The following is a 56,120-nucleotide window of genomic DNA, read 5'->3' on the forward strand; positions in this document are numbered from 1 at the left end:
GGCTGGGACTGGGGGGCGAATGGGGGGGCGCGGTATTGCTGGCGACCGAGAACGCGCCGCCGGGCAAGCGGGCGTGGTACGGAATGTTTCCGCAGCTGGGTGCGCCGCTGGGGTTTCTGCTCTCGGCCGGCACGTTCCTGTTGCTGGGCGAGGTGATGGACGATGCCGCGTTCCTGGCCTGGGGCTGGCGGGTGCCGTTCGTGGCCAGTGCATTGCTGGTGATCGTCGGCCTGTGGGTGCGCCTGAACATCCACGAGACCCCGGATTTCCGCAAAGCACTGGAAAACGGCCAGCGGGTGCGCCTTCCGTTGCGTGACGTGCTGGCCGGGCATGGCTTTGCGGTTGTCGCCGGCACCCTGGCGGCCTTTGCCACCTTCGTGCTGTTCTATCTGATGACGGTGTTCACCCTGGGCCATGGCACCTCGGCGCTGGGGTACGCGCGCGAGGAATTCCTGCTGCTGCAGATGGTGGGCATCCTGTTCTTCGCCGCCGGCATCCCGCTGGCCGCACTGTATGGCGACCGGCGCGGCACCTTGAAGGCGATGTTATGGGCGACGGGGGCGATCTTCGTCTTCGGTCTGCTGTTCCAACCGCTGTTCCAGGCCGGGCATCCGTGGCAGGTACTGCTGTTCCTGTCGCTGGGTCTGTTCCTGATGGGGCTGACCTACGGCCCCTGCGGCACCATGTTGGCCAGCCTGTATCCGGTGCAGCTGCGCTATACCGGCGCGTCGCTGTCATTCAACCTGGCCGGCATTCTCGGTGCGGCGCCGGCGCCGTATGCGGCGACCTGGCTGGCCGGCCGCTTTGGGATTGCCGCTGTCGGCTGCTATCTGTGTGTGACCGCGCTGGTCACCGGGCTCGCGCTGTGGGTGCTGATCCGGCGCCAGCGCGCAGCGGTACCCGCGTAGGCACGGTGCGGGCCGCGGCCGGGTTGTGGCGGTTCAGCCCAGCTGGCGAATCACCCTCACCAGCCAGCGCAGGCCGGTGAACGGTTCGCGGTACAGGGTGTCGGCGCGGCCCATGCTCAGTGGAACAGGCGCTTGAGCGTGCGTCCCAGCCAGCCACCCTGCTGGTGCTCGCGGGTGAACTGGTTGAGGTGGCGCTTGACCTGTTCGGCATAGGCCTTGTCGTCACCGCGGATATGGTTGAACAGCCAGCGCGAGAGCATGTTGCGCAGCTCGTCGGTGACATCTTCGCCGGCCTGGAAGCGCAGGCGGTATTCGGACACGCGCTTGCCGAACACCTCATGGACCCGCTTGTGGGCGGCACAGAACGGATAGCCGGCTTCTTCCATCAGCTCTTCCTCGAAGGCGAAGTGCGACATGGTGTAGTCCACCAGTTCGTCGATCACTTCGGCCACCGCCACGCGCTCCAGGCTCTTCTGCGCGACGTGCAGGTGGTTGAGCATTTCCACGATACGCATGTGCTGGTGGTCGATGACTTCCACGCCCGTATTGAGATCGTCCTGCCATACCAGTAGTGCCACTGCGCGTTCTTCCTGTGAGAGCTGTGGGCGGCACTCTAGGCAGTGGCGGTCCGGCGCGCGTTGATCTGGATCAAGGCCCGCCGGCGACGCCAGTGGCGCTGGCCATCACGGCAGCTGCTGGCTGCAGACCCGGTTGCGCCCGCCGGCTTTGGCCAGATACAGCTGGCGGTCGGCCTCGGTGATCAGCTGGTGCAGGCTGCCGTGGTGGGTGGGCATGTGGCAAAGGCCGATGCTGACGGTCATGCGCAACGTGCTTTCGCCAAATTGCAGCTGCAACGCCGCCACGGCCTGGCGCAGCTGCTCGAAGTACTCGATGCTGCGTGGCTCGTCCAGGTCGTTGACCAGCATGCAGAATTCCTCGCCGCCAAAACGCGCGCTGAGGTCGTGCGGCCGGGTGTGGGCCTGCAGCACCGCGGCGACCGCACGCAGCGCCTGGTCACCGGCTTCGTGGCCGAGGCTGTCATTGATGTGCTTGAAGTGGTCGATGTCCAGCATCGCCACGGTGATGGCGCCGGTTCGGTTCTGGCCCAGTTGCCGCTGACTCTGCTCCAGGAAGCTGCGCCGGTTGGGCAGGCCGGTAAGGAAATCGCGCGTGGCCAGATCCTGCAGGGTGCCGATCAGCTCCAGCTGGTCCACGTTCTGCGAGATGCGGCAGAAAAACTCCTCGCGCGAGAACGGCTTGCGCAGGAAATCGTTGGCGCCGTTCTTCAGAAAACGCGGGATCAGGGACGGATCGGCGTTGCCGGAAATGCCGATCACCGCCACCTTGTCGCGCGCGCGCAGCGCACGCAGCCGGCGAGTCAGTTCCACGCCATCCATGCCCGGCATTTCCTGGTCGACAATGACCAGGCGGATCGCCGGATCGGTTTCTATCAGCTGCAGCGCGCTGGCGCCGTCGGCCGCCTCGCTGACGTGATAGCCGTACATGCCCAGCAGCGAGGCCGCATACGCGCGCGCCGAGGGCGAGTCGTCCACCACCAGGGCCGAGATGCGCCGATTGCGTTCCAGGCGCTGCACCAGCCACACCAGGTAGTCGATGCTGCCGGGGGTGTTCTTCAGCACGTAGTCGATGATCTGCTGCTGCAGCACGCGTTTGCGCAGGCCCTCGTCGTAGACGCCGCTGACCACGATGGTGGGCAGGCCGCGATCGACGAAATAGTCGACCACGCGGTCGCGGTGCCCGTCGGCCAGTACCAGCCCGGTCAGCACCAGGAACCAGCCGCCTTCGCTGTCCAGCAGTTCGCCGGCCTCCTCCAGGGTGGAGGCGACGCTGACCGGCAGCTCCAGGCGCTGCTCGATGGCTGCGCGAAGCATGGAGGTGAACGTGCGCGAGTTCTCCACCAGCAGGATCCGCTGGGGCAGCGGCGTGATCGGGCGGCTGTCGAAAGTGGCCTGCGGCAGGGCAGGCATGGGGGCAAGGTGCTGGGGCATCACAACCGGTAGCGGCGGCTGCCGTAAGAACTTGAGCCGGTTGGCCTAGCCGAGCAGATCGCGCAGCTTGTACCAGGACATGGCCGCCACCAGCAGTGGCATGCGCAGTGCTTTGCCACCGGGGAACACGCCGTGTGGGATGCGCTCGAACACGTCCAGACGTTCGGCCTGGCCGGCAATGGCGGCGGCGATCACCTCGCCGGCCAGACCGGTGCTGGCCACGCCATGCCCGGAAAAACCCTGGGCGAAATAGATGTTTGGCGTCAGCCGCCCCCAGTGCGGGGCGCGGTTGCGGGTGATATCGATATAGCCGCCCCACAGGTACTCCAGCTCCACATCGGCCAGCTGCGGAAACACCCGGCGCATGCGCCGGGTCATGCTGGCGCGCAGGCCCGGCGGCGGCAGCGCCGAATAGTTGGCCTGGCCGCCGAACAGCAGGCGGTGGTCGCGGCTCAGGCGGAAGTAGTCCAGCGCCCAGTTCACGTCGGCCACGGCCATGTCGTTGCGGATCAGTGCCCTGGCGCGCTCGGCGCCCAGCGGTTGGGTGGCGCCGATATAGGTGCCGACCGGCATCATCCTCGTTTCCAGTTCCGGCGCGATGCCCTGCAGCCAGGCGTTGCCGGCCAGCACCACGAAATCGGCGCTGAGCTGGCCCTGCGCGGTATGCAGCACCGCCCGTGGGCCGCGCTGCAGCCGCACCACCGGCGAATGCTCGTGGAGCGTGACTCCGGCGGCTTCGGCCGCACGCGCCAGTCCCTGCGCGTACGCCAAGGGATGCAGGTGGCCGCTGGCCGGGTCATACAGCGCGCCGAGGTAACGCTCGCTGGCCAGTTCCTGGCGCAGGCGCGCGCGATCCCACCATTCCAGCGGGTAGTTGTAGCGGGCGGCCATGCGCTCGATGTCCACCCGCAGGGCGCGTTCCTGGCGCGGCTGGATCGGCACGCTGGCATGACCGTCGCGCCAGTCGCAATCGATGTTGTGGCGGGCGATGCGGTGTTTCAGCATCGCCATGCCGTCGCGCGAGAAATCGAACAGCCGCCGTGCGTCGGCCTCGCCGACCAGTGCTTCCAGGGTGTCCGGTGCGCAGCCGTAGCCGACGATGGCCTGGCCACCGTTGCGTCCGGAGGCACCCCAGCCGACCCGCGCGGCTTCCAGCACGCTGACGCGGTAGCCCTTTTCAGCCAGGGCCAGTGCGGCGGTCAACCCGGTATAGCCAGCGCCCAGGACGGCCACGTCGGTCTGGGCCGGGCCGCGCAAGGGCGGGCGGGCAGGCACTTCCGCCTGGCTGGCGGCATACCAGCTGGGGGGATAGCCGGACTGGGGGGTGTCCACGGACATCAGGCGGATTGATCGGTCAGGTCGGGGGCGGGGAGTGTAAAGCGCGCGGTGTGCAGGGCGCGCACCTGCCATGCCCGCAGGTGACCGGTGTGCCGGGCACGGGGTGAACGGAGCCGGGTGTGTGGTTGCCTAATCGCAAGGGCGGCGGTAGCGTGCTCCGCATCTTTCCAGAGCATGACGCATGGCCAGCCTGCCGCTGGTCGGCTTGCCCACCGACCGCAAGCCGATCGGCTCGCATCCCTTTCTCGTGGTCGGTGAGAAGTACGTGCGCGCCGTAGCCGAGGCTGCGCAGACGATGCCGGTCGTGCTTCCCCTGTTGCAGCCACCGCTGCCGGCCGATGCCTGGCTGGCACGGCTTGATGGCCTGCTGCTGACCGGGGCAACCAGCAATATCGAGCCGCACCATTACGCCGGCGGCGCGAGCTGGCCCGGCAATCCGCACGACCCGGCACGCGATACCAATGTGCTGGGCCTGATCCCGCAGGCTATGGCGATGGGCCTGCCGATCCTGGCGATCTGCCGCGGCTTCCAGGAGGTCAATGTCGCCTGTGGCGGCAGCCTGCATCCGCAGGTACACAACGTACCGGGCCTGGCCGATCACCGTGAAGATCCGGATTCACCGCTGGATGTGCAATATGGGCCGGCCCATCGGCTGACATTGACCTCGGCGGGCCTGTTGGCCGGCATTGCCGGTACGGGCGAAGTGCAGGTCAACTCGGTGCACGGCCAGGGCGTGTCCCGGCTGGGCGAGGGCCTGCAGGTCGAGGCACGTGCGCCGGATGGGCTGATCGAGGCCTTCCGTGGCCCCGGCTCATCGTTCCTGCTGGGCGTGCAGTTCCATCCGGAATGGCGTTTCAGCGAGAACCCGTTCTATTGCGGTATTTTCAAAGCCTTCGGCGAGGCCTGTCGCCGCTACCAGTCGCAGAAACAGAAAAGTTGATCCGTCATGACCTCGCGCCCCCGAACCCGCAAAACCGCTGCCAGCGTGCAGGAAGAAAGTTCCCTGCTGCGCTGGCTCAAGGAACGGCACATCACCGAGGTCGAATGCCTGGTGCCGGACATCACCGGCAACGCGCGCGGCAAGATCATCCCGGCGGACAAGTTCTCCCACGACTACGGCACGCGTCTGCCCGAAGGCATCTTCGCCACCACCGTCACCGGTGATTTTCCCGATGACTATTACGAACTGACCTCGCCGGCCGATGCCGACATGATCCTGCGCCCGGATCCGGACACGGTGCGCATGGTGCCCTGGGCCACCGACCCGACCGCACAGATCATCCATGACTGCTACACCAAGACCGGTGAACCGCACGAGCTGGCGCCACGCAACGTGTTGCGGCGGGTGCTGGCCGCCTACGAGGAGCTGGGGCTGAAACCGGTGGTCGCGCCGGAGGTGGAGTTCTTCCTGGTGCAGAAGAACACCGATCCGGATTTCCCGCTGCTGCCGCCGGCGGGCCGTTCCGGACGTCCGGAAACCGCACGGCAGTCCTACTCGATCGACGCGGTCAACGAGTTCGACCCGATCCTCGATCTGATGTACGACTACTGCGACGCGATGAAACTGGACGTGGACACGCTGATCCATGAATCCGGCGCCGCGCAGCTGGAGGTGAATTTCACCCACGCCGATGCGATGTCACTGGCCGACCAGGTGTTCCTGTTCAAGCGCACCATGCGCGAGTCGGCCTTGCGCCACGGGGTGTATGCGACCTTCCTGGCCAAACCGATGGAAACCGAGCCGGGCAGCGCGATGCATATCCACCAGAGCCTGGTGCGCATCAGTGACGGCCGCAACGTGTTCGCCGGCAAGAAGGAGGGCGAGTACAGCGCGCTGTTCGAGAGCTATCTGGCCGGCCTGCAGAAATATGTGCCGATGGCGATGGGGTTTTTCGCGCCGAACGTGAACTCCTACCGGCGTCTGGTGTTCGGCGAGGTTTCGCCCAGCAACGTGGAGTGGGGCTTCGACAACCGTACCTGCGGCCTGCGCGTGCCGATGGACACCCAGGAAAATGCGCGGGTGGAAAGCCGCTTTGCCGGCTCTGACGCCAATCCGTATCTGGCGATGGCCGGCACCCTGGCCTGCGGCCTGCTCGGGATCCGCGAGAACCTCAAACCGACCGCGCCGGTCACCGGCAATGCCAAGGGGCTGGGGTACGAGCTGCCGCGCTCGCTGGGCGAATCGCTGGATGGACTGGAAGGCTGCGATGCGCTGCAGGAATTGCTGGGACGCCGTTTCTGTCGCGCCTACATCTCGGTCAAACGCAAGGAATACGAGACCTTCTTCCGCGTGATCAGCTCCTGGGAACGTGAATTCCTGCTGCTAAATGTATGATTTCGCGGAAATTCACAGCGATGGATGGGTGCAAGTGTTGAGTGGCGAGGGTTCGCTAAGCGGCCCTCAGGTGGGACAATAAGCCACCACCGGTCCAACCGGTTCCCCCATTGCTCCCGGATCACCACTGGAGAATCCATGAAGCTGCGCATTTTGACCGCGGGTGTCGCCCTTTCCCTGCTTGCCGCCTGCGGTGGCAAGGACGAAGGCGCCAAGGCGCCCGAAGGCGGCGAGGCCAAGGTCCTCAACGTTTACAACTACTCGGACTACATCGCCGAGGACACCATCCCGAATTTCGAGAAGGCGACCGGCATCAAGGTCACCTATGACGTGTTCGACAGCGATGAGATGGTCGAGACCAAGCTGCTGACCGGTGACAGCGGCTATGACATCGTGGTGCCGACGCTGAACTTCTTCGGCCGCCAGATCCAGGCCGGCGTGTTCCTGCCGCTGGACAAGAGCAAGATCCCGAACCTGGCCAATCTCGACCCGGCGGTGATGGCGCGCATCGCCGGCCAGGACCCGGACAACAACTACGGTGTGCCGTACATGATCGGCACCACCGGCATCGGCTACAACGTGGCCAAGCTCAAGGAACGTTTTGGTGGCAGCACCGAGATCGCCACCAGCTGGGACCTGGTGTTCAAGCCGGAAAACATCGCCAAGATGAAAGATTGCGGCGTGACCATCCTGGACACCCCGGCCGACATGATTCCGATCGCGCTGCACTATCTGGGCGAAGATCCGCACAGTGCCGATCCGGTGGCGATCGAGAAGGCGGCCGGGCTGCTCAAGTCGATCCGCCCGTATGTGCAGAATTTCCATTCCAGCCAGTACGTGGGTTCGCTGGCCAATGGCAGCACCTGCCTGGTGGTGGGCTGGTCCGGTGACATCATCCAGGCCCGCGACCGTGCCGAGGAAGCCGGCAATGGTGTGGAAGTGGCGTACTCGATTCCGAAGGAAGGTGCGCCGCAGTGGTTCGACATGCTGGCGATCCCCAAGGATGCCAAGCATCCGGAAAACGCCTATGCGTTCATCAACTACCTGCTGGAACCGCAGGTGGCCGCCAACAACACCAACGTGACCCAGTACGCCAACCCGGTCACGGCGGCCACGCCGATGGTGGACGAGGCGATCCGCAACGACGCCACCGTCTATCCGCCGACCGATGTGGCGGCCAAGATGTTCACCTATGGGATCAACACCCCGGAGACGGACAAGCTGTACACCCGTCTGTGGACCCAGATCAAAACCGGGCGCTGATCGCCAGCGCGGGGTCCGTCCCGGCCTGACAGGTCGTGGAACCCGCTGACCGGCAGGGGGACCGTGGCGGCTCCCTTACTGCCCCAGGCAGCCTCCGTGCACCCCATGGAGGCTGTTTTGCTTTCTGCCCGGCCTGCCGGCAAGCAGATTCCCCCCAGCTCCGGGGCCGGTAACCGGCCCGGCGCAGCCCTGTCCCCTGACCGTGAACGGCTCTGGCTGGAGGGCCATCCGCCAGATATAGCGGTGTCCCCTGCAAAACGCGGGGGCTAAACTACGTCCGTTTGTCCATCTGCCCGTGCCTGGAGCCTGAGCATGCCCGTTGAAGCCTCGCCGGCGACCGTTGTCCTGAACAACGAGCCCGGCTACCTGTCCATCCGTGATCTGCGCAAGGAATTCGATGGCTTCGTCGCTGTCGACGACGTCAACCTGGACGTGCGCAAGGGCGAGATCTTTGCCCTGCTGGGCGGTTCGGGCAGCGGCAAGTCCACCCTGCTGCGCTGCCTGGCCGGCTTTGAAACCCCGACCAAGGGCACGATCCTGCTCGACGGCCAGCCGATCACCGCGCTGCCGCCATATGAGCGTCCGATCAACATGATGTTCCAGTCCTATGCGCTGTTCCCGCACATGACGGTGGAGCAGAACATCGCCTTCGGCCTCAAGCAGGACGGCATGGCCAAGGATGCCATCGCCCGCCGCGTTGGCGAGATGCTGGAGCTGGTGCAGCTGCAGAAGCTGGGCAAGCGCAAGCCGCACCAGCTGTCCGGCGGCCAGCAGCAGCGTGTGGCGCTGGCCCGCTCGTTGGCCAAGAGCCCCAAGCTGCTGTTGCTGGATGAGCCGATGGGCGCTCTGGACAAGAAGCTGCGCTCGAAGATGCAGCTGGAGCTGGTCAACATCATCGAGCAGCTTGGCGTGACCTGCGTGATGGTCACCCATGACCAGGAAGAAGCCATGACCATGGCCACCCGCATCGCGGTGATGGACCAGGGCTGGATCCAGCAGATCGGCAAGCCGGATGATATCTACGAGCAACCGGCCAACCGCTTCGTCGCCGGATTCATCGGCTCGGTGAATTCTTTTGAAGGCGTGATCGACGAAGACCTGCCCGAATACGTCACCGTGCGCACCGCCGACTTCCCGGCGCCGATCTACGTCGGCCACGGCATCACCGGTTACGAAGGCCAGCCGGTGGCCTTCGCGCTGCGTCCGGAGAAGGTGCATATCGCCAAGGAAGAGCCCGAGGGCGACACCAACAAGGCCTTCGGCGTGGTCGAGGACATCGCCTATTTCGGCAGCCACTCGGTCTACCACGTGCGCCTGCCCAGCGGTGCCAAGATCCTGTCCAACTTCGCCAACATGAAGCGCTGGGACAGTGACGGCATCACCTGGAACGACGAAGTCTGGGTGTCCTGGGACGACAACGACGGCGTGGTGCTGACCTCATGAGCGCGACCAGTCCACTCACCAGCGGTTGGCGGCGTTGGCTGCCGGGTGCACGCGCGGGTGTGATCGGCGTGCCTTACCTGTGGCTGCTGCTGTTCTTCGCGATCCCGTTCCTGATCGTGTTGAAAATCTCCTTCGCCAAGATGGCGGTGGCGATGCCGCCGTATACCTCGATCGTGGAGTACGTGGACAGTGCTTTCACCATCAATCTCAATCTGGGCAACTACACGCAGCTGTTCACCGACAGCCAGTACGTCGTGGCCTACCTGAGCTCGATCAAGATCGCGCTGATCTCCACGCTGCTGACGCTGCTGATCGGTTACCCGATGGCGTATGTGATCGCGCGCATGTCGCCGTCGGCACGCAACATCGCGATGATGCTGGTGGTGCTGCCGTCGTGGACCTCGTTCCTGATCCGTGTCTATGCGTGGATCGGCATCCTCGACAGCAATGGCCTGATCAACCGGACCCTGATGGGAATGGGGCTGATCGATGAACCGTTGCGCATCCTCTACACCCCGGTGGCAGCCTACATCGGCATCGTCTACTGCTACCTGCCGTTCATGGTGCTGCCGTTGTACGCCAACCTGGTCAAGCTTGACCATCGCCTGCTGGAGGCGGCCTACGACCTCGGCGCGCGGCCGTGGAAGGCGTTCTTGAAGATCACCCTGCCGCTGTCGCGCAACGGCATCATCGCCGGCTGCATGCTGGTGATGATCCCGGCGGTCGGCGAATTCGTGATCCCGGAGATGCTTGGCGGCCCGGATACGCTGATGATCGGCCGTGTGCTGTGGGGCGAGTTCTTCAACAACCGCGACTGGCCGCTGGCTTCGGCGGTGGCGATCGTGATGCTGATCCTGCTGCTGATTCCGATCCTGATCTTCAACCGTGCGCAACAGCGCGAGCTGGAGGGGCGACTGGTATGAGCATGACCCGGCGTAATTCCTGGCTGGGCTGGAGCGTACTGCTGCTCGGCTTTGCGTTCCTGTACCTGCCGATCCTGCTGTTGATGCTGTATTCGTTCAATTCGTCCAAGCTGGCGACGGTGTGGGCGGGTTTTTCCTCCAAGTGGTACGGCGAACTGTTCCGCGACCGCCAGCTGCTGCAGGCGGCATGGGTGAGCCTGAAGATCGCATTCTGGACGGCTACGGCCTCGATGGTGATCGGCACGATGGCGGCGATGGCGATGACGCGTTTCAAGCGTTTCCCCAGCAAGACCCTGTTCGGGGCGCTGATGACCGCGCCGCTGGTGATGCCGGAAGTGATCATCGGCCTGTCGATCCTGCTGATGCTGGTGTCGATGGGGGGACTGTTCGGGCTGCCCTCCAAGGGCGTGGTGGCGATCTGGATCGCGCATGTGACCTTCACCATTTCCTTTGTCACGGTGGTGGTGTCCTCGCGTCTGCAGGAGTTGGACCGTTCGCTGGAAGAGGCGGCGATGGACCTGGGCGCCAACCGGCTGAAGGTGTTCTTCCTGATCACCTTGCCGATCATCGCTCCGGCGCTGATGTCGGGCTGGCTGCTCGCGTTCACCCTGTCGCTGGATGACGTGGTGATCGCCAGCTTCGTCGCCGGCCCCAGCTCGACTACGCTGCCGATGAAGATCTTCGCCTCGGTGCGCATGGGCGTGAGCCCGAAGATCAACGCGCTGGCGACGTTGCTGGTGCTGGCGGTATCGGCGGTGGCGGTGATCGGCTGGTGGATTTCCGCACGTGCCGACAAGCTGCGCCAGCGCGACATGCAGCTGGCCCTGCAGGACAACGGCTGATCCGTCGCGCCTGCGGTATGCGCGCCGCGGCGCGGCGGCCTGCCACGCGATGTACTGACGCCGGCTTTCCAGTGCCGGCGTTACCATGACCGCCTCGTTGAATGCAGGTGGGTGCCATGGCGTCGTATCAGACAGTGAATCCTTTCAGCGGGCAGGTCGTAGGCACGATCGCGCTGATGGGCGCGGCCGAGATCGAGCAGCGGCTTGCCGCCGCCGAGTCGGCGTTCCCGGCATGGTCGTCACTGGCGTTGGCGCAGCGGGGGCAGTTCCTGCACAAGATCGCTGCCGGCTTGCGCGCGCGACGCGATGAGCTCCAGCGCACGATGACCGCCGAGATGGGCAAGTTGCGCCGCGAGGCGCTGGCCGAGATCGAGAAGAGTGCCGCCGCCTGCGAGTACTACGCCGATCACGCCGGCGACTATCTCGCGCCGCAGCCGATTCCTACCGAAGCGCAGCGCAGCTACGTGGTCTATCAGCCCATCGGCTGTGTGATGGCGGTGATGCCGTGGAATTTTCCGGTCTGGCAGGTGATCCGCTTCCTTGCACCGGGCTTGATGGCCGGCAACGTGGCGCTGCTCAAGCACGCCAGCAATGTGCCCGGATGCGCCGATCTGTTGCGCGAGGTGGTGGCTGCCGCCGGTGTGCCGCAGGGCGTGTTCGACGTGCTGCATATCGACAATGAGCAGGCCGCCGCGGTGTTGCGCGACCGCCGTATCAAGGCGGTCACGCTGACCGGTAGCGAGCGGGCAGGGCGTTCGATCGCGGCCAACGCCGGTGATCAGCTCAAAAAGTGCGTGATGGAGCTGGGCGGAAGTGACGCGTTCGTGGTGCTGGCGGATGCCGATATCGATACGGCGGTCGCGGCCGCGGTGAAGTCGCGCTTCGACAATGCCGGCCAGACCTGCATCGCGGCAAAACGCTTCATCGTGGTGGAGCCCATCGCCGACACCTTCGTGAAGCGCTTTGTCGAAGCCGCCAAGGCGCGCATCCACGGTGATCCGCAGGACGAGGCGACCACGTTGGCGCCGCTGGCGCGTGGGGACCTGCGCGACGAGTTGCACCGGCAGGTGCGTGAGAGCATCGACAAGGGGGCAACGCTGCTGCTGGGCGGTGAGCCGGTGGCCGGCAGCCATGCCGGCTACCAGGCTTCCATCCTCGACCATGTCGGTCCCGGCATGCCGGCCTACGAGCAGGAGCTGTTCGGGCCGGTGGCGGCGATCCTGCGGGTGAAGGACGACGCAGAGGCGGTGCGTGTGGCCAACGATACGACGTTTGGTCTGGGCGGCAGCGTGTGGACCGCCGATGCCGCAAGGGGCGAAACGCTGGCGCTGCAGCTGCAGTGCGGCGCGGCGTTCGTGAACTCGGTGGTCAAAAGCGATGCGCGTCTGCCATTTGGCGGGACCAAGCGTTCCGGCTTCGGTCGCGAACTGGCCGGGCATGGCATCCACGAGTTCATGAATATCAAGACCGTCTATGTGGCTTGAGCGGGAGTCGGTGTCCCCAATTGGTGCGCGTCGGCGGTGGAAGCCGCACCGCGGCGGTTACAGCCAGCGCGCCCGTTTGAACAGGCGGTACAGCACGACGCAGGTGACCGCCACACTGGTGATCAACAGCGGATAAGCGAAGCGTCCCTCCAGCTCCGGCATGAACTTGAAGTTCATGCCGTACCAGCTGGTGATCAGGGTGGGCGCGGCCAGCAGCGCGGCCCAGGCGCCGAGGCGCTTGACCGTTTCGCCCTGGGTCAGCGTCACCAGTGACAGGTTCACGCTCAACGCGGTGCCCAGCATTTCGCGCAGGGTGTCGATGGCATCGTTGACCCGCGCGGCATGGTCCTGCACATCGCGCAGGTACAGGCGGACTTCTTCGTTGATCAGCTGCGCCTGGTTGCGTTGCAGCTGCGCCAGCGCATCCTGCAGCGGGGCGACGGCCAGGCGCATCTTGTTGAGCTCGCGCCGCAGTTCGTACAGGCGGATCACCGTGCGGCGTTTGTAGCTCTCGGCGAAGATGTCTTTTTCCAGCAGATCCAGCGTTTCGCTGAAGCTGTCGGTGATCGGCAGGTAGTTGTCGACCACCGCATCGAGTACCGAGTACAGGCAGAACGAGGGACCCATCGCCAGCTGCTCGGCCTCGCGCTCCAGTCGCGCCCGAACCGGCGCATAGGACAGCGAAGCGCCATGGCGCACCGTCACCAGATAGCGTGGGCCCAGGAAGGCATGGGTTTCGCCGTAACGGATACGCTCGTCCACCACCTGCGCGGTATGCACCACCACGAACAGCGAGTTGCCATAGGTCTCGATCTTGGGCCGCTGGTGCGCCTTGCGGGTGTCTTCGACGGCCAGGTCATGCAGATCGAACTCTTCCTGGACCTTGTCCAGCACCGCATCGTCGGGCTCATACAGGCCGACCCAGACAAAACCCTTGGCATCGTCGGCCAGTACGTCGCTGATGCTGTCCAGGTCCAGTGCGCGCAGCGTGCCGTCCTCGCCGTACCAGGTGCAGTTGATCACGCACGCCGGGTTCACTGGCGGCGAAACGGATGCGGGCAGGGTCGGTTCCATGCGGCCTATTCTGCCTTGGAAACGGTCGCTGCCGGGTTGCCGAGCAGGGTCGCCAGAGTCAGGTGGATCGGCAGCAGCAGCACGATCCACTGCACATTGAACTGCGGCTGCAGCGACAGCCAGTGCAGCGGCAGCGCGACCAGCGCGATCACGGCCAGCAGCCCCACTGCGATACGGAAACCGCGGCCGGGGCGACGGCCACGCAGCAGACTGACCGCGCCGGGAATCAGCAGCAGGGCCAGTGGATTGAGCAGCAACAGATTGCGATTGGCCCAGGCGGCTTGATGCTCGCTGAAGCCCCACAGATAGGTCAGCAGCGCACCGGCGATACCGCAGAACAGCCAGAACGGCAGTGCGAACGCGGCCATCGCCCGGGATTTGCGACGTGCCGCAAACAGAGACGCGGACACTGCCAGCCCCACCAGCAGCCATGGCCACCAGTGACGGCGCTGCTCCTGGGGTTCGGCGGCCAGGCGCTGCGGCAACAGCTGCTGCTCGGCCTGTACCAGGGGGCGCCCCTCACTGTTGCGGGCTTCGCGCAGGCTGTCGGCCAGGCGCATCGGCACGAAGGCTTCCTGCCAGCGCGACAGTGGCCGGTCGGCGAACGGCCCCAGTCCCAGGTCGAATCCCAGCCACATCCACAGGGAAGGCGAGGCAAGGCGCACCGATTCGCTGCGATAGGTATTGCCGCGCGAGCGCCCGGCCAGCTGCGATTGCAGGCCTCCGCCCATGGCCTGATCCAGGCTGTCACGCACCATCGTGGCGCAGTTGGCGGTGAAGTAGTCGTAGCGGTAGCGTGCATTTTCCGGTTTGGCATGCTCGGCCAGGGCGTCGGCCAGCTGCCGCGCCTGCTGCGGCGGAAGATCCAGCCACTGCAGGCTGGCCCCGCGGCCGGCGTCGCGGTACTGGGCCAGGTCTTCTTCCAGGGGCAGCGCCACCAGGTAATACATCATCCGGCCGCGCACGAAATTGCCGATGAAATCCGGTTCGGACGGATCGAAGAAGCCGAAGTTGTAGGACGTGGCCTGGCCGCTGGCCGGGTCGAGTACCACCAGCGCATCGTGGCCGAAGCGCTCGAAGAAGACCTCGCCCGGCAGCATGGTCACCACGCCGATACGTGGCGTGGTGGCGTCAGTGGGCTGGACCGCGGCCGGCTGGGCGCTGCCGGTCGTGCAGACCAGCAGCAGGCACAGCAGCAGTAATGCGGACAGCAGCCGCGGCAGATGCCGGCGGATCAATCGTCGTCCCGGGTTTCGGGGGGTAGCACCGTGACGTGGAATGCCTGCACGCGACGGGCATCGGCGCGGGCCACACGGAACACGAAACGGTCCAGGGTCAGCTCGTCCCCGGTCTCCGGCAGGTGGCCGATGGCCTCGGTGACCAGACCGCCAATGGTGTCGTAGTCATCGTCGGGGAAATCGGCGCCGAAACGCTCGTTGAAATCCTCGATGGCGGTCAGTGCGTCCACCACATAGCGGCCATCGGCCTGGATGGCGATCTGCGCGGTGTGGTCCTCGGTCTCGTCATGCTCGTCGTCGATCTGGCCGACGATCTGCTCCAGCACGTCCTCGATGGTGACCAGCCCGGCGACACCGCCGTATTCGTCCACCACGATCGCCATGTGGTTGCGCGAGAGCCGGAACTCCTTGAGCAGCACATTGAGCTTTTTCGATTCGGGAATCAGCACCGCCGGGCGCAGCAACTCGCGCACGCTGGCGTGGGTGTTGTCGGCGACCACGCCGCGCAGCAGGTCCTTGGCCAGCAGGATGCCGAGAATGTCGTCCTTGTTCTCGCCATGGACCGGGAAGCGCGAGTGGCCCGATTCCACCACCTGCTTCATCAGTTCCAGGAACGGCGAGTCGACCGGCAGCGACACCATGTGCGAGCGCGAGATCATCACGTCGCCGACAGTCAGTTCGGCCACCGAGATGGCGCCTTCCATCATGCGCAGGGTGTCCGCGGCGATCAGCCCGTCCTGTTGTGCCGTGTGCAGCACGGCAAGCAGTTCGTCGCGGGTGTGGGGTTCGCCGGAGAAGGCCGCAGTCAAGCGCTCAAGCCAGCTGCGCTTCTTCTCGCCTTGCTCCGGGGAGGTACTACTGTCGTCTTCAGACATCTCTTCAATTGACTGCACCCGCTAAACCGGGCGTTGGGCGCAAGTCTAACAGGATGTCCGCTCCGGTCAGCTCATGCCGGTGACGGTGCCGCCGGGGCCTTTTGCGGGGCCTCCGGCGCTTCATCCTCGGCGGGGATGTCCAGGCTGTAGGTGCAGCCGGCCAGGGTTTTGCCGGGGTGGGATTTGACGTTGGACACGCTCAGGATCACCGATTCGATCAGGGCTTCGCCAGTCCTGGCATCGATCACGTCGCGGCTGACCAGTTCGCGGCCGAACATGGCTTTGTCCGGGGTATCCACTGCCGATTCCAGGTCCAGTTCGCGGGCCAGTTCACGGGGATCGGGCAGGTCGAGGATCGCCACGATGGTGGCGCCGGCCATGGCGATATGGTCGGCACGGCGGCCGAACACGGTGATCGGGGTGTTGAGCCGGTATTCGGCCATGAACAGGTTGCCCTGCGGCAGCGGCCGCCAGCCCAGCGCCACGGCCTTGAGCGGGTCGTTGGCGATCGGCGCCAGTGCGGTGAAATCACTCACGCTCTGGCGACATTCGATCAACGCCGGCAGGTCGATGGCGGTGGCGGCGGCGCTGTTGCCGCTGACCAGGCACAGCAGAAGGCACAGGGAAAGACGCTTCATCGGAATTCAGCGTTCGCCGGCGTAGGGATCGGTGATGCCGAGGTCGGCCAGGATTTCGCGCTCCAGCTGCTCCATCGCCTCGGCTTCCTTGTCGTCCTCGTGGTCCCAGCCCAGCAGATGCAGCACGCCGTGCACGGTCAGGTGGGCGTAGTGGGCATTGAGGGCCTTGCCCTGTTCGGCGGCCTCGCGGGCCACCACCGGCGCGCAGATCACCAGGTCGCCCAGCAGCGGGAACTTCACGCCCTTGGGCAGGCCCTCGGGCAGCTCGGCCGGGAAGCTGAGCACATTGGTGGCGTAATCCTTGCCACGGTAGTGGTGGTTCAGCGACTGGCCTTCCTTGGTATCGACCAGACGGATGGCCAGGTCGGCTTCGCGGATACGCCCCTTCAACGCGGCAGCGGCCCATTTGCGGAAGCTCACCGCCGCCGGCAGGCCGGCACGGGGCAGGGCGTAGCTGATGGCTACATCAAGGCGGGTGGGGCCCCTGGTCATAGGTCTGCTCCGGGTTTGACCTGCTGCAGGTCGCGGCGGTCATAGGCGTTGACGATGCGCGCCACCAGCGGGTGACGCACCACGTCGCGCGATTCGAAGAACGTGAAGCTCACGCCTTCCACGCCACGCAACACCTCGATGGCGTCGCGCAGGCCGGATTTGACGTGTTTGGGCAGGTCGTTCTGGGTCAGGTCGCCGGTGACCACCGCGGTGGAGCCGAAGCCCAACCGGGTCAGGAACATCTTCATCTGTTCGATGGTGGTGTTCTGCGCCTCGTCCAGGATCACGAACGCGTCGTTGAGGGTGCGTCCGCGCATGTAGGCCAGCGGCGCGATCTCGATGACGTTCTTCTCCAGCAGCTTGGCCACTTTCTCCACGCCCAGCATCTCGTACAGCGCGTCGTACAGCGGACGCAGGTACGGGTCGACCTTCTGCGACAGGTCGCCGGGCAGGAAGCCCAGTTTTTCGCCGGCCTCCACCGCCGGACGCACCAGGATCAGGCGCTGCACGCGCGCTTCGTTCAGTGCATCCACCGCCATCGCCACGGCCAGGAAGGTCTTGCCGGTACCGGCCGGGCCGATGCCGAAGTTGATGTCGTGGGTGGCGATCTGGTGCAGGTATTTGGACTGGTTGGCGCCGCGGCCACGCACGGTGCCGCGCTTGACCTTGATCGCCACTTCCTGCGCCTCGTAGGCCTGCCCGGCGACGTGCTCGACGTTGGCCCGGTTCAGTCGCAGGTGGATGGCGTGGCTGTCGAACACCGTCTCGGCGGCCTCGGCATATAGCGCCTTGATCAGTTTTTCGGCCTCGGCCGGGGTTTTGCCCGGGCCGCTGATGCGGAAGATCGGGCCGCGGTTGGCGATTTCCACGCCGAGTTTGAGCTCGATCTGGCGCAGATGTTCGTCGAATGGGCCGGCGAGGTTGGCCAGCCGTTCGTTGTCTGCCGGTTCCAGGGTGAAATCGCGTTGGGAATGGGTCGTCATTTCAGAAAAAAGCTCGCGCCGGGGCGGCGCGGAGGAAAGAGGGACAAGGAAGGGTAGCGCGCGCGGCAGGGGACCACCAGCAACCCGGACCTAGGAGCGGGGGCCGGCTGCGGCTCACACGCGGTCGTGGAGCGGGATACCGTTTGTCGGCGCCGTTGACCTGCGTGCCGGAGGCGTATGGGGCTGGCCGTCGCGTGCCTGCTGGAGCGACCGGTGCCGGGGCAGGTCCCGCCTTCGGCGAGAGCCGCCGGGTTCTCCACAGGCGCTGTGCAGTGCTGCTGCAGCAACCTGTGGACAAGGTCTGCCAGCCATTGCCGCACAAGGCTTTACGCGGGGTGGTGAAAATGCCGCCAGTCCAGCTGGCGTCATCCACAGCGATTGTGGGCGGTTGTCGGAGAAAGGTGTGGATAAGGCTGCAAGACGCCACGCTGGCAAGGGTTTCCGGGTGCTGGTCAAATAATCGCCAATGGCTGCTGATGCGGATTTAACGCCGGCGTGGCCAAGGTGAGGGTGTTGTCCGCTGCCGCCTGCTGCACGCCACTGCGAGGGTTCTTCCGATGCCAGCGTTTTTGCCTGCACCGCGATTGCCGCTGCTGCCGGTGGTACTGGCGTTGCTGCTGGCGGCCTGTGGCAAGGCGCCGCCGCAGGTGCTGGGCACGCTGGAATGGGACCGGATCGTGGTGCCGGCGCCGGCGGCCGAGACCATCGTCGGCATTGAAGTCACGGAGGGGCAGCGGGTCGAGGCCGGTGCGGCGCTGCTGCAGCTGGAAACCACCCGTGCCGCGGCGCAGCTGGCCGCCCTGCAGGCGCAATCCCTGCGCGCGCAGGCCGCCTGGGCCGAGTTGCGCAATGGCCCCCAGCAGGAGGAGATCGCCCAGGCGCGGGCAAACCTGGAGGCGGCGCGGGCACGCGCGGCCGACGCATCGGCCTATCTGGCGCGCTTGCAGCCGTTGGGACGGCAGCAGCTGGTGGCCGCCGCAGAGGTTGACCGTGCGCGTGCGGCAGCCGGCAATGCCGGCGGCGCGATGGAGGCCGCCGAGCAGGCACTGCAGGCGCTGGCTGGTGGCACACGTCCGGAGCAAGTCGCCCAGGGCAGGGCGCAGCTGCAGGCCGCGCAGGCGCAGCTGGCCGAGCAGGCGGTCACGCTCGAGAAGCTGGCACTGGTCGCGCCGCGTGCCGGGGTGGTCGATGCCCTGCCGTATCGCCAGGGTGACGTCGCGCCGGTAGGGGCACCGCTGGTGGTGCTGCTGGTGGGCGCACACCCCTACGCACGGATCTATCTGCCGGCGCCGTTGCGGGCCTCGGTGGTGGTCGGACAGCGCGCGCAGGTCGAGCTGCAGGGACGGGCGGGGCGCTTGGCCGGGCGGGTGCGGGCGATCCGCAGTGAGCCGGTATTCACTCCTTATTACGCGCTCAGTGGCGATGACGCCGGACGCTTGAGTTATATGGCCGAAGTGGAGCTGACGGCCGACAACGATGCCGGGGAGCTGGCGCGGTTGCCGGCCGGCGTGCCGGTGCAGGTGACCTTCTGAGCGGCCCGGTGGAGCACGCTGCAGGGGCTGCCAGGGACGCGGGTCCGGCGATCCGCACGCGCGGACTCACCCGGCGTTTCGGGCAGCTCACTGCGGTCGACCAGGTCGACCTGTGCGTGCCCCGGGCCAGTGTGTACGGGTTCCTGGGCCCGAACGGTTCGGGCAAGTCGACCACCATCCGCATGCTGTGCGGCCTGCTCACGCCCAGCGCGGGCGAGATCGAGGTGCTGGGGCTCACGATTCCGGCACAGGCCGAGCAGCTGCGCCGGCGCATCGGCTACATGACCCAGCGCTTTTCGCTGTTCGAGGACCTGAGCGTGCGCGAGAACCTGGAATTCCTCGCCGCGGTGCAGGGCATTGCCCGCGCCGTGGCGGCGCGCCGGATTGCCGAGCTGATCGAGCAATACGATTTCCAGGACCGGCAGAAGCAGCTGGCAGGCACCCTCAGTGGCGGGCAGAAGCAGCGGCTGGCCCTGGCCGGCGCGGTGATCCAGCAGCCGGAGTTGCTGTTCCTGGACGAGCCGACCAGCGCGGTGGATCCGGAATCGCGGCGCGACTTCTGGGAAAAGCTGTTCGATCTGGCCGATGCCGGCACCACGTTGCTGGTATCCACGCATTACATGGACGAAGCCGAGCGCTGCCATCGTCTGGCGATCCTGGACCGCGGCCGGCTGGTGGCCGATGGCTCTCCGGCCGAACTGGCCGGCGCGCTGCAGGGCTGCACGCTGGGGGTGTCGGTGGCGCAGCCGCGGCAGGCGCAGCGCGTGCTGTCGCAGCTGCCGGGAGTGCTCAGTGTGGCGCAGATCGGCAATCTGCTGCGGGTGCTGGTCCAACCCGGTGATGACCTCCCGGCGCGCCTGCAGCGGCAGTTGCAGGCCGCAGGGCTGCGGGCACAGGTGACACCGGTGCCGCCCAATCTGGAGGATGTGTTCGTCTCGGCTACCCGCGGCCGTGGCGGTGCCGATGCCGAGAAGGGCGGGAGGGACGCATGAGCCTGCGCCGGCTCTGGGCCATCGTGCTGAAGGAGCTGCGCCAGCTGCGCCGCGATCGCATCACCCTGGCCATGATCGTCGGCATCCCGGTGATGCAGCTGGTGCTGTTCGGCTATGCGATCAATCTCAACCTGCGCCACCTGCAGGCCGGCGTCGCCGACCAGGCCGGTACCAGCGCCTCGCGGGCGCTGGTGATGGACATGGTCGCCACCGGGGTGATCGCCCCGGCGCTGTGGGTGCAGACGCCGGAGGAGCTGATGCACGCGCTGCGGCGCGGCCAGATCAGTGTCGGGGTGGTGATTCCTGCGGATTTCGAGCGTCGCCGCTTCGAGGGGCGCGAGGCGGTGCAGGTGCTGGTCGACGGCAGCGACACGGTGGTGCAGAGCACGGCGCTGCAGCTGGCGCAGGTGCCGCTGGAGACACGGCCATTGCGCAATGATCGGCCGCTGCGCACCGGCGCGACCGGCGGCAGCGGCCAGGTCAGCGTGGTCGCCTTCTACAACCCGCAGCGGCGTTCTGCGGTCAATATCGTGCCGGGTCTGATCGGCATCATCCTGACCATGACCATGGTGATGTTCACCGCAGTGGCGATCGTGCGCGAACGCGAGCGCGGCAACATGGAACTGCTGATCGCCACCCCGCTCAGTCGCAGCGAGCTGATGATCGGCAAGGTGCTGCCGTATGTGGCGATCGGCCTGGTCCAGACCTCGCTGGTCCTGCTGCTGGGAGTCTGGCTGTTCCAGGTGCCGGTCCGTGGCAGCGTGCTGGAGGTCTATCTGGCGACGATGCTATTGATCGTGGCCAACCTGGCCCTGGGGCTGTTGATCTCGACCAAGGCACGCTCGCAGTTCCAGGCGATGCAGATGACGATGTTCGTGTTCCTGCCTTCGATCCTGCTGTCGGGTTTCATGTTTCCGTTCGAGGGGATGCCACGGCCGGTGCAATGGCTGGCCGAGCTGCTGCCATTGACCCACTTCCTGCGCCTGATCCGCGGCATCATGCTGCGCGGGGCGCGGCTGTGGGAGCTGTGGCCGGAAGTGCTGGCGCTGCTGGCTCTCATCGTGGTGATGATGGCGCTGGCGATACTGCGCTTCCGCAAGCGGCTGGATTGAACGCTGCAGTATCCACAGCGGTTGTGGACCGGGGCTTGGCAAAGATGTGGATAAGCCCCGGCCGTGCAGGCAGGCCAGGGCTTTTGCGCGGTTGGTCAAAAAATCGCCAAGGCCTGCCGCCCGGCCGGAACGGGTCCGGCCGGAGCGGAATCAGGCCGCGACGATGCGCCCGCGCAGCGAGTTGCTCAGCGCCTCGGTGATGACCACATCGACGAACTGGCCGACCAGGCGCGGGTGGCCGGGGAAGTTCACCGAACGCATGTTCTCGGTCTTGCCGGTCAGCTCGTTGGGGTCCTTGCGCGAGGGGCCTTCGACCAGCACCGACTGCACGCTGCCCACCATCGACCGCGAAATGCCGGCGGCATGGTCGTTGATGTGCGCCTGCAGGCGCGACAGGCGCGCATGCTTCTCGGCGTCGCTGATGGTGTCCTCCAGGTCGGCGGCCGGAGTGCCCGGGCGGCGCGAGTAGATGAAGGAGAAGCTCTGGTCGAAGCCGACGTCCTCGATCAGCTTCATGGTCTTTTCGAAATCGGCCTCGGTTTCGCCGGGGAAGCCGACGATGAAATCCGAACTGATCGAGATGTCCGGGCGCACCGCGCGCAGCTTGCGGATCTTGGCCTTGAATTCCAGTGCGGTGTAGCCGCGCTTCATCGCGCTGAGGATGCGGTCACTGCCGGCCTGCACCGGCAGGTGCAGATAGTTGGCCAGCTGCGGTACGTCGCGATAGGCGTCGATCAGCGAGTCGCTGAACTCCAGCGGGTGCGAGGTGGTGAAACGGATGCGGCCGATGCCGTCGATTTCGGCCAGGGTGCGGATCAGCAGGCCCAGGTCGGCGATCTCGCCGTCTCCATAGGGACCCCGGTAGGCGTTGACGTTCTGGCCGAGCAGGTTGATCTCGCGCACCCCCTGCGCCGCCAGCTGCGCGCATTCCACCAGCACATCCTCGAACGGCCGGCTGACCTCGGTGCCGCGGGTGTAGGGCACCACGCAGAACGAGCAGTACTTGGAGCAGCCCTCCATGATCGACACGAACGCCGACGGGCCTTCGGCGCGGGGCTCGGGCAGGCGGTCGAACTTCTCGATCTCCGGGAAGCTGATGTCCACCTGCGGCTTGTTCTGCTCGCGGCGGGCGCGGATCAGCTCCGGCAGGCGGTGCAGGGTCTGCGGGCCGAAGACCAGGTCCACGTAGGGCGCGCGTTTGACGATGGCTTCGCCTTCCTGCGACGCCACGCAGCCGCCGACTCCGATGATGACATCGCGGCCACCGGCCTTGAGCGCCTTCCAGCGGCCGAGCTGGCTGAACACCTTCTCCTGCGCCTTCTCGCGGATGGAGCACGTGTTGACCAGCACCACATCGGCTTCTTCGGGGTTGTCGGTCAGCTCCAGGCCTTCGGATTCGGCCAGCACGTCGGCCATCTTGGCCGAGTCGTACTCGTTCATCTGGCAACCGTGGGTCTTGATATACAGCTTGCCGCGCGCGCCGCCGGCAGGCTTCGGCTTGGCGCTGGGCAGGGGAATGAGTTCAGGAGTGGTCATTTCAACAGACGGCACGTCGGAGCCGGCCGGATTCGGCGAGGGAGAAGCGGGCGTCCCGGGCATGGTGCGTATTCCAGACGGGTGGGCGGGCAACGACCCGAAGGCCGCATTCGAAGCCGGCTATTGTATCGGTCCATGCCCGGGCGCAGGGCCGGCGGGCCGTCAAATACTTGGCAAGCCCCGGTGAAGCTGGGAGACTCCCCGCCCATGAAGGGGATTTTGGGGATCGCCGCAGTTCTTGCCGCGACACTGACCGCCGCGCCGGCCAGTGCGGGCACGCTGTACAAGTGTGTCGGTGGCGATGGCGTAGCGAACTATGTCAGCAAGCGCATCGGCGGGGCCCAGTGCAGCGTGGTCAGCAGCTACCGGCCCGCACGCGAGGCGCCCCGGCGAATGCCGGTGGTGGCCCCTCCGGCTTCTTCGCCGGCGACTCTTGCGGACACCGCTTCCGGATCCAGCCCCACCCCAGTGGCCGCCCAGGTCGCACCGGCTGCGGTGGCGCCCCTTCCGGCACCCGCGCCTGCGACCGCTGGGAAAGCCCAGCGCGTGGTCAGCGGGCAGGTCTATTCCTATATGAAAGATGGCGTCCGCCATTACACCAGCGCCCGGCCCGCACAGCTGGCCAGCGTCGGCCAGGTGCGCACCATCCAGTACAGCTATATCGAGCGCTGCTTTGCCTGTGGCGTGCAGTCGCGGGTCAACTTCGGCTCGGTGCGTCTGAACACCCACGCCTACAGTGCCGAGATTGCGTCGGCTGCCCGCGAGTTTGGAGTCGAGGAAGCGGTGGTGCGCGCCATCATCCATGCCGAGTCGGCGTTCAATCCGACCGCGCTCAGCCGTGCCGGAGCCCAGGGCCTGATGCAGTTGATGCCGCCGACCGCACGTCGCTTCGGGGTTTCCGATTCCTACGACGCCGGACAGAACATCCGTGGCGGCGTGCAGTACCTGGCCTGGCTGCTACGCCGCTTCAACGGCAACCTGACGCTGGCGGCGGCCGGTTACAACGCTGGCGAAGGTGCCGTCGACCGTCATGGCGGCGTACCGCCGTATCGGGAAACCCAGTACTACGTGCAGCGCGTGGCGCAATTGGCTGACCGCTATCGGGGCGAATTGGCGGCGCGGCAGTAAGTGCTGACGTTTCTGTTGCAACAGGCCGTGACAAATTTTACGGACTGGTGTTTGATCGCGTTGTGTCACCGTTAAGCGTTCCGCTACACTCGGGCGCGATTTGTTCAGAGCGGGCTGGCCCCCACCAGACCGCTGGCAGCCTCAAGCTACCTAATCAATATCGGAGTGCCGGATGGCCAACGATGGGGTAAACGATCCAGTCAACACCGGACGTCGGCGGTTTTTGACAGCGACCACAGCGGTGGTCGGAGCAGTCGGCGTCGGCTTCGCAGCGGTACCGTTCATCAAGTCGTGGAATCCCAGCGCCCGCGCCAAACTGGCCGGGGCCCCGGTGACGGCCGATATCAGCGCCTTGCAGGAGGGCCAGCGCCTGATCCTGGAATGGCGTGGCCAGCCGATCTGGATCGTCAAGCGCTCCAAGGCCATCCTCCAGGCGTTACCGGGACTGGATGGCAGGCTCAAGGATCCGGAGTCCGACAACAAGGACCAGCAGCCGGACTATGTGCTCAAGGGCAATCCCGAATTCCGCTCGATCAAGCCGGACATCTCCGTGCTGGTCGGGCTGTGCACCCATCTGGGGTGTGCCCCGGAGATGGTCGCCGAGATCCGTCCCGAACCGTATGACGCGCAGTGGAAGGGCGGCTACTTCTGTCCCTGCCACAAGTCGCGTTTCGACATGTCCGGGCGCGTGTTCCAGGACGTGCCGGCACCGATCAACCTGCTGGTGCCGCCACACCATTATGTGGATGACAACACCATCGTCATCGGCGTCGATCCGCAGGGGGCTGCCTGATCATGGCCGACAACATTCTCACCCGCACCGCCACCGGCGTGGCCAACTGGGTCAATGAGCGTGCTCCCGGCCTGATGCCGGTTTATCGCAAGCATGTCAGCGAGTACTACGCGCCGAAGAATTTCAACTTCTGGTACTACTTCGGCTCGCTGGCGATGGTGTTGCTGGTCAACCAGATCCTGACCGGCATCTTCCTGACGATGCACTACAAGACCAGTGCAGCCGAGGCGTTCGCATCGATCGAATACATCATGCGCGACGTGGAGTGGGGCTGGCTGATCCGCTACATGCACTCCACCGGTGCCTCGTTGTTCTTCATCGTGGTCTATCTGCACATGTTCCGCGGTCTGATGTACGGCAGCTACAAGAAGCCGCGTGAGCTGGTGTGGATCCTGGGCATGCTGATCTACCTGGTGCTGATGGCCGAAGCCTTCATGGGATATGTACTGCCGTGGGGACAGATGTCGTTCTGGGGTGCGAAGGTGATCATCTCGCTGTTCGGTGCCATTCCGGTGATCGGCAACGGCCTGACGGAGTGGATCATGGGCGACTACCTGCCCGGTGATGCCACCCTCAACCGCTTCTTCGCCCTGCACGTGATCGCGTTGCCGCTGGTGCTGCTGCTGCTGGTGGTGCTGCATCTGGGGGCGCTGCACGAAGTGGGCTCCAACAATCCCGATGGCGTGGAGATCAAGAAAGGGCCCAAGGGCAACCGCTGGTCGGCGGGCGCGCCGGCCGATGGCATCCCGTTCCATCCGTACTACACGGTCAAGGACATGGTGGGCGTCGGCTTCCTGCTGGTGATTGCGGCCTTCATCATTTTCTTCGCCCCGGGTTTTGGCGGACTGTTCCTGGAGCATGACAACTTCACCGAGGCCAATCGGCTGGTGACGCCGGCGCACATCAAGCCGGTCTGGTACTACACCCCTTACTACGCCATGTTGCGTGTGGTGCCGGACAAGCTTGGTGGTGTGATGGTGATGTTCTCGGCCATCGCCATCCTGTTCCTGGTGCCCTGGCTGGACCGGGCCAAGGTGAAGTCGATCCGTTACCGCGGTCCGCTTTCCCGGTTGATGCTGGGCCTGCTGGTGGTGTGCTTCGTATGGTTGGGGGTAATCGGCTCCGGCCCGGGAACGGCGATCTGGGAAACCTGGGTCGGGCGTGTACTGACTTTCCTGTACTTCGCCTTCTTCATCACCATGCCGCTGTGGACCACGCTCGACAGCACCAAGCAGGTACCGGACCGGGTGACGACGCATGACTGACAAATGGATGGTGCGGCTGCTCTTTGCAGCAGCGATGCTGTTCTGTACCTCGGCGTCCGCAGCCGATGGCGGGGCCTTGCAGCAAGCGGGAAATGACCTGGGGGATCGCGCATCGCTGCAACGCGGCGCCCAGGCCTACATGAGTTATTGCTCGGGCTGCCACTCGCTGAAATATCTGCGTTATTCGCGTATGGCCGAGGACCTGGGGCTGACCGAAGAACAGGTGATGGACAATCTCAACTTCACCGGTGCCGCGTTCGGCGAGCAGATCCAGGTGGCGCTGCCGCATGAGGCGGCCACCCAGTGGTTCGGCAAGATGCCACCGGATCTGAGCCTGATTGCCCGGGTTCGAGGAAGCGACTGGATCTACAGCTATCTCAAGTCGTTCTACGTGGACGAGTCGCGGCCGCTGGGCTGGAACAACGCCGTATTCCCCAATGCCTCCATGCCCAATCCGCTCTGGGAGCTGCAGGGCATGCAGCATGCGGTGTATGGCAAGGCCGAGCAGCCCGGGCTGGATCCCCCGGTCACCGGGCTGAAGATCGACACGCCTGGCAAGGTGGATGCCCGCGCATACGACCAGACGGTACGGGACATCACCAATTTCCTGGAATATGCCGGTGAGCCGGCAGCCCTGAAACGGCAGAGTATCGGGGTGTGGGTGGTGTTGTTCTTGGCGCTGCTGACGTTCCTGGCGTATCTGCTCAAGACCGAGTACTGGAAAGACGTGCATTGATTTCACGTGGCCCGGTGCGGGTGCAGGCACGGGGTGATGGCAGGGCCTTGGAAATTGTCTCGCCCGATTGCACACTCGGGAGACCGTGGCGACCGTCGGCAATGGGTTGGCGGAGCTGTAAGGCTGGCGGATTCCGGCCGTTGGAGAGCCTTTGATGGCGGCGAGTGTGCGTATGCGTAATACCCTGACTTTGTTCTCTGCCAATGACGATGTGCTGTGCCATCGGGTGCGGTTGGTATTGGCGGCCAAGGGCGTGACCTACGATCTGGTCCCGGTCGATGCGCAGAATCCGCCGGAAGATCTGATCGACCTCAACCCCTACCATTCCGTGCCGACCCTGGTCGAGCGGGAGCTGGTGCTCTATGCCGCCTCGGTAGTGAGCGAGTATCTGGATGAGCGCTATCCGCATCCGCCGCTGATGCCGGTCGATCCCCTGTCGCGGGCCCGGCTTCGCCTGGCGATGCTGCGCATCGAGCACGACTGGGTACCGCAGGTGCAGGCCATCCAGCTGGGCAACAAGACCCAGGCCGAAGCCGGACGCAAGCGCCTGAAGGAGCTTGTGGCGCAGTCGGTGCCGCTGTTCAAGGCGAGCAAGTTTTTCCTGAATCCGGAAATGAGCCTGGCCGACTGTGCGATTGCACCGATCGTGTGGCGGCTGGAGTCGCTGGGCATTCCGCTGCCCAAGGACGGCAAGGCGATCGAGGATTACGGCAACCGCATCTTCCGTAACCCGGGGTTTATCCGCAGCCTGACCGACCAGGAAAAGAAGCTGCGCGACCTGCCGGCCTGAGCGGGGAACAGCTGTACTTGACCCCATCGAACACCGCCTCCGGGCGGTGTTCGCGCTTCAATGCGGCGTACACTTGGCATATGAGTGAAGAATCTTTTCGCATGAGCAGCCACCGTCCGTACCTGTTGCGGGCGCTGGTGGAATGGATCAACGACAACGGTATGACGCCGCACATCATGGTGGATGCGGGAGTCCCGGGCGTGCAGGTGCCGGCCAGCGCGATCAAGGAGGAGCGGGTCGTGCTCAATGTCGCCGAGCGCGCGGTAATGCGTCTGCATATCGACAATGAGACGGTCAGCTTCACGGCACGCTTCTCCGGTGTCAGTTTCCCGGTGAGCGTGCCGATCTCGGCGGTACTTGCGGTGTACGCGCGGGAGACCGGGCAGGGCATGGCGCTGCCGGACGATGTTCCCGGTGCGGACCTGCCCCCGGACGATGACGATACGCCGCCGTCGGCACCCGAGCCGCCACCGGCGGGCAAGCGCCCGTTCCTGCGGGTGGTCAAGTAATCCGACACATCGCCGCCGCAAGGTGGCGATTCTTTTTGGGCGATGGCACCGGTCCGGGTTGCCCGGACTCGGCGGCTGCAATCTCCCCCGCCGTCCGGCAGGGGCGCGATCAGCTCACGGGTTGCAGTGGGACTAGGCCTGGGTGTTGCCGCTGCCTGGGAGGCTGAGGGGGCGCTTGCCTGCTGATTCAGATGTCTTCAGCTTCTTCGCCAGATTGGCGGATCTTGCCGATCTGCGCCGCGGCCGGGCCGGAGAAGGACACCAGCTCACGACCGAGCAGCACCAGGCGACCGGTGTGGCGTTCTATGCCGTCGTAGGAGTAGTCGAAGCGGAAGCTGCGCTCGAAGCCCAGCCAGCCGCTGGGCAGGCGGCGCAGGCGCATGCCGGTGGCATGCACGCTGTGGTCCAGCCATTGCACATCGGCAGCACGACAGGCGTTGCGGCCCAGTTCGCTGGCACGCTCGGCTGCGGCGCGGCCGGTGTCCCACAGCGCGAAGCCGATGGCGCCGATGATCATCAGGATGAGAAGAGTAGGCATGGCCACACTCTAGGGGCTGTCAGTGGAAAGCGGAACCGGGTGGGCGCTGCTGTCAGCGGGATGTGGCGTTGCCGGTTTCTGTGGCCGCGGGCTGTGCTGGTATGACTGGCGCAACCGCGGGCCCCTGTGACGCGGTCGTGGGCAGCAGTTTCAGCAACGCGGCCCAGTCCTGCCGGTTGAGGTTGCAGTCTTCCTCATTGCCGGGGGTGCAGCCTTGCGCGCCGATCTGCCCGGTGTTGCCGCCATCCGGGCGCGGCAACTCGACCAGACCGGTGCGGCCCAATGCCAGTTTGCGCATCACCACCGAGTTGGCGACATTGCCGCCGACCAGGTGCAGCGTGCGATCACCGCCGGCGTTGGCGGTCACCACGATCTCGCAATGGGATTGCCAATTGCCGGCGCTGCCGTTGCCCAATGCCTGGATCAACCCGCTGTAATTGAGCGTCGTGCTGCGGTTGCGAAGAAAGCACAGCATGTCGCCGGGGGCGGGTTTCTCGGTTGCCGGATCGGCGAGCCTGTAGGGGCCGTTGCCGCCGCTCTGGTAAGCGGCACGGATGTAGTCGATATGGCGCGGTGAGCGGTTGAAGCCGGTCACGCCGGCGCGGGTCATGACCCAGGAAATGAATGCCGCCGACCACGGGTTGTCGATCAGGAAGGCGCGGCAGTCGCTGTCGGTGTAGCGGTTGCCGGTGGCGACAAAGCAGCTCTGGGCACCGGGAACACTGCCCATTGCGCCCAGCGTTCCACTTTCGCGCCAATAGCCGGCCACGCGCTGCCACGCGATGACGCCATTGTCGGCCAGGCTGCCGCTGTCGGCCTCTGAAGCGCCGAGGCTGGCGATGCGTCCGTCGCGGTCGATGAACGGGCGATACCAGAGCCGGTGTTCGTTGCAGGTGGTGCGCACGATGGCCTGGGCGGTGGTGCTCAGGCCGTAGCGCGGCGGGATATCGCAGACTTCGATCGCCAGCGCGCCGGTTGACATGAGTGCGAGCACTGAGCCGAAAAACAGGTGCCGGTAGACCACGGTGAACTCCTCATCCTTGAACGGAGCGTTGCAGAACCGGCAGTGCTCGTGCCGTGAAATCAGCCCGGTGGCGGGCCGAGCTTGAGGGACAGGTCGATCGCCTGGATGTGCTTGGTCAGGCCGCCGATGGAGATGAAGTCCACCCCGTCCTCGGCAATGGCACGGACCACGGTCAGGTCCACGCTGCCGGAGACTTCCAGCGGAATGCGCCCGGCCGCGATGCGCACCGCGTCGCGCCGCATCCCGGCGCTGAAATCGTCGATCAGGATGCGTTCGCAGCCGGCGGCCAGGGCTTCCTGCAGCTGTTGCAGGTCTTCCACTTCCACCACCAGCGGCAGTTGCGGCTGCTGGGCGCGGGCCGCCTGCACGGCGGCGCTCAGCGAACCGGCGGCGCGGATATGGTTTTCTTTCAGCATCACCGTATCGAACAGGCCCATGCGGTGGTTGTCGCCGCCGCCGCAGCGGACCGCGTATTTCTGGGCCTGGCGCAGGCCGGGCAGCGTCTTGCGGGTGTCCAAGATGCGCGTGCCAGTGCCGGCCACGGCCGCCACGTAACTGGCGGTGACAGTGGCGGTGGCGGACAGCGTCTGCAGGAAATTGAGCGAGGTGCGCTCGGCGCTCACCAGACAGCGGCTGCGGCCTTCCAGCGTTGCCAGTACGGTGCCGGCGCTGACGTGATCACCCTCCAGTACGCGCCAGTGGATCTTCACCGCCGGGTCGAGCGCGCGGTGTGCGGCATCAAACCAGGGCCGGCCGGCAATCACCGCGTCCTGCTTGCACAGCAGGTAGGCGATATCCGCCGTGTCCGGCAACAGGGCGGCGGTGACATCACCGCTGCCGATGTCCTCGACCAGGGCGCGGGCGACGTCGGCCTCGACCTGCGCCTGCGGCGGCGCGGCTGGCGGGTGCGGCAGCATCAGGCGCCCGGGAAGTCGGCGATCTGCGCGGTGGCAATGGCTTCTTCGGCCAGCAGTACCGGAATGCCGTCCTCGACCCGGAACAGCTGTTTGCGGTCACGGGTGACGAGCACTTCGCGCAGTGGCTGGGTCTGGGCGCTGCCATCGGCACGGTTGACCGTACCTGCGGCGATGGCGCGGTTCAGTGCGTCCAGGCCGGCGCTTTCCAGCAGGAGCAGCGGCTGGCGGGTGTCTGGGGAGACGAGCAGGTCGAGCAGTTTGCGGTCCATCAGGTCTTGGTCTTGCGTGGAAGATGGCTAGAATACGTCTTTGCAGCAGGTGACGGCCAATGACCCCCAACCCCTCCGTGCCGCTTGTCGGCATTGTCATGGGTTCCCGTTCCGATTGGGAAACCATGCAGCACGCCGCCCAGAAGCTCGATGCGCTGGGTGTTCCCTACGAAGTGAAGGTGGTTTCGGCGCATCGCACGCCGGACGTGCTGTTCACCTATGCCGAAGAGGCGGGCGCGCGTGGTTTGCGCGCGATCATCGCCGGTGCCGGCGGTGCCGCCCATCTGCCGGGCATGATCGCGGCCAAGACCGCGGTGCCGGTGCTGGGTGTGCCGGTGAAGTCCAAGGCCTTGAATGGCATGGATTCGCTGCTGTCGATCGTACAGATGCCGGCCGGTATTCCGGTGGCGACGTTCGCCATCGGTAGCGCTGGTGCCTCCAATGCCGCGCTGTTTGCCGCGGCGATGCTGGCGCCCGAGCAGGTGGCGATCGGCCAGGCGCTGACTGCATTCCGCGCACGGCAGACCGCTGATGTGATGGCCAACGACGATCCGCGGCAATGATCACCGTCGGCATCTTGGGAGGCGGGCAGCTGGCCCGCATGATGGTGTTGGCCGGTGCTCCGCTGGGGGTGCGCTTTGTGGTACTGGATCCGGTCGCCGATGCATGCGCCGGACAGGTGGCGCCGCTGCAGGTCGGGGCATTCGATGATCCGGTCGCGCTGGCCGAGTTCGCCGCCAAGGTGGATGTGGTCACCTTCGATTTCGAGAACGTGCCGGCCGCCAGTGCGCACTGGCTGGCCGAGCTCAAACCGGTGTTCCCGAACCCGGCCGCGCTGGCTGTGGCGCAGGACCGCCTGAGCGAGAAGACCCTGTTCCGGGAATTGGGGATTCCATTGCCGCCGTTTGCAGATATCCGCAGCCGCGACGAACTGGCTGCCAGGGTCGGCGAGTTCGGGCTGCCGTGCATCCTCAAGACCCGCCGTCTCGGTTACGACGGAAAAGGCCAGTTCCGCCTCCGCAATGAGGCCGATATCGACGCGGCCTGGCAGGCGTTGGGCGCGCAGGTCGAAAAGACCGGCCTGATTCTGGAAGGTTTCGTCGCGTTTGACCGCGAGGTCAGCGTGGTGGCGGTGCGGGGGCGTGATGGCGAATTCCGTGCGTGGCCGCTGACCGGCAACTGGCACGTCGATGGCGTGCTGTCGGCCAGTCTGGCGCCTGCACAGGCCAGCGCCGCGCAGCACGAAAAGGCCATGAGCTACGCCCGGCGTGTGGCCGAGCGGCTGGATTACGTGGGCGTGTTCGCCCTGGAGCTGTTCTGCCGGGGCGAGGAGCTGCTGGTCAACGAGATGGCCCCGCGCGTGCACAACTCCGGCCACTGGACCAGTGATGGCGCCGAGACCTCGCAATTCGAGAACCACATCCGTGCGGTGCTCGGTCTGCCGCTGGGCGATACCCGCGTGCTGGGCCATGTATGCATGTTGAACTGGCTGGGGCGGATGCCGGATGTGGCGGCGGTACTGGTTGAGCCATCGGGCCACTGGCACGACTACGGCAAGTCGCCGCGCGAAGGGCGCAAGGTCGGTCATGCCAACCTGCGCGAGGACTCGGCCGAGGCATTGGCCGCGGCGCTGGAGCGGGTGGGTGCCGCGTTGGGCCGTCCGGCACAGGTGGCACCGGTGGTGGAGACGCTGCGTCGCTGAGGCGCAGCCGTTGCATCGTTCGGGACCTGTGTGCCTGGTGTCTCCGGCACCTCCATTGGAGACACTCGATGCCGGGCTGGAGTCGGTATTGCGGTGAGCTCAACGGTCGGATCGGCGAGTGGGTCGCGCCGGCTGCGGTAGTGACCCCGTGCTGCGATAGCGGTATCACCGTTGGCTCCGGTCTCGGCCAGCGCGCAAACAAGCGTGCTGCAATCGCCACAGGTCATGGGCGCCCATCCTCACTGCCGGTAACGCCGGTACGGCATCACAACCTTTCGCTGAACCAGTGCGGCCGCGGTGCGGCTCAGCGCAACTGGCTGGCGACGAAGTCCCAATTGACCAGTCGCCAGAATGCCCGCAGGTAAGCCGCGCGGTCACTCTGGTGGTCGGTGTAATAAGCATGCTCCCACACATCGCAGGCCAGCAGCGGGGTGCTGGTGCCGGTCAGCGGCGTGTTGGCATTGCGCGTGGAGACGATGGCCAGGCTGCCATCGGCGTGCTGCACCAGCCAGACCCAGCCCGAGCCGAACACGGCCAGCGCGGCCCGATTGAATTCCTCGCGAAGTTTCTGCACGTCACCGAAATGCCGGGCAATGCGCTCGGCCAGCGGGCCATGTGGCTCGTCGCCGGCCCGTGGGTGCAGGCATTGCCAGTAGAACGCGTGGTTCCACGCCTGCGCGGCGGCCTCGAACAGACTGCCTTGGCTGCCCAGCACGATATCTTCCAGCGAGGCCTCGGCCAGTTCGGTGCCGGCGATGCCTGCATTGACCCTGTCGACGTAGGCGCGGTGATGGCGGCCGTGATGCAGGTCCAGGGTCTGGGCGGAAATGTGCGGTTGCAGCGCGGTGCGGGAGTAGGGCAGTTCGGGCAGTTCGACGGGCATGGTCCGTATCTTTTTGAGGGCAAAGGCGCCGGGAGTTGGCCGGCTCGGCTTACAATTGGCCACCACGTGAAAGTCTATCCGACAGGACAGGCCGTTCTTTCGCAGCAGCAGGGAGAATTCGAATGCCGGTGATGGAGCAAATCCAGGCCGAAGTGGAACAGCACCCACTGGTCTTGTTCATGAAGGGCACACCGCAGTACCCGATGTGCGGCTTTTCCAGTCGCGCGGTGCAGGCGCTGATGGCGGCTGGGGCGGCAGGATTACGCACCGTCAATGTGCTCGAGTTTCCCGAGGTGCGCGCCAATCTGCCACGTTATTCCAACTGGCCGACCTTTCCGCAGTTTTTCATGCACGGCGAGCTGATCGGTGGCTGCGACATCATCCTTGAACTGCTCGAGTCGGGCGAGCTGAAGCGCATGGTCGCCGAGGCGGGCCAGGCGTGAGTGCGCAGCCGATGGCGGAGAGCCGGATCGATCTGGCCGGACGTGTCGTGCTTGTCTCCGGCGCGGCCGGCGGGCTCGGAGCAGCCGCAGTGCGGGCCTGTACCAGTGCCGGGGCCACGGTGGTGCTGCTCGGGCGCAAAGTCGCCAAGCTCAATCGCGTCTATGACAGCGCCGCATCGCTTGGGCCCGAGCCGCTGCTGTATCCGCTGGATCTGGAGGGCGCCACGCCCGATGACTACGCCGCGCTGGCCGAGCGCCTGGCGTCCGAAGTGGGGCGGCTGGATGGACTGTTGCATTGCGCGGCCGACTTCGCAGGGCTGACGCCCTTTGCACTGGGAGACCCGGCGGCGTTCGCACGCGCCATCCATGTGAACCTGACCGCGCGCGCCTGGCTGACCCAGGCCTGCCTGCCGCTGCTGCAGAAACGGGAGGATGCCGCAGTGGTATTGGCGCTGGATGACCCGCAGCGGGTGGGGCAGGCCTATTGGGGTGGTTACGGTGTAGCCCAGTTCGGACTGCGCGGGCTGCTGGAAAGTCTGCATCACGAGTTGCGCAACGGGCCGGTACGGGTCAGCGGCCTGCAGCCGGGGCCGATGCGCACCGCGCTGCGCGCGCGTGCATTCACCCATGAGCAAGACCTGGTCCCAGTCGATCCGGCTGCCTATGCCGCCGCCTGTGTGCAGTTGCTGGCGGCCGACGGTAGCCGGTGGCGCGGCAAGGTGATGGATCTGTCCGTGTGACGATCCTGTCGGCGGCATTGCTGCTGTTCCTGATTCTCGACCCGCTGGGCAACATCCCGGTGTTTCTGAGTCTGCTCAAGCCCTTGGCGCCGCGCCGCCAGCGCCTCGTGCTGGTGCGCGAGCTGTTGATCGCGCTGGCGGTACTGATGGCGTTTCTATGGGGCGGCAAGTACGCGCTGGAGCTGATGCACCTGCGGCAGGAGTCTGTCGCCATCGCTGGCGGCATCGTCCTGTTCCTGATCGGTATCCGCATGATTTTCCCGCGGCCGGAGGGGCTGATGGGCGCGGTGCCTGATGGCGAGCCGTTCATTGTGCCGATGGCCATCCCGCTGGTAGCCGGTCCTTCCGGAATGGCCGCGGTGATGTTGATGGGCAGCAACGAGCCCGATCGCCTGCTGGACTGGAGTCTTGCATTGCTCCTGGCGTGGGGAGGGACCGCCGCGATTCTGTTGTCCGCCACCTTGCTCTACAAGCTGCTGGGGGCCCGCGCGCTGACCGCGCTGGAGCGCCTGATGGGCATGCTGCTTGTCGCGATTTCCGTGCAGATGCTGCTGGACGGGATCGCCACGTATCTGGCCTCGCTTTCGTAACTTGTTGATTCGCTTGAGCCGGGATTGTTGCGTCGCATCACGACTGTCTTATGCCGGTCATATTCACAATCTAACGTGTTAACCTGATGTTAACCGTTGCGGCTGCAACCGCTCCGGAAGGTATCCCAGATTCAAGCCGATCAGGCGCCCGGTTGATCCCGGGGCTGATGGATCGCGTTTTTTCTTTCTCAATCGCTAACTCGTGTCGAGGCTACCCCAAAAATGAACCACCCACGCATCCGGATGTCCAAGCTTGCTCTTGGCCTCGTCGCCGCTCTTGCGGCCGCGCCCGCGTTCGCACAAAGCACGTCCGCCGGTGTCGGCGGCCAGGTCACCTCCGCTGCTGGCCAGCCGGTGACCGGTGCTGAAGTCACCATCACGCACGTCGAGTCGGGCACGGTCAGCCGTGCGACCACCGACGCTGCTGGTCGTTACAACGCCCGCGGTCTGCGTGTGGGTGGTCCGTACACCATCACCATCACCAAGCCGGGTGAAGGCACCAAGACCGAAGATGGCGTGTATCTGAACCTGAACCAGGTCAACACCGTCAATGCGGCCCTCACCGGCGATCTGGCTGCCACCACGCTGGAAGCGGTGCAGGTCATGGCTGTCGGTGCTGGTTCGGAAGTGTTCAGTGCCAACAAGATGGGCACCGGCACCAACGTGACCCGTGAAACCCTCGAGGCGCTGCCGTCGGCCAACCGCAACATCCAGGACTACATCCGTCTGGATCCGCGCATCTCGCAGGTCAGCAAGGCTGACGGCGCGATCTCGGCCGGTGGCCAGAACACCCGTTTCAACGCCATCCGCATCGACGGCATCGGCGCCGGTGACCCGTTCGGTCTGGAATCCAACAACCTGCCGACCGAGCGTCAGCCGGTGTCGATGGATGCCATCCAGGAAATCAACATCGATCTGGCCAACTACGACACCACCATCTACGGTGGCACCGGTGCGGTGATCAACGCCGTGACCAAGTCGGGTACCAACGAATTCCACGGCACCGTGTACGGCGCATACCGTGACAAGGACATGGTGCGTGAAACGCTCGATGGCGTGAAGGGCAAGTTCAACGGCTTCGACGACGAAACCACCTACGGCATGACCTTCGGTGGCCCGATCGTCAAGGACAAGCTGTTCTTCTTCGCCAACTACGAGAAGTATGAGCGCTCCGCGCCGGGCGTCAGCCTGAGCGAAGGCCCGTATGGCAAGGGCAGCGTTACCGATGCCGATATCACCAAGGTGCAGGACTACATGTCGGGCTTGGGTTACGACATCGGCAGCCTGAATGCGCCGGCCAACAAGACCGAGATCGAAGAGTACGCGGTCAAGCTGGACTGGAACATCAACGAGAATCATCGTGCGGCCCTGCGCTACAACAAGATGCAGCAGGACGTGATGCGCTTCCCGGGCCTGACCAACAGCACCGTTTCGCTGAGCAGTCACTGGTATTCGCAGCCGAAGATCTATGAAACCTGGATGGGCGAACTGTTCTCCGACTGGTCGGAAAACTTCTCCACCGAATTCAAGGTCTCGCACAAGGACTACTCGGCCAACCGCGTGCCGACCAGCAACCTGCCGCAGATCCGCATCAACGGCTTCGCTGCCAATGGCCGCGATGCTCTGCTGTTCGGTACCGAGCAGAACACCCACGTCAATATCGTGGAGTCCAAGGAACTGAGCGCCTTCGGTGCTGGTACCTGGTACGTCGGTGATCACACCGTCAAGTTCGGCTTCGACTACTCCGACAACGACCTGATGAACTTCTACGGCCGTAATCTCAACGGCGTTTACGAGTTCAACAGCCTTCAGGATTTCCTGGCGGGCAAGGTGAACCGTTACCAGCTGCGCGCGCCGCGTGCCGATGGCAGCATCGACGACATCCCGGCCTCGTTCACCCTGAAGAACACCGGTGTGTTCGTGCAGGACACCTGGGCGATCAACTACAACCTGAACCTGATGTTCGGCGTGCGCGTCGACATGCCGGATTTCAGCGACCAGCGCCTGTACAACCCGGAGATCGAGAAGGTCTACGGCTACAACAACACCAACCTGGTTGACAGCAAGCTGGTGCAGCCGCGCTTCGGCTTCAACTACACCTTCGACAGCGAGCGTCCGACCCAGCTGCGTGGCGGCGTCGGCCTGTTCGGTGGTGCGGCTCCGAACGTGTGGCTGGCAGGTGCCTACCAGAACACCGGTCTGAACTATGTCGAGTACGATCTGCGCGGCGCCAACGCTCCGGCGTTCGATCCGACCGTACCGCCTTCCACCGCGGGCATGACCCCGGGCAACGCCCGCCAGAACGTGGACCTGATCGAGCCGGGCACCAAGCTGCCGTCGGTGTGGAAGGCGAACCTGGCGTTCGATCACGAACTGCCGTGGTACGGCATGGTCGCCTCGGCCGAGCTGCTGGTCACCAAGGTCAAGGACGCGCTGTATTTCGAGCGTCTGGACCTGTACAACGCCGCGGGCGCAGGCCCGACTGCGATTGGCCAGGATGGTCGTGAGATCTTCTGGAATGCTGCCGGTCTGAATCCGAACAATGCTGGCAACTTCGGCATGGAAAACGGCACCAACGGTGCCGGTAACAAGGCCAACCGTCCCGGCAACATCGGTGACGTGATGTTGCTGCGCAACACCGACAAGGGCCGCAGCTCGCAGGCGACGTTCTCGGTGAGCAAGCCGATGACCGAGAACTGGGGCTGGTCGCTGGGTTACACCTACACCCAGGCCAAGGAAGTCAGCCCGTTGACCAGCTCGCAGAACACGTCGAACTGGAACAACACCATGATCTTCAACGCCAACGAGAACGTGGCCTACAACTCGCGTTATGCGATGAAGGACCGTGTGACCGGCACCCTGGAGTGGAAGCACAATTTCTTCGGCGACAACGCCACCCGCGTTGGCCTGTTCTATGAAGGCCGTAGCGGTCGTCCGTACAGCTACATCTTCTACAACGACGTGAATGGCGACGGTGCCGGCACCAACGACCTGTTCTACGTGCCGTCGGGCTATGGTGATGTGCTGTTCGGCAAGGTTGTCGGCGGCAAGTTCCAGCAGGATGCCGGCATGGAGAAGGCCTTCTTCGATTGGCTGGAGAAGACCCCGGAACTGGCGGGCTACAAGGGCCAGGTTGTTCCGGCCAATTCGCATCGTGCGAAGTGGGTCAACAGCTTCGACATGCGTATCAGCCAGGAGCTGCCGGGCTTCTTCAAGGGCCACAAGACTGAAGTTGCGCTGGACATCATGAATGTCGGCAACCTGCTCAACAAGAAGTGGGGCCTGATCGACGACTACGGCTTCTTCTCGACCCGTCGCATCGCCAACTATGGCGGTATCGATCCGGCAACCGGCAAATACATCTACCAGTTCACCGGCTCGACCGATAACCCGACGATCCAGGAAAACAACAACGACAAGGGCAACACCGGTGTGTCGCGCTGGTCGATGATGTTGAGCCTGAAGTACAAGTTCTGATCGTTTGATTGATCGGATGTGAATGAAAACGGCCGGGGCGACCCGGCCGTTTTCTTTTTTGTGGGGGCGGGGCTAAAGTCGATCGCCAATAAGGATGGAATGACGATGGAAATGAAGAACAGTGACGGTATGGCGCGTGCATTGCCGGTGCAGGATGCGCGCATCTACCCACGTGGCGGGCTGGACGTGCTGTCGCGGGCGGAAGTGGCCCGCCTGCGCGACGCCTCCGGCGGTGGCATGCACGAGCTGCTGCGCCGCTGTGCGCTGGCGGTGCTGACCAGTGGCAGCGCCTCGGATGATCCGCGCGCCGCGCGCGATCTCTATCCGGATTTCGACATCCAGGTGGCACAGCAGGACCGCGGTGTCCGCATCGATCTGAGCAATGCGCCGGCAATGGCGTTCGTGGATGGTGAGATCATCCGCGGTATCGCCGAGCTGCTGTTCTCGGTGGTGCGCGATCTGGCCTACATGGCAATCGAGCTGGGGCCGGAATACGCCTCGGACCTGGAGACTTCCGAAGGCATCACCAACGCCGTGTTTGGCCTGCTGCGCAACGCGCGCATCCTGCAGCCGAGCGAGCCGAATCTTGTGGTGTGCTGGGGCGGGCACTCGATCTCGCGCGACGAGTATCTGTATACCAAGCAGGTCGGCTACGAGCTCGGGCTGCGCAACCTGGATATCTGCACCGGCTGCGGCCCGGGAGCGATGAAGGGGCCGATGAAGGGGGCCACCATCGCCCATGCCAAACAGCGCAAGACCAACACCCGTTACATCGGCATCACCGAGCCGGGCATCATCGCGGCCGAGTCGCCGAACCCGATCGTCAACCACCTGGTGATCATGCCCGACATCGAGAAGCGCCTTGAGGCGTTTGTGCGTTTGGGTCACGGCATCATCGTATTCCCGGGCGGCGTGGGCACGGCCGAGGAGATCCTCTATCTGCTGGGGATCCTGTTGCGCGAAGAAAACAAGGAGCTCCCGTTCCCGTTGATTCTCAGTGGTCCGGCGATCGCCGCGCCGTACTTCGAGCAGATCGACCGCTTCATCCGTATGACGCTCGGCGACCAGGCCGCCAGCCGCTACGAGATCATCATCGGTGATCCGGTGGCGGTGGCGCGCAAGATGTCACAGGGGATCAAGCGTGTGCGCGAGTACCGCCTGGCGCACAAGGACTCGTTCTTCTTCAACTGGTCGGTGGAAATTCCTGCCGAGTACCAGAGCCCGTTTGTCCCCACGCACGAGGCAATGGCGGGATTGGACCTGCACCACGGCCGACCGGCACCCGAGCTGGCGGCGGACCTGCGTCGCGCGTTCTCCGGCATCGTCGCCGGCAACGTGAAGGAAGATGGTATGCGCCGGATCGAGGAGTTCGGTCCGTTCAAGATCCACGGCGACCCGGCGATGATGCAGGCGCTGGATGCGCTGCTGCGCGCCTTTGTCGAACAGCGTCGCATGAAGATCGCCGGGGATTACAAGCCCTGCTACCAGGTGGTGACCTGAGTCTCAGGGCGGTATCGGGAGTGTGACGATGGTGATGTGGCGACCGTTCTCCGAGCGTGTCGCTACACCCCCTGCGCCGCCGGTCATTGCATGTATCCGGGCACGTGCCGACTCCAGGCCCACGTTGTGTCCATTCCTTAAAGGGCGTGTGCCGCTAGGGGCCAGATCGTTTTCGATTGTGATACTGATGCCGCGCTCGCTTTGCGTAAGCCGCAGGCAGATTTCGCCGCCCTCAGGCGAGGGTTCGATGCCGTGATGGATTGCGTTTTCCACCAGTGGCTGGATCGAGAGTGAGGGGACGCGTAGAGGAGGGATTGCTGCCGGTAACTGCCATGAGATGCGCATGCGATCCCCGAATCTGAGTGCCTCGATTTCAAGGTAACGCCGCGACAACGCCAGTTCCTCCTCCAGGGGGATTTCCTGGGGGCCCGCCAGTGCGGCGCGGAAGAGATCGGCAAGGTCCAGCAGCAGGTGTTCCGCGCCACTTGGATTGTTGTGCACCATCGCAGCGCCGGTGTTGAGCGTGTTGAACAGGAAGTGGGGACGTATGCGGGCCTGGAGGGCCTCCAGTTCGGCCTGTTTTACGCGCAGGGCGAGCTGGCGTAAGCGCCAGTGGTTCTGGAAAGCGACAACCGCTAGCAGTCCGAAGGTGAGGATGATCCCGGTAAAACGAAGCAGTGCGGGCTGCCAAGGACTGGCCGACTCTGGCCAGAGATCACGCAGCAGCCACCAGCTCGCAGTGCATACCAATAAGGTGGATAGCACCAGCACGAGCAGGGTGACGTTTGCGATCCATGAGGGGGAGAGTCGGGACAGCGGGCGCCGCAGGAGGTACAGGGCGCCAAGTGCCGACAGCGATATCCATTGGATCATGAAGGACAACGCGCCGAACAATACCCAGCGGCTGCCGCTGTGTTCCGGTGCCAATGCCAGGATGATCGCCAGCCCCTCGCCGGCCAGGACCGTCCAGGTCACGGCGGGAGCTTTCCAGAGAGTGTCCAGCGGGGTGATGGGCAATTTTTCGGGCATCGGGAGGGGCCAGGGGGAGTTGGGGGCCTTTGGTCGTTCCGGAAGACCGCTCATCCCCCGAAGCGCTGATTTCTGTTGTTGTTTGGCCTAGTGTCCGAGCTTAGTGAATATGGGGAGCGTATGCATGGCCGATTCCAGGCTGCGGAAGTGTGGCGGCGCGATCGGGAGGTGCCGGGTCGAGGGGTTCACCCTGGTCGAATTGATGGTAACGGTTGCTGTCTTGGCCATCGTGGCCGCGATCGCCACGCCCAGTTTCGGGCGGATGATCAGCCACAATCGTCTGGTGGCGGGCGGCAATGAAATGGTGGCCGCGATACAGGCGGCACGTTCAGAGGCGATTGCCCGCCGGGCGACGACGACGTTCTGTGCCACTTCTGATGGGCAGACCTGCTCCGGTGCCAGCGGGAACCGCTGGCTGGTGCTGGCGACAAAAAATGGCGTGTCCACGGTTGTGCGATCTGCCGAAGTCAACCCGGCATTGACGGTGACAGTGAGCCCGAATGTGGCTGCGGGAAATGCGCGAATCTCCTTCACGCCGGCCGGGTTCGTGCAGGTGGGGGGGCGGACCAGTGGGACGGTCGCTGTATGTGCACCGAGCCTTCCAAATGAGAATTCATTTGATGTGTCTGCCAGCATGGTGCGTGTTGCTTCCGCTAAGCGCGCCGCGGGGGCTGGGTGCCGGGCACCAGGAGATATATGAGTCATGACTAGCAGAAGGAAAATTTCATCGTCGCTCAATGCGCAACTGGGCATTGGCATGATTGAGGTGATGGTGGCGGTACTGGTGCTGGCGATCGGCGTGCTGGGAGTGGCCGCGCTGCAGGCGATCACGCTCAAGAACACCGGCAGTTCGGCAAGCAGGACCCAGGCGGCAGTCCAGATCTACTCGATGATGGACATCATTCGCGCGGATCGTACGAACCTGTCCATCTACAACACGAATATCTACGTCGCTGGCGAAGGCAGCGGGCAGGCTGGCACGCTGGATGGCTGGCTGGATGGCCTGCAGTCAACTGTCGCTCCTGATGCACAGGGGCGGGTGATCTGCGACGCGGGACGCATGGTCTGCTCGGTAGGCATCCAGTGGAACGACGAGCGCGGCACCGGTGGTAGTACAGACGATCCTGAGCGAATCGAGGTCACCAGCCAGCTATGAAACGGATCAATTACTCGAGAGCCCGCGGCTTCACGCTGATTGAGCTGATGGTGGCCTTGCTGCTGGGTTTGCTGGTGGTTGCGGCAGCGGGAAGTATTTTCCTGTCAAACCGGCGGGTGTATGGCTCGACCGAGGCGGTAAATCGCATCCAGGAAAACCAGCGAGCCGCTTTTGAAATGATCGCGCGCGATTTGCGCGAGGCGGGAATGAATCCATGCGCGCGCTTCAATGCGACAAAGCCGTTGACGATGCAGATTGCGGCGCCTGATCTGAATTTCTGGAACGGCGTGGTCAACGGAATCTCCGGGGGAACCGCAGGTGGCCAGGATTTCGTTGCCGTGTATCTTGCAAATGGGCAGCAGTACCGTGTGCAGGAGCACGCCCGGCCGGTCAATGCGCTGTCTGTCCATTCCGTTGCGGGGCTGTCCGCTGGGCAGGCATTGATGGTGTGTAACGCGGATGAGGCGATCGCCTTCTCTGCAACAGCAATCTCCGGATCCAATATCGAGCACGCCGCGGGTGCCAATTGCGGTGCAGGCCTGACACCAGCGCCGGATGCAAGCCGCTGCACCTTGGCTGAGTCCGGCCCGGGTTATTGCTTCCGCATCGCGAGTACGCCGACCGCTGCGGATGTGACCAATTGTCCTCGTGGTATCGGACGTTCGCCTGCATTCGTGGTCGCGCCTTATGAGGCGCGATGGACGGTCGATAACAACGGAAGAGGGGGCCGTTCACTCTATCGCACGGCCCAAGGGGCGAGGAGTGAAATCGCCGAAGGAGTCACTAATATGACGCTCGGATACAAAATTGGTGCGGCAGTGGGATATTCGGACGCCGCCGCAGTCACGGCGGCAAATGCTTGGGCACGAGTGACGTCTGTACATCTAACGCTCGCCTTCCAGGCAGAGCAGGGAGCGATGGCTGCGCGGGACGTTCAAGGCGTGGATGGAAATGTTATCACCCGCACAATGGAGGATTTCATCGTCCTGCGTAATCACCAGGAGGATATCCAGTGAGTCCGAGCCGGAATATGGGTGTGAGTGCGTCTGCCCAGTCGGGCGCCGCCCTGATGGTGGTGTTGATGCTGCTGGTGATTATCACCCTGCTAGGTCTGGCTTCGATGCGCGGTGCGATCATGCAGGAACGCATGGCCGCCAATACTGTCGCCCGGAGTCGAGCCTTCCAGGTGGCGGAAGCCGGGCTGAGGCAGGCGGAGATCGTTGTGCGTGATGGCAATGTCACTTTCCCGTCTTCCGGGTGCGCGGCCGGGCGTTGTGCCATGCCCATGCCTGATGCGGAACCGGCTTGGGCAGAAGCGGGTTTTTGGGAAGACGGCGGCCAGTTCCAGGAGGGAACGCCAGTGGGCAGTGGAAGTGCCGTACTCACTCCACGCTTTGTGATCGAAGATTTCGGAACGTCGGTGAACGGGGGCGGTGCGTCAGACTGCATTGATGTTTCCAAGCCCTGTATCACCACTGCGGAACAGAGCGTCTACCGAATTACAGCTTACGCAGCCACGCCCAATGGCGGCGAGGTCGTTGTCCAATCGATGTATCGTCGCTGATCGGGGCGTGCTATGAAATCCAATAATTGCCAAGAAAATATTCTCGCCGCCCGCGTCCGGACGGCTATCGCCGTAATGGCTATGTCGATGGTTGCCGCAGCATCCGCGCAGGCGGCGCCGACGTCCTTTCCCCAGTATCCGCTGCTGACCGGCGGTGAAGTCATACCGCCGAATATCATGCTGATCCTTGACGATTCTGGGTCGATGGAGGCGGTTCATATGCCCACCGATCGCTACTCTTTGAGTGATCTTGTGCGAGACAGGTCCTATATAAACAACACGCTTTACTACAATCCTGATCGGGATTACAAGCCGTGGCGGAAGGCGAGTGTTGATTTGGATGATCGGTTTGGTAATGCAAACTTCCGTTCCGTTTCAAGTTCAACAACTTCCGTAAGCAACGGCGGTTTTGATCTTCGCGATCAGGCGGAATCGTATTTCTACATACCCAAGGCGGGGGTTTCCAATCCAGGGACTAATTCGTCGAATTACGATAAATATCGGATCGCGAGTTCTTCTTCTGCCAACAGCTACAACGGCGGTGTGGTTCAGAAGCAGGTCTCGCGGACGGACGTGATCTTGAGTGGTACGGTTTCGGTCGCAAATAGAGGGAGTTCCGCCTGTTTCGCGATTCCTGTCGATGGTGTGGATACTGTGACTCTTCAGGTGTCAGGAAGTAGGAATGCGGATCTTTATGTTTTTTCAAATAGTAGTTGCGCTAACAACTCGCAGCTGAATAGCGATACTAGCAACAACAATACTAAGAGCTTGTCTGTCAACGTCTCTTCGAGATCGTGGATTTATCTGCAGATCCGAAATGGTTCGAATAGTAATATTTCAAACATAAGCTACTCGGCCTCTGTCTATAGGGAGTGGGAGGACGCCACCCCCGCACGTACCGTGAAAGATAAAGATGGCAATATGCTTCCGCCTCGGGCACAGGCTGATGAGCTGCAGAATTTTGCCAACTGGTACCACTATCATCGGTCGCGGAACAAGATGGCCAAGGCGGGGGCCTCTGAGGCATTCGGGCGTCTTGGGAAAAATTATCGTGTCGGGTTCGACACCATCTGGAACAGGCGTAATGGGAATACTGTTTCTGTAAGGGGCAGTGTGCCCGCGTTTCCAATTCCCACAGCCACCAACGATGGGCTGTTCGAGAGCGCTAATCGCAGTAATTTCTACGATAGCCTGCAAGCGGCTACCGCGAGTGGCAACACGCCACTTCATGGTGCTTTGCAGCGTGCCGGACGCTACTTCCAGACAGATGCGCCGTGGAAGGACAGTAGTGGAAACATGTTGAGTTGCCGCCAGAATTACGCCCTGCTGACCACCGATGGCTATTGGAACCAGGCGGACTCTGCCGGCGGCTATAGTCCCGCGGTTGGGAATTCGGATCTGGGAAGCAAGCACGGCGATGCGGTCGCCGATACATTGGCCGACGTCGCCTATGAATTCTGGAAAAAGGATCTGCGGGCGGATCTTGGAGATAATGTAAGGCCGACGGGTGCTGATCCGGCGACTTGGCAGCATATGGTCACCTTCGGCATTTCGATCGGCTTGCAGGGTACGTTGGATCCCAATCAGGAACCGCCGGCGGCGGGTAGGTGGCCAAATCCGATTACCAATTCCGGTGCAGCCCGTATCGACGATCTTTGGCATGCCAGTCTGAACGGCCACGGCAGCTTTGTTGTTGCTACAGATACAGACAAGTTCGCGGCAGCGTTGACTGCCGCGCTCAGTGCGATCGACTCGCGTAGTGCATCTGGATCGAACATCGCATCTAGCTCGACCAAAACGGAGTCATCCACCTTGACGTTCGTCGCGGGATTTACTTCGGTAAGCTGGATTGGTGACTTGATTGCAAGCCCATTCAATGCCGCTCTCACCGGGGTGTCAGATACACCGCTTTGGGCGTTGTCCAAGACGTTCGGCGCAGGGGGGGTGAATAGCGGCTTCGCAGACCGGACGGTCTTGACCAGCTTTGGCGGTACTGCCCAGCAGTTCACGAGCAGTATGCCCTCTGCTGGCGTTTTCGCCCGTAGCGGCACTGCGGATGCGGTTTCCGCAGCTGACAATATCGATTATCTGCGCGGCGACCAGAGCAGGGAGGAGGGGCGCGTGGGTGGAGTATTGCGCAAGCGCGCATATCCGCTTGGCGATATCGTCGACTCCTCGCCCAGCTATGTTGAGGATACCAATACCGTTTACGTAGGGGCCAATGACGGCATGCTGCACGGTATCCGGGCCACGGATGGGAAGGTGCTGTTCTCCTATGTTCCGAAAGGATTGGATTTTGAGGCCATGGCCGGCCTGAGTGCTCCTTCCTACGAACACCGCTATTTCGTTGACGGCCAGATGGATGTGATCAGTCGCGTCAACCAGGGAAGTGGGCGGAACATCCTCGTTGGTGCGTTGGGGCGTGGTGGGCGAGGTGTATTCGCGCTGAATGTCACCAATCCCGCCTCCATGGGTGCCTCGAATGTTCTGTGGGATGACACGTTCCAGACTCCCGCGTCCGGCGCCGATCCGGACAGGGATATGGGCTATGTGTTTGGTGCGGTGCGCATCCGTAAAGGAAATGGGGGCAAGACATACGCGCTGGTGCCGAATGGTATCGATAGCCCGAATGGTTCCGCTACGTTGTATGCCTACGAGCTGGCTGCCAACGGCGCGGTTACCCGGAAGCACACACTTATTGCCGACGCTGGCACCGGAAACGGGCTGATGTCCACGGGCATGGCGGATTTCAACGGCGACGGCTTGATCGATGTCGTATACGGCGGGGATCTGAAGGGCAATGTCTGGCGCTGGGATTTCGAGGGCACCAACCCGGGTGCGGCTGTGAAGCTGTTCCAAGCCAAGGACGCAGGGGGCAACCCGCAGCCGATCACCGGAGGTCTCGCCGTTGGTCGCGATACGTCCGGGCAGGTGTTCGTGGGATTTGGCACCGGCAAGTTCATTTCCAACGGCGATGTACCCGCTCCCGGTATTACTTCCCAGACCCAGAGCATTTACGGGATCATCGACACCGGCGCGACTATTGCTGCGCGCAGCCAACTTGAGGCACGCACGATTCCGTTTTCTGGAAAGACAGCCAAGGGCGAGGATGCCCGCGGGTTCGAGAACTACTCTGTGCTTCCGTCCAGCAAGCAGGGCTGGTATATCGACCTGCCAGTACCTGAGCGCGTGACCTCAGCGCCCACGGTATACGGATCGGCGATGTATCTGGCGTCTGTGATTCCGGCGACGGGAGCTGATTGCTCGGGCGCAGCGGGTAGTGGGTTTGTAAATGCGCTGAATCTTTTCACCGGCACCAGTCCCAAGTCGGGAGGCTATTTCACCGATCAGACAGGTCTGAAGGACAAGGATGGCAACCCTGGCGTGATTGGTTCGGTAGGTATCAGTGGCGGCATGCCGACCGAGGTCAATGTGACCAGTTCGTTGGCAACGGTGGGTACCGGCCAGGGCCCCAGTGACCTGAGCAGCGGTACGTCGAGCTCGGGTATCAATCCTCCGACCGGTGGGCGGCCGAGCCGCATCAGTTGGCGTGAGATCGTGGCGCAATGAGGGAGAGTGTGAAGATGCGCAGGGAAAAAGGTTTTACGTTGATCGAGCTGATGGTCGTGGTGGCGGTGCTGGGCATTCTTGCCGCCATCGCCCTTCCCAGTTATACGCAACATATGGTGAAAGCCAGGCGTGTAGCAGGGGCGACCTGCCTGATGGAAATGGCGCAGTTCATGGAGCGCCATTACACGACCAACATGTCTTACACCGATGCGGTGTTGCCCAACACCGCTTGTATACAGGAAGTGTCGGACCATTATGTGATCCGGGCGCCGGCTATCGCGGCTACCAGCTATACGCTTACTGCTACGCCAACGGGTACGCAGGCTTCAAAAGACACTTTGTGCGAAACGCTGAGTATCAATCAGGCGGGGGTGCGAAGCGTCACTGGAAGTGCTGGCAGCAACGTGAGCAAGTGTTTCTGATCAAGAAGGCCGGCCCGCAGATGTGGGCCGGCCTTCTTGATTTCTCTGGGAACGGGCATAAAAAAACCTGCCGTGAGGCAGGTTTTTTTTAATCTGGCGCCCGAAGTTGGACTCGAACCAACGACCCCCTGATTAACAGTCAAGTGCTCTAACCGGCTGAGCTATTCGGGCGAGGCGCACATTGTATTGATGTGCGCACCTGGGCGCAAGAGTGAATTTCACGCGCGATGGCCGTGCGTGCGGATGTCAGGTGCAGGGTGCAGGCGAACTGGATCTGGCGAGCCGTATGCGGCCCGTGTTGTTGATGATGATCTGGATCGACTGGCGGTTGTCGATGCAGGTTGTGATGGTGAGATTGCTGCCGGCGCTCCGTCCGTCGGGAAGGTAGCGGGCTTGGTTGCGGCCGGCCGACGAGGTGATACGGATGTCGTTGTCCGGGCTTCTTGTCTCGGTAGCAACTATGTGGCTTGGGTGGTCCGGTCTTCTGTTGCCATCGGAGTCCATGAACACCAGCCAGCCCGCTGTCCAGTCAGGCGTGGTGTGGCAGGTGCTTCCATTGGTGGAAGGGCAGGTCGCAACGATCGAGCGATGGGTGACCGCCCGACTCCTTGCCAGGTTCAGGTGCGCAACCAACAGGTTGTTGGCGGCGATGCCGCGCTGTCGTTTCAGCAGCTCGCTGAACGAAGGTGCAGCCAGCGCCAGGGTGATGGCGATGATGGAGGTGGTGACCAGCAGTTCGATCAGGGTGACGCCGGTGGAGCAGATGTACTGGGGCTGATGCCTGGGGCGCGGTGCTCTGGCCATGCTTCCTCCTTTGCCCGGTCCGGATGAAGAGAAGTGGCTATCGTTGTTCGAGACAAGGGCGCGCGTTATCAGACAGTTGCAGTACGAGTGGTAGGGAAGCTGCCCGGCCAGTTGTCATCCGGCGGCTCGCTATAATCGGCAAGTCCCGTTGTTGAAGCTGCCATGACCGACCGTTTCCAGCTCGTCTCCCCGTACTCGCCCGCAGGTGATCAGCCGGCCGCGATTGAAAAGCTCGTCGCCAACTTCGAGGCGGGGATCGCCAAGCAGACGCTGCTGGGGGTCACCGGTTCGGGCAAGACCTACACCATCGCCAATGTGGTGCAGCAGGTGCAGCGGCCGACCCTGGTGATGGCACCCAACAAGACCCTGGCAGCGCAGCTGTACGGCGAGTTCAAGGCGTTCTTCCCGCATAACGCGGTGGAGTACTTCGTCAGCTACTACGACTACTATCAGCCCGAAGCCTATGTGCCGTCTTCGGACACCTTCATCGAGAAGGACAGCTCGATCAACGAGCACATCGAGCAGATGCGTCTGGCCGCGACCAAGACGCTGTTGTCGCGCCCCGATGCGATCGTGGTGGCCACCGTGTCGGCGATCTATGGCCTCGGTGCGCCGGAAGACTATCTGTCGTTGCGGCTGATCCTGTCCACGGGCGAGCGCATCGATCAGCGTGATCTGATCAAGCATCTCACCCAGCTGCAGTACACCCGCAACGAATACGAGCTGCAGCGCGGCACCTTCCGTGTGCGCGGTGAGGTGATCGATGTGTTTCCCGCGGAGCTGGACAGCGAGGCATTGCGCATCGAGCTGTTCGATGGCGAGATCGAGCGGCTGGGGATGTTCGATCCACTCACCGGCGAAAGTCTGCGCAAGCTGCAGCGCTACACGATCTATCCGAAGACGCACTACGCGACCACGCGTGAGCGGGTGCTGGCGGCGGTCGAGACCATCAAGGTCGAGTTGAAGGAGCGTCTGGAACAGCTGTATGCGCAGAACAAGCTGGTGGAGGCGCAGCGGTTGGCGCAGCGCACCCAGTTCGATCTGGAAATGATGGCCGAGGTCGGCTACTGCAACGGCATCGAGAACTACTCGCGGCACCTCACCGGCAAGGCGCCGGGCGAGCCGCCGCCGACGTTGTTCGATTACCTGCCGGCCGATGCGCTACTGGTGATCGACGAATCGCATGTGACCATTCCGCAGATCGGAGCGATGTACAAGGGTGATCGCTCGCGCAAGGAGACGCTGGTGGAGTTCGGCTTCCGTCTGCCGTCTGCGCTGGACAACCGCCCCCTGCGTTTCGAGGAATGGGAGGCGCGCTCGCCACGCAGCATCTATGTGTCGGCCACGCCCGGGCCGTACGAGCTGCGCGAATCCGGCGAGGAAATCACCGAGCTGGTGGTGCGGCCGACGGGGCTGGTGGATCCACCGGTCGAGATCCGGCCGGTGGGCACGCAGGTTGATGATCTGATGTCCGAGTGCAATGCGCGGATCAAGATGGGCGATCGCGTGCTGGTCACCACGCTGACCAAGCGCATGGCGGAGAACCTGACCGAGTACCTGGGCGAGCACGGCATCCGCGTGCGCTATCTGCATTCGGATGTGGACACCGTGGAGCGTGTGGAGATCATCCGTGACCTGCGCCTGGGCAAGTTCGACGTGCTGGTCGGCATCAACCTGTTGCGCGAGGGCCTGGATATGCCAGAGGTGTCGCTGGTGGCGATCCTGGATGCGGACAAGGAGGGCTTCCTGCGTTCAACCGGCTCGTTGATCCAGACCATTGGCCGCGCGGCGCGCAACGTACGTGGCAAGGCCATCCTGTATGCGGACAAGATCACCCGTTCGATGCAGGCGGCCATTGATGAGACCGACCGGCGTCGGCAGAAACAGGTCGAGTACAACGAGGCCCATGGCATCGTGCCCAAATCGGTGGCGCGTGCCATCGTGGATATCCTCGAGGGGGCGCATGAGGAGTCCTCGCCCAAGTCCAGTGCCAAGGGCAAGGGGCGGCGTGTGGCCGAGCCGGAGGCCGACTATCTGCCGATGGAGCCGGCCAGGCTGGCCGCGCGGATCAAGGAGCTGGAGCAGCAGATGTACCAGCATGCGCGTGACCTGGAGTTCGAGGATGCGGCCCGTGTGCGCGACAAGATCCATCGCCTGAAAGAAGCCAATCTGGGCTGATCGCAGGCAATGTGAAAATTTTTTTGAAAAACTATTGTCCTTCCCGGATTGCAGGGTTAAGATACGCGCCCTCGCAACGACAAATTGTTGCTGAGAAGGGCGGTTAGCTCAGCGGTAGAGCACTACCTTGACATGGTAGGGGTCACAGGTTCGAACCCTGTACCGCCCACCACTAAGTACCTTAGATTGCAGGGAACAGTGGATAAGAAAAAAAGCCGGCCCAGTGCCGGCTTTTTTGTTGCCGCGGGCCGGGCTGCAGATCGTTCCTCGGCATCGCCAGCATACGGCTCTTTGCCGCAGCGCCCATGTTCCGTCGTCGAGCGGCTGTCAGGATCGGGTGGGGTGTGCTCTGACCTTGGGTGTCAGGATGCTCGGTAATCGTGCGGATGGGGTGTTCTACTTTCGTATCGTCCCCGTGCGGTTCCCGGATGTCTGTTTTCGTCTTTTGGGCCGCCATCATGTATGCCGGCGTTTCCTGCCAAGCCTCCATTATCTGTTGTGCTTGAAAGCCGGTTCGTCGGCCTTTCACCTTCATTGCGTCGCTCCGTCCCGGCACGCGGGTAGGTGCTTTACGTCTTCTGCTTTACCTGCATATCCGGGTTCCGGAGTTGTGGACTGCATCTCGTCTGCCGGGCGGTCAGGCCTTCCATACTGGAGTACGCCTTGACCGGCGTGCGAGGCGTCCTGCGGTCTAGGCGGTGGGTGATGACCTCCGTGTCATCGCACGGTACCCCAGAACATGCGGTAACCGTGTGTTGCGCGTGACCTGCGCGTTGCCGGGATCGTAAAAAATCTAGACGGGTCCTATGGAATGGAGATCGGGATTTGACCAGGAACAAATGGATTGCTCTGGCCCTCACTATCGTCCTGTTCGGCGTAGCCGGCTACATGGTGTCCGGGTATGTCGTGCTGTTGTTGCTCAAGGCCGATACCGCGAATTTCGGTGTACTGACCTACAAGCAATATCTCAACGCCTTGAGCGTGCCGCAGTGGGCGCCGTACGCCGCCAGGATACGGCTTGCCGGCTACATCGGATTTGGTGTCTGTGGTGCCTTGTGGGTCGCAACGGTCCTGATGCTGTTCCGTCCGCGCAAGCGCTCTCTGCATGGAGATGCACGGTTTGCCAGTGCATCGGACCTGGCCGCGCAGGGCATGTTCAAATCCGGCGGCACCGGACTGATCGTCGGCAAATTCGGGGGCAGGATTGTGCGTCTGCCGGGGCAGCAGTTTGCGATCCTGGCGGCGCCAACGCGCTCGGGAAAAGGCGTTGGCATCGTGGTTCCCAATCTCCTGGACTACGAGCAGTCCGTGGTGGTGCTGGACATCAAGCAGGAGAATTTCGATCTGACCAGTGGCTGGCGGGCAAGCCAAGGGCAGGAGGTATATCTGTTCAATCCGTTTGCCGAGGATCGCCGCACCCATCGCTGGAACCCGCTGACCTATGTTTCAGCCGATCCTGTGTTCCGGGTATCGGATCTGATGAGCATCGCGGCGATGTTGTATCCAGATGGCTCCGATGATCAGAAATTCTGGATCAGCCAAGCCCGCAATGCGTTCATGGCGTTCGCCTTGTACCTGTTCGAGAACCGCGATGACGAGCGGCGTTCCGGCTTTCCAGGCGCCAGCGGGGTTCCGACACTCGGCGCTATCTATCGGCTGTCTTCCGGTGACGGTACCGATCTCAAGCCTTACCTGAAAGGACTGGCGGCACGGCCGTTCCTCAGTGCCAATACGCGCTCGGCGTTCTCGAACCTGCTGTCCCAGGCTGACGAGACATTCGCCTCGATCATGGGAACGTTCAAGGAGCCGCTCAATGCCTGGATCAATCCGGTTCTTGATGCGGCCACCAGTGCGGATGACTTCCTGCTGACGGATCTGCGCAAGAAGAAGATGACGATCTACATAGGCATCCAGCCCAACAAGCTGGCTGAGAGCCGATTGATCGTGAATCTGCTTTTCAGCCAGATCATCAACCTCAACACCAAGGAACTGCCCCGGGGCAATCCGGAGCTCAAGTATCAGTGCCTGCTGTTGATGGATGAGTTCACTGCCATCGGGCGTGTGGACATCATTACTTCCGCGGTGGCGTACATGGCGGGCTACAACCTTCGTCTGCTGCCGATCATCCAGTCCATGGCACAGCTGGATGCAACGTATGGCAAGGACGTATCGCGCACCATCATCACCAACCACGCGCTGCAGATTCTGTACGCCCCGCGTGAGCAGCAGGATGCCAATGACTACTCCGAGATGCTTGGCTACACTACGGTGCGCCGTAAAAACGTCACCAAAGGCCGCGAGACCAGTCATAGCACCAGTGAAGAACGCCGGGCGCTGATGCTGCCACAGGAGCTGAAAGCCATGGGGGCGGAGGCACAGGTATTTCTGTATGAGGGCATTGCCAACCCGGTGAAATGCGAAAAAATCCGCTATTACCAGGATCGCTACTTCACATCCCGTCTATTGCCCCGGGTGATTGCGCCGGTACTGACGCTCTGAAGCGGAGTTTTCCTACGCTCGCGTACAGGGTCAGCGGCTTGTCTTAGGTGATCATCTTGAAACTGTGCGCCAGTCGATTGACGTTCATCTTCCCGGAAGGCAGATTCTGTTCAACCGCAAGACGGCGGGTGACATAAAACCGTCGCGCGGTTCTGCTGGATGCTCTGGGGGAGTGATGAGGCAGGGAAGTCAGGGGCCATGCCGCCTGTTGAATATTTTTCCCGTGATACGGAGATCACCTTTTCGTATGCACACCCGTCTTGGCCTGCCGGAATCATCCCTGGTCCGCTGTCCGTAGATGACTTGAAGTTGATTGCCCTGCGATTCCCTGGGAAGGATCCGTCGCGCCTTTTCCCTTGTAGTTCGATCTTTCCATCCGCGCTGGCGAATGGGTAACGAGGTGAATGTGAAGCGTCTTCTTCAGAATATTTTTGTGCTGACAGCGACAGGTCTGATGCTGGCCGGCTGTGGCACGACGCCTGCCCGGGATTTTGGCGGGCGCTGGCAACCGGTAAACCGTTTCGCCAGTACGACGCAGGAGATCCCGCTTTACAGCAGCTATGTGTACCAGGCGACGCCAATGGACGGCACGCTCAAGGCCATGCTTGAGCGTTGGGCCAAGGATGCGGGAATGACCTTGGATTATCGGCTCAGCTCCGATTACACCTTGCATGGTGCGGTCTCGAGGATCGGTACTACCAATCCACACGAGGCCATGACTGACGTCACTGCCGCCTATGCGATGCAGGGGGTGTCTGTTTCGATCGTGGGTAACAGCATCGTGGTGCAAACCGTGACCCAAGGGGCTGCACCGGTCGCGTCGACGGCCAGTGGGCCGCTTCATAACGGAAGCTGACGCGGCACTGCAAGCAGCGAACCCGGTGTGCCCACGCTACGCGTACAGCGCATCCCTCTTGATGGCCATGCAGCACGGATGAATCCATGTTCGGTAGAAAGGATGCAGGCAGCAGTCAGAAGGTCGATCACGCAGTGGCCAAGGCCGTCAGCTACGAGTTGACTGTTGCCGATATGGCACGACGCAGCGAGCGTCGCGCCTGGCGGGTGGCGAGCGTCTCGTTGCTGATGTCATTGGCACTGGTCGGCGGCTATTACTACATGCTGCCGTTGAAGGAAAAAGTGCCCTTCCTGGTGATGGCCGATGCCTACACCGGCACTGCCACCGTAGCCCGGCTGAGCGGCACCTTCCAGGGTGAAACCATTACCGCCCATGAAGCGATCAATCGCAGCAATGTGGCCCAGTATGTATTGGCGCGCGAGTCGTTCGATTCGGCGGTCATGGGACTGCGGGACTGGGACCTAGTGTTCACCATGTCGTCCGAACCGGTGGCTGCCACGCAGCGGCAACGCTATGCGAACAATAATCCGCAGAACCCGGTTTACGTATACGGCGTCAACAAGGCGATACGGATCAAGATCCTGAGCATCACCCCGTTGGGTGCCGAACCCGATGGTGGCTTCCGAGGCGCTTCGGTACGCATCCAGCGTAGCCTGCTGGACAAGAACACGGGTGTTGCGCAATTTCTCGACAACCAGCTGGTCACGATGCGGTTTGAGTATCGCACTGATCTGGCGCTGTCCGAACACGACCGCGTACTGAATCCGCTCGCTTTTCAGGTGACCGAATACCGGGTTGACAACGACTACGCGCGCGGTGTGCCGGTACCGGATGACGCGGCGATGGCTCCTTCATCCCTGCAGGCGTCGATGCACGCCAATTACGATCCGACCTCTTCCGAGGCAGCCACCCTGATCGATCCGGCTGCGGGTCAGCCGGGTTCCCTGCCGGCTCAACCCGCGCCGGGCCACTCCATGCCCCAGGGAGCCGCCGGGCAAGTCATGCCAGGGATGGTGCTGCCAGGCCACGTCGCACCACCGCAATCGGAGCGGCCGCGTGGCCAAGGAATTTCCACCGGAACTGCTGAGGGAGTTGGCAACCGATGAGTAGTGCAAGAGTTTGGTGGACCATCCTGGTCCTGTTGCCGATGTTGGCCGGGTTCAGTGCTCCGGTTGCAGCGCAGGCGGTGCACCAGTACGAATACGAGAAGGACCGCATCTATCCGGTCCGTACCGGATTGGGGCTGACGACACAGATCGAACTCAGTCCCCACGAGAAGATCCTCGACTACAGCACCGGTTTCAGCAATGGCTGGGAGCTGACGCGTCGTGAGAACGTGTTCTATCTGAAGCCTAAAAATATCGATGTCGACACCAACATGATGGTGCGCACCGAAACCCATTCCTACATCTTCGAATTGAAGGTGGTCGCGACCGACTGGCGCCAGCTTGAACAGGCGCGGCGGGCCGGCGTGCAGTACAAGATCACCTTCAACTATCCCGGCGGCACCGAGTTCAGTGCGGCCCGGCAAGCTGTTGAGGAAGAGCTCCAGCCGCTGGTGAGTGCGGAGCTGGCCAAGGACCGTCACTACAATTTCGATTACGCGTATTCCACACGTAGCGCGAAGAAAATGGGTTGGCTGATTCCAGTCAATGCCTATGACGATGGACGCTTCACCTACCTGAGGCTGCCTGTGTCGCCGCAGTATAAAACCGGTATTT

General features: G+C 63.5%; 53 protein-coding genes and 2 tRNA genes (1 of these 55 running past the window's edge). 36 read left to right on the forward strand and 19 right to left on the reverse strand.

The genetic code is table 11. From position 1 onward, the window contains the following. On the forward strand, nt 1-908 hold a 908-nt coding region (locus tag ARC78_RS09935; protein ID WP_057506219.1), incomplete at its 5' end, for an MFS transporter. Between the two features lie 116 nt (nt 909-1,024). Here the strand turns inward: ARC78_RS09935 and ARC78_RS09940 are convergent. From ARC78_RS09940 to ARC78_RS09950, 3 genes are all read right to left on the reverse strand, one after another. Then, nucleotides 1,025-1,486, reverse strand: a complete 462-nt coding sequence (locus tag ARC78_RS09940; RefSeq protein WP_054657113.1) for a bacteriohemerythrin — start codon at nt 1,484-1,486, stop codon at nt 1,025-1,027. Between the two features lie 105 nt (nt 1,487-1,591). Then, nucleotides 1,592-2,896, reverse strand: coding sequence for a diguanylate cyclase (locus tag ARC78_RS09945; protein ID WP_054657115.1), 1,305 nt, complete (start codon nt 2,894-2,896; stop codon nt 1,592-1,594). Between the two features lie 66 nt (nt 2,897-2,962). Beyond that, a complete protein-coding gene (locus ARC78_RS09950; protein ID WP_054657117.1) occupies nt 2,963-4,255 on the reverse strand; it encodes an NAD(P)/FAD-dependent oxidoreductase in 1,293 nt (430 codons plus the stop codon). Nucleotides 4,256-4,436: 181 nt separating this feature from the next. On the opposite strand from ARC78_RS09950, the gene ARC78_RS09955 reads away from it, so the two are divergent. From ARC78_RS09955 to ARC78_RS09985, 7 genes are all read left to right on the forward strand, one after another. Further along, nucleotides 4,437-5,195, forward strand: a complete 759-nt coding sequence (locus ARC78_RS09955; protein ID WP_054657119.1) for a gamma-glutamyl-gamma-aminobutyrate hydrolase family protein — start codon at nt 4,437-4,439, stop codon at nt 5,193-5,195. Between the two features lie 6 nt (nt 5,196-5,201). Continuing rightward, nucleotides 5,202-6,590 carry a glutamine synthetase family protein gene (locus ARC78_RS09960; protein ID WP_054657121.1) on the forward strand — a complete coding sequence of 463 codons (1,389 nt, stop codon included), beginning with the start codon at nt 5,202-5,204 and terminating at the stop codon, nt 6,588-6,590. A 138-nt stretch (nt 6,591-6,728) separates the two neighbouring features. Further along, entirely contained in the window at nt 6,729-7,853 is a 1,125-nt protein-coding gene (locus tag ARC78_RS09965) for a polyamine ABC transporter substrate-binding protein (RefSeq protein ID WP_054657123.1), read from the forward strand. A 312-nt stretch (nt 7,854-8,165) separates the two neighbouring features. Then, nucleotides 8,166-9,296 (forward strand): ABC transporter ATP-binding protein, encoded by a 1,131-nt coding sequence (locus ARC78_RS09970; protein ID WP_057506220.1) that lies wholly within the window; start codon nt 8,166-8,168, stop codon nt 9,294-9,296. Then, nucleotides 9,293-10,219 carry an ABC transporter permease subunit gene (locus ARC78_RS09975; RefSeq protein WP_057506221.1) on the forward strand — a complete coding sequence of 309 codons (927 nt, stop codon included), beginning with the start codon at nt 9,293-9,295 and terminating at the stop codon, nt 10,217-10,219. Before ARC78_RS09970 ends, ARC78_RS09975 begins: the two co-directional genes overlap by 4 nt. After that, nucleotides 10,216-11,061: an ABC transporter permease subunit gene (locus ARC78_RS09980; RefSeq protein ID WP_054657125.1), complete on the forward strand. Its 846-nt coding sequence runs from the start codon at nt 10,216-10,218 to the stop codon at nt 11,059-11,061. The genes ARC78_RS09975 and ARC78_RS09980 overlap by 4 nt, the downstream gene beginning before the upstream one ends. Nucleotides 11,062-11,177: 116 nt before the next feature. Further along, complete coding sequence (locus ARC78_RS09985; protein ID WP_089153119.1) at nt 11,178-12,545, forward strand: NAD-dependent succinate-semialdehyde dehydrogenase; 1,368 nt, start codon at nt 11,178-11,180, stop codon at nt 12,543-12,545. Nucleotides 12,546-12,602: 57 nt separating this feature from the next. Here ARC78_RS09985 and ARC78_RS09990 read toward each other — a convergent pair whose 3' ends face one another. The 6 genes from ARC78_RS09990 to ARC78_RS10015 all read right to left on the reverse strand — a co-directional run bounded on the left by ARC78_RS09990 (nt 12,603) and on the right by ARC78_RS10015 (nt 17,845). Then, nucleotides 12,603-13,619: a magnesium and cobalt transport protein CorA gene (locus ARC78_RS09990; protein ID WP_054657129.1), complete on the reverse strand. Its 1,017-nt coding sequence runs from the start codon at nt 13,617-13,619 to the stop codon at nt 12,603-12,605. Between the two features lie 5 nt (nt 13,620-13,624). Then, entirely contained in the window at nt 13,625-14,857 is a 1,233-nt protein-coding gene (locus ARC78_RS09995) for a lipoprotein N-acyltransferase Lnb domain-containing protein (RefSeq protein ID WP_057506222.1), read from the reverse strand. After that, on the reverse strand, nt 14,854-15,732 hold the full coding sequence (locus ARC78_RS10000) for a CorC family transporter (RefSeq protein ID WP_054657131.1): 879 nt from the start codon (nt 15,730-15,732) through the stop codon (nt 14,854-14,856). Before ARC78_RS10000 ends, ARC78_RS09995 begins: the two co-directional genes overlap by 4 nt. Before the next feature lie 71 nt (nt 15,733-15,803). Beyond that, nucleotides 15,804-16,370: a hypothetical protein gene (locus ARC78_RS10005; protein WP_054657133.1), complete on the reverse strand. Its 567-nt coding sequence runs from the start codon at nt 16,368-16,370 to the stop codon at nt 15,804-15,806. Between the two features lie 6 nt (nt 16,371-16,376). Next, entirely contained in the window at nt 16,377-16,862 is a 486-nt protein-coding gene (gene ybeY, locus ARC78_RS10010) for an rRNA maturation RNase YbeY (protein WP_057506223.1), read from the reverse strand. Next, nucleotides 16,859-17,845 (reverse strand): PhoH family protein, encoded by a 987-nt coding sequence (locus ARC78_RS10015; RefSeq protein WP_057506224.1) that lies wholly within the window; start codon nt 17,843-17,845, stop codon nt 16,859-16,861. The genes ybeY and ARC78_RS10015 overlap by 4 nt, the downstream gene beginning before the upstream one ends. 557 nt (nt 17,846-18,402) lie before the next feature. Here ARC78_RS10015 and ARC78_RS10020 point away from each other — a divergent pair. The 3 genes from ARC78_RS10020 to ARC78_RS10030 are packed head-to-tail and all read left to right on the forward strand — an operon-like array spanning nt 18,403 to nt 21,481. Beyond that, the gene (locus ARC78_RS10020; RefSeq protein WP_057506225.1) at nt 18,403-19,377 is read left to right on the forward strand and encodes an HlyD family secretion protein; all 975 of its coding nucleotides are present in this window, start codon (nt 18,403-18,405) and stop codon (nt 19,375-19,377) included. Nucleotides 19,378-19,427: 50 nt separating this feature from the next. Beyond that, on the forward strand, nt 19,428-20,369 hold the full coding sequence (locus ARC78_RS10025; RefSeq protein ID WP_057506234.1) for an ABC transporter ATP-binding protein: 942 nt from the start codon (nt 19,428-19,430) through the stop codon (nt 20,367-20,369). Beyond that, nucleotides 20,366-21,481, forward strand: a complete 1,116-nt coding sequence (locus ARC78_RS10030; RefSeq protein WP_054656758.1) for an ABC transporter permease — start codon at nt 20,366-20,368, stop codon at nt 21,479-21,481. Before ARC78_RS10025 ends, ARC78_RS10030 begins: the two co-directional genes overlap by 4 nt. Nucleotides 21,482-21,631: 150 nt before the next feature. Here ARC78_RS10030 and miaB read toward each other — a convergent pair whose 3' ends face one another. Beyond that, entirely contained in the window at nt 21,632-23,080 is a 1,449-nt protein-coding gene (miaB, locus tag ARC78_RS10035; protein WP_425480563.1) for a tRNA (N6-isopentenyl adenosine(37)-C2)-methylthiotransferase MiaB, read from the reverse strand. Between the two features lie 144 nt (nt 23,081-23,224). On the opposite strand from miaB, the gene ARC78_RS10040 reads away from it, so the two are divergent. From ARC78_RS10040 to ARC78_RS10065, 6 genes are all read left to right on the forward strand, one after another. Further along, a complete protein-coding gene (locus ARC78_RS10040; protein ID WP_054656759.1) occupies nt 23,225-24,145 on the forward strand; it encodes a lytic transglycosylase domain-containing protein in 921 nt (306 codons plus the stop codon). Between the two features lie 172 nt (nt 24,146-24,317). After that, nucleotides 24,318-24,938 (forward strand): ubiquinol-cytochrome c reductase iron-sulfur subunit, encoded by a 621-nt coding sequence (petA, locus tag ARC78_RS10045; RefSeq protein WP_054656760.1) that lies wholly within the window; start codon nt 24,318-24,320, stop codon nt 24,936-24,938. A gap of 2 nt (nt 24,939-24,940) precedes the next feature. After that, nucleotides 24,941-26,203 carry a cytochrome b gene (locus tag ARC78_RS10050; protein WP_054656761.1) on the forward strand — a complete coding sequence of 421 codons (1,263 nt, stop codon included), beginning with the start codon at nt 24,941-24,943 and terminating at the stop codon, nt 26,201-26,203. Next, entirely contained in the window at nt 26,196-26,939 is a 744-nt protein-coding gene (locus tag ARC78_RS10055) for a cytochrome c1 (RefSeq protein ID WP_057506227.1), read from the forward strand. Before ARC78_RS10050 ends, ARC78_RS10055 begins: the two co-directional genes overlap by 8 nt. Before the next feature lie 154 nt (nt 26,940-27,093). Continuing rightward, nucleotides 27,094-27,729 carry a glutathione S-transferase N-terminal domain-containing protein gene (locus tag ARC78_RS10060; protein ID WP_054656762.1) on the forward strand — a complete coding sequence of 212 codons (636 nt, stop codon included), beginning with the start codon at nt 27,094-27,096 and terminating at the stop codon, nt 27,727-27,729. Between the two features lie 80 nt (nt 27,730-27,809). Beyond that, entirely contained in the window at nt 27,810-28,238 is a 429-nt protein-coding gene (locus ARC78_RS10065) for a ClpXP protease specificity-enhancing factor (protein WP_054656763.1), read from the forward strand. Between the two features lie 187 nt (nt 28,239-28,425). Here ARC78_RS10065 and ARC78_RS10070 read toward each other — a convergent pair whose 3' ends face one another. From ARC78_RS10070 to ARC78_RS10085, 4 genes are all read right to left on the reverse strand, one after another. Next, complete coding sequence (locus ARC78_RS10070; RefSeq protein WP_054656764.1) at nt 28,426-28,776, reverse strand: DUF3301 domain-containing protein; 351 nt, start codon at nt 28,774-28,776, stop codon at nt 28,426-28,428. 52 nt (nt 28,777-28,828) lie between these two features. Beyond that, on the reverse strand, nt 28,829-29,758 hold the full coding sequence (locus ARC78_RS10075; protein ID WP_054656790.1) for a DUF2272 domain-containing protein: 930 nt from the start codon (nt 29,756-29,758) through the stop codon (nt 28,829-28,831). A 101-nt stretch (nt 29,759-29,859) separates the two neighbouring features. After that, nucleotides 29,860-30,717, reverse strand: coding sequence for a carboxylating nicotinate-nucleotide diphosphorylase (gene nadC, locus ARC78_RS10080; protein ID WP_054656765.1), 858 nt, complete (start codon nt 30,715-30,717; stop codon nt 29,860-29,862). Beyond that, nucleotides 30,717-30,986 (reverse strand): Trm112 family protein, encoded by a 270-nt coding sequence (locus tag ARC78_RS10085; protein ID WP_054656766.1) that lies wholly within the window; start codon nt 30,984-30,986, stop codon nt 30,717-30,719. The genes nadC and ARC78_RS10085 overlap by 1 nt, the downstream gene beginning before the upstream one ends. A gap of 59 nt (nt 30,987-31,045) precedes the next feature. Here ARC78_RS10085 and purE point away from each other — a divergent pair, with 59 nt between their 5' ends. Beyond that, nucleotides 31,046-31,549, forward strand: a complete 504-nt coding sequence (gene purE / locus ARC78_RS10090; protein ID WP_054656767.1) for a 5-(carboxyamino)imidazole ribonucleotide mutase — start codon at nt 31,046-31,048, stop codon at nt 31,547-31,549. Continuing rightward, nucleotides 31,546-32,688: a 5-(carboxyamino)imidazole ribonucleotide synthase gene (locus tag ARC78_RS10095; protein WP_054656768.1), complete on the forward strand. Its 1,143-nt coding sequence runs from the start codon at nt 31,546-31,548 to the stop codon at nt 32,686-32,688. The genes purE and ARC78_RS10095 overlap by 4 nt, the downstream gene beginning before the upstream one ends. Nucleotides 32,689-32,992: 304 nt before the next feature. On the opposite strand, the gene ARC78_RS10100 is transcribed toward ARC78_RS10095, so the two are convergent. Then, nucleotides 32,993-33,571 (reverse strand): superoxide dismutase, encoded by a 579-nt coding sequence (locus ARC78_RS10100; RefSeq protein ID WP_054656769.1) that lies wholly within the window; start codon nt 33,569-33,571, stop codon nt 32,993-32,995. Nucleotides 33,572-33,693: 122 nt separating this feature from the next. On the opposite strand from ARC78_RS10100, the gene grxD reads away from it, so the two are divergent. The 5 genes from grxD to ppnN all read left to right on the forward strand — a co-directional run bounded on the left by grxD (nt 33,694) and on the right by ppnN (nt 40,321). Beyond that, complete coding sequence (gene grxD / locus ARC78_RS10105; protein WP_054656770.1) at nt 33,694-34,014, forward strand: Grx4 family monothiol glutaredoxin; 321 nt, start codon at nt 33,694-33,696, stop codon at nt 34,012-34,014. A gap of 11 nt (nt 34,015-34,025) precedes the next feature. Beyond that, nucleotides 34,026-34,754, forward strand: a complete 729-nt coding sequence (locus tag ARC78_RS10110) for an SDR family NAD(P)-dependent oxidoreductase (RefSeq protein WP_054656771.1) — start codon at nt 34,026-34,028, stop codon at nt 34,752-34,754. Further along, entirely contained in the window at nt 34,751-35,344 is a 594-nt protein-coding gene (locus ARC78_RS10115) for a YhgN family NAAT transporter (protein WP_054656772.1), read from the forward strand. Before ARC78_RS10110 ends, ARC78_RS10115 begins: the two co-directional genes overlap by 4 nt. A gap of 222 nt (nt 35,345-35,566) precedes the next feature. Further along, nucleotides 35,567-38,821 carry a TonB-dependent receptor gene (locus ARC78_RS10120; RefSeq protein WP_083468343.1) on the forward strand — a complete coding sequence of 1,085 codons (3,255 nt, stop codon included), beginning with the start codon at nt 35,567-35,569 and terminating at the stop codon, nt 38,819-38,821. Nucleotides 38,822-38,932: 111 nt separating this feature from the next. Continuing rightward, entirely contained in the window at nt 38,933-40,321 is a 1,389-nt protein-coding gene (ppnN, locus tag ARC78_RS10125; protein ID WP_054656791.1) for a nucleotide 5'-monophosphate nucleosidase PpnN, read from the forward strand. A 3-nt stretch (nt 40,322-40,324) separates the two neighbouring features. Here the strand turns inward: ppnN and ARC78_RS10130 are convergent, their stop codons facing one another. Beyond that, the gene (locus ARC78_RS10130; RefSeq protein ID WP_057506228.1) at nt 40,325-41,350 is read right to left on the reverse strand and encodes a sensor histidine kinase; all 1,026 of its coding nucleotides are present in this window, start codon (nt 41,348-41,350) and stop codon (nt 40,325-40,327) included. Between the two features lie 202 nt (nt 41,351-41,552). Between ARC78_RS10130 and ARC78_RS17130 the strand changes: the two genes are divergently transcribed. The 6 genes from ARC78_RS17130 to ARC78_RS10160 are packed head-to-tail and all read left to right on the forward strand — an operon-like array spanning nt 41,553 to nt 48,062. Continuing rightward, complete coding sequence (locus ARC78_RS17130; protein ID WP_425478281.1) at nt 41,553-42,050, forward strand: GspH/FimT family pseudopilin; 498 nt, start codon at nt 41,553-41,555, stop codon at nt 42,048-42,050. 3 nt (nt 42,051-42,053) lie between these two features. Continuing rightward, nucleotides 42,054-42,506 carry a type IV pilus modification protein PilV gene (pilV, locus tag ARC78_RS10140; RefSeq protein ID WP_083468345.1) on the forward strand — a complete coding sequence of 151 codons (453 nt, stop codon included), beginning with the start codon at nt 42,054-42,056 and terminating at the stop codon, nt 42,504-42,506. Beyond that, a complete protein-coding gene (locus ARC78_RS10145; protein ID WP_054656776.1) occupies nt 42,503-43,522 on the forward strand; it encodes a PilW family protein in 1,020 nt (339 codons plus the stop codon). The genes pilV and ARC78_RS10145 overlap by 4 nt, the downstream gene beginning before the upstream one ends. Before the next feature lie 20 nt (nt 43,523-43,542). Beyond that, complete coding sequence (locus ARC78_RS10150; RefSeq protein WP_158499982.1) at nt 43,543-44,070, forward strand: pilus assembly PilX family protein; 528 nt, start codon at nt 43,543-43,545, stop codon at nt 44,068-44,070. A gap of 12 nt (nt 44,071-44,082) precedes the next feature. Then, the gene (locus ARC78_RS16345) at nt 44,083-47,640 is read left to right on the forward strand and encodes a pilus assembly protein (protein WP_096144949.1); all 3,558 of its coding nucleotides are present in this window, start codon (nt 44,083-44,085) and stop codon (nt 47,638-47,640) included. 14 nt (nt 47,641-47,654) lie between these two features. Further along, the gene (locus ARC78_RS10160) at nt 47,655-48,062 is read left to right on the forward strand and encodes a type IV pilin protein (protein WP_054656792.1); all 408 of its coding nucleotides are present in this window, start codon (nt 47,655-47,657) and stop codon (nt 48,060-48,062) included. Nucleotides 48,063-48,156: 94 nt separating this feature from the next. On the opposite strand, the gene ARC78_RS10165 is transcribed toward ARC78_RS10160, so the two are convergent. Both ARC78_RS10165 and ARC78_RS10170 read right to left on the reverse strand, forming a co-directional pair. Continuing rightward, a tRNA-Asn gene (locus ARC78_RS10165) sits at nt 48,157-48,233 on the reverse strand. Nucleotides 48,234-48,308: 75 nt separating this feature from the next. Next, the gene (locus ARC78_RS10170; RefSeq protein WP_054656779.1) at nt 48,309-48,866 is read right to left on the reverse strand and encodes a GspH/FimT family pseudopilin; all 558 of its coding nucleotides are present in this window, start codon (nt 48,864-48,866) and stop codon (nt 48,309-48,311) included. Between the two features lie 162 nt (nt 48,867-49,028). On the opposite strand from ARC78_RS10170, the gene uvrB reads away from it, so the two are divergent. Together uvrB and ARC78_RS10180 are read left to right on the forward strand one after the other, a co-directional pair. Further along, nucleotides 49,029-51,044 carry an excinuclease ABC subunit UvrB gene (uvrB, locus tag ARC78_RS10175; protein WP_054656780.1) on the forward strand — a complete coding sequence of 672 codons (2,016 nt, stop codon included), beginning with the start codon at nt 49,029-49,031 and terminating at the stop codon, nt 51,042-51,044. 97 nt (nt 51,045-51,141) lie between these two features. Then, a tRNA-Val gene (locus ARC78_RS10180) sits at nt 51,142-51,216 on the forward strand. A 9-nt stretch (nt 51,217-51,225) separates the two neighbouring features. Here the strand turns inward: ARC78_RS10180 and ARC78_RS10185 are convergent. Beyond that, nucleotides 51,226-51,579: a hypothetical protein gene (locus ARC78_RS10185; RefSeq protein ID WP_054656781.1), complete on the reverse strand. Its 354-nt coding sequence runs from the start codon at nt 51,577-51,579 to the stop codon at nt 51,226-51,228. A gap of 290 nt (nt 51,580-51,869) precedes the next feature. On the opposite strand from ARC78_RS10185, the gene ARC78_RS10190 reads away from it, so the two are divergent. The 4 genes from ARC78_RS10190 to ARC78_RS10205 form a co-directional block, all read left to right on the forward strand. Continuing rightward, nucleotides 51,870-53,543, forward strand: coding sequence for a type IV secretory system conjugative DNA transfer family protein (locus tag ARC78_RS10190; protein ID WP_057506231.1), 1,674 nt, complete (start codon nt 51,870-51,872; stop codon nt 53,541-53,543). Between the two features lie 454 nt (nt 53,544-53,997). Then, on the forward strand, nt 53,998-54,399 hold the full coding sequence (locus tag ARC78_RS10195) for a TcpQ domain-containing protein (RefSeq protein ID WP_054656793.1): 402 nt from the start codon (nt 53,998-54,000) through the stop codon (nt 54,397-54,399). Nucleotides 54,400-54,485: 86 nt separating this feature from the next. Further along, complete coding sequence (locus ARC78_RS10200) at nt 54,486-55,505, forward strand: VirB8 family type IV secretion system protein (RefSeq protein ID WP_054656782.1); 1,020 nt, start codon at nt 54,486-54,488, stop codon at nt 55,503-55,505. Then, nucleotides 55,502-56,120 carry the 5' portion of a TrbG/VirB9 family P-type conjugative transfer protein gene (locus tag ARC78_RS10205; protein WP_054656783.1) on the forward strand. 158 nt of this gene lie beyond the right edge of the window, so 619 of the gene's 777 nt are visible here — the first part of the coding sequence; its start codon is at nt 55,502-55,504; the stop codon falls past the right edge of the window. Before ARC78_RS10200 ends, ARC78_RS10205 begins: the two co-directional genes overlap by 4 nt.

This window comes from Stenotrophomonas pictorum JCM 9942, from assembly GCF_001431585.1.
GTDB classification, from domain to species: domain Bacteria; phylum Pseudomonadota; class Gammaproteobacteria; order Xanthomonadales; family Xanthomonadaceae; genus Stenotrophomonas; species Stenotrophomonas pictorum.

What these genes read in the sequence shown, in the direction of transcription:
- ARC78_RS10020 (WP_057506225.1), top strand. Translation starts at nt 18,403, where the DNA reads ATGCCAGCGTTTTTGCCTGCACCGCGATTGCCGCTGCTGCCGGTGGTA.
- ARC78_RS10120 (WP_083468343.1), top strand. Translation starts at nt 35,567, where the DNA reads ATGAACCACCCACGCATCCGGATGTCCAAGCTTGCTCTTGGCCTCGTC.
- ARC78_RS10060 (WP_054656762.1), top strand. Translation starts at nt 27,094, where the DNA reads ATGGCGGCGAGTGTGCGTATGCGTAATACCCTGACTTTGTTCTCTGCC.
- ARC78_RS10030 (WP_054656758.1), top strand. Translation starts at nt 20,366, where the DNA reads ATGAGCCTGCGCCGGCTCTGGGCCATCGTGCTGAAGGAGCTGCGCCAG.
- ARC78_RS10110 (WP_054656771.1), top strand. Translation starts at nt 34,026, where the DNA reads ATGGCGGAGAGCCGGATCGATCTGGCCGGACGTGTCGTGCTTGTCTCC.
- ARC78_RS17130 (WP_425478281.1), top strand. Translation starts at nt 41,553, where the DNA reads ATGGTAACGGTTGCTGTCTTGGCCATCGTGGCCGCGATCGCCACGCCC.
- ybeY (WP_057506223.1), bottom strand. Translation starts at nt 16,862, where the DNA reads ATGACCAGGGGCCCCACCCGCCTTGATGTAGCCATCAGCTACGCCCTG.
- ARC78_RS10040 (WP_054656759.1), top strand. Translation starts at nt 23,225, where the DNA reads ATGAAGGGGATTTTGGGGATCGCCGCAGTTCTTGCCGCGACACTGACC.
- nadC (WP_054656765.1), bottom strand. Translation starts at nt 30,717, where the DNA reads ATGCTGCCGCACCCGCCAGCCGCGCCGCCGCAGGCGCAGGTCGAGGCC.
- ARC78_RS10075 (WP_054656790.1), bottom strand. Translation starts at nt 29,758, where the DNA reads ATGTCAACCGGCGCGCTGGCGATCGAAGTCTGCGATATCCCGCCGCGC.
- pilV (WP_083468345.1), top strand. Translation starts at nt 42,054, where the DNA reads ATGACTAGCAGAAGGAAAATTTCATCGTCGCTCAATGCGCAACTGGGC.
- miaB (WP_425480563.1), bottom strand. Translation starts at nt 23,080, where the DNA reads ATGCCCGGGACGCCCGCTTCTCCCTCGCCGAATCCGGCCGGCTCCGAC.
- ARC78_RS10050 (WP_054656761.1), top strand. Translation starts at nt 24,941, where the DNA reads ATGGCCGACAACATTCTCACCCGCACCGCCACCGGCGTGGCCAACTGG.
- ARC78_RS10000 (WP_054657131.1), bottom strand. Translation starts at nt 15,732, where the DNA reads ATGTCTGAAGACGACAGTAGTACCTCCCCGGAGCAAGGCGAGAAGAAG.
- ARC78_RS09975 (WP_057506221.1), top strand. Translation starts at nt 9,293, where the DNA reads ATGAGCGCGACCAGTCCACTCACCAGCGGTTGGCGGCGTTGGCTGCCG.
- ARC78_RS10085 (WP_054656766.1), bottom strand. Translation starts at nt 30,986, where the DNA reads ATGGACCGCAAACTGCTCGACCTGCTCGTCTCCCCAGACACCCGCCAG.
- ARC78_RS09945 (WP_054657115.1), bottom strand. Translation starts at nt 2,896, where the DNA reads ATGCCTGCCCTGCCGCAGGCCACTTTCGACAGCCGCCCGATCACGCCG.
- ARC78_RS10145 (WP_054656776.1), top strand. Translation starts at nt 42,503, where the DNA reads ATGAAACGGATCAATTACTCGAGAGCCCGCGGCTTCACGCTGATTGAG.
- ARC78_RS16345 (WP_096144949.1), top strand. Translation starts at nt 44,083, where the DNA reads ATGAAATCCAATAATTGCCAAGAAAATATTCTCGCCGCCCGCGTCCGG.
- ARC78_RS10095 (WP_054656768.1), top strand. Translation starts at nt 31,546, where the DNA reads ATGATCACCGTCGGCATCTTGGGAGGCGGGCAGCTGGCCCGCATGATG.
- ARC78_RS09965 (WP_054657123.1), top strand. Translation starts at nt 6,729, where the DNA reads ATGAAGCTGCGCATTTTGACCGCGGGTGTCGCCCTTTCCCTGCTTGCC.
- ARC78_RS10100 (WP_054656769.1), bottom strand. Translation starts at nt 33,571, where the DNA reads ATGCCCGTCGAACTGCCCGAACTGCCCTACTCCCGCACCGCGCTGCAA.
- ARC78_RS10195 (WP_054656793.1), top strand. Translation starts at nt 53,998, where the DNA reads ATGCTGGCCGGCTGTGGCACGACGCCTGCCCGGGATTTTGGCGGGCGC.
- ARC78_RS09985 (WP_089153119.1), top strand. Translation starts at nt 11,178, where the DNA reads ATGGCGTCGTATCAGACAGTGAATCCTTTCAGCGGGCAGGTCGTAGGC.
- ARC78_RS10170 (WP_054656779.1), bottom strand. Translation starts at nt 48,866, where the DNA reads ATGGCCAGAGCACCGCGCCCCAGGCATCAGCCCCAGTACATCTGCTCC.
- ARC78_RS09980 (WP_054657125.1), top strand. Translation starts at nt 10,216, where the DNA reads ATGAGCATGACCCGGCGTAATTCCTGGCTGGGCTGGAGCGTACTGCTG.
- petA (WP_054656760.1), top strand. Translation starts at nt 24,318, where the DNA reads ATGGCCAACGATGGGGTAAACGATCCAGTCAACACCGGACGTCGGCGG.
- ARC78_RS09955 (WP_054657119.1), top strand. Translation starts at nt 4,437, where the DNA reads ATGGCCAGCCTGCCGCTGGTCGGCTTGCCCACCGACCGCAAGCCGATC.
- ARC78_RS10065 (WP_054656763.1), top strand. Translation starts at nt 27,810, where the DNA reads ATGAGTGAAGAATCTTTTCGCATGAGCAGCCACCGTCCGTACCTGTTG.
- ARC78_RS10015 (WP_057506224.1), bottom strand. Translation starts at nt 17,845, where the DNA reads ATGACGACCCATTCCCAACGCGATTTCACCCTGGAACCGGCAGACAAC.
- ARC78_RS10185 (WP_054656781.1), bottom strand. Translation starts at nt 51,579, where the DNA reads ATGAAGGTGAAAGGCCGACGAACCGGCTTTCAAGCACAACAGATAATG.
- purE (WP_054656767.1), top strand. Translation starts at nt 31,046, where the DNA reads ATGACCCCCAACCCCTCCGTGCCGCTTGTCGGCATTGTCATGGGTTCC.
- ARC78_RS10005 (WP_054657133.1), bottom strand. Translation starts at nt 16,370, where the DNA reads ATGAAGCGTCTTTCCCTGTGCCTTCTGCTGTGCCTGGTCAGCGGCAAC.
- ARC78_RS10130 (WP_057506228.1), bottom strand. Translation starts at nt 41,350, where the DNA reads ATGCCCGAAAAATTGCCCATCACCCCGCTGGACACTCTCTGGAAAGCT.
- ARC78_RS10055 (WP_057506227.1), top strand. Translation starts at nt 26,196, where the DNA reads ATGACTGACAAATGGATGGTGCGGCTGCTCTTTGCAGCAGCGATGCTG.
- ARC78_RS09960 (WP_054657121.1), top strand. Translation starts at nt 5,202, where the DNA reads ATGACCTCGCGCCCCCGAACCCGCAAAACCGCTGCCAGCGTGCAGGAA.
- ARC78_RS09990 (WP_054657129.1), bottom strand. Translation starts at nt 13,619, where the DNA reads ATGGAACCGACCCTGCCCGCATCCGTTTCGCCGCCAGTGAACCCGGCG.
- ppnN (WP_054656791.1), top strand. Translation starts at nt 38,933, where the DNA reads ATGAAGAACAGTGACGGTATGGCGCGTGCATTGCCGGTGCAGGATGCG.
- grxD (WP_054656770.1), top strand. Translation starts at nt 33,694, where the DNA reads ATGCCGGTGATGGAGCAAATCCAGGCCGAAGTGGAACAGCACCCACTG.
- ARC78_RS10200 (WP_054656782.1), top strand. Translation starts at nt 54,486, where the DNA reads ATGTTCGGTAGAAAGGATGCAGGCAGCAGTCAGAAGGTCGATCACGCA.
- ARC78_RS10160 (WP_054656792.1), top strand. Translation starts at nt 47,655, where the DNA reads ATGCGCAGGGAAAAAGGTTTTACGTTGATCGAGCTGATGGTCGTGGTG.
- uvrB (WP_054656780.1), top strand. Translation starts at nt 49,029, where the DNA reads ATGACCGACCGTTTCCAGCTCGTCTCCCCGTACTCGCCCGCAGGTGAT.
- ARC78_RS09970 (WP_057506220.1), top strand. Translation starts at nt 8,166, where the DNA reads ATGCCCGTTGAAGCCTCGCCGGCGACCGTTGTCCTGAACAACGAGCCC.
- ARC78_RS10070 (WP_054656764.1), bottom strand. Translation starts at nt 28,776, where the DNA reads ATGCCTACTCTTCTCATCCTGATGATCATCGGCGCCATCGGCTTCGCG.
- ARC78_RS09950 (WP_054657117.1), bottom strand. Translation starts at nt 4,255, where the DNA reads ATGTCCGTGGACACCCCCCAGTCCGGCTATCCCCCCAGCTGGTATGCC.